Here is a 42,375-nt window from a genome sequence, read left to right as displayed (position 1 = left end):
TGGTAAACAACATATCCTTCACAATCATAACCGATCAACTCCAGGTAGCGATTATCATCAAACCGGTAAATTACCTGTGAGGGTATTTTTTTTGTACAGGCAGTGATAGCGCATAGTAAAACTGCTCCGATTATTATTCCTACCGTATTTCCCAGTTTCATAATTTATCCTTAAACGTTAAGCGGCTTAGGCATATCCCATTGCAGATTGGGAGTCTCGGTATTGTATATTTCATTGTGTCTGGCAGGTTTAACCGTTGTTGAATGACAATATTCGTTAACCACGCCAAACTCGCCTGTCGGTAAAATATCATCCGGTCTATTCATATGTTCTTTTGTATCTGCTTTATTCAATACCCCCGAGTTATAATAATTAACTGTATCCTGAAAACCATTACGCTTCATACGCCAGTCTCCGCGCAGGAGTAGCTCGGTCCAGAATTCTCCGCAGCGGTGATCAAATGCCCTGCATATTCCCACCGCCAGATCGAAGGCCATCGCTTTTACGGGGGCATCTTTCGACATAACGATAGAGGAATGCTGGCTGTAACCAACCTGCTCTGATTGCAGCCATTCTTTTTGCAGCTCATCCGGCGTTTTTTCATAAATCAACTGAACGGTCTTATTGTATCCCCCGCCCAGAACAACGCCTTTGGTATATCGCTTACCATATTTTCTGGAGAACATCGCAAGTTCAGTGGGCGTTAATTCCTGGCCCGGCTGTAAATAATCGAAACCTGCGCCGCTGAGATTTTTGAAATCTGTCTCAGTGCGCGCAATAACCGTGGCTTTTGCAGAAAATGAGATGTCCTGATCGGGTGAACCCGGCGCTATCGAATATTTATACTGACTTCCCGCACCCTGTAACTGGTGTCTGAAGGTGACGGGGAGCTGCTCCCCATTCACAACAACATCCGCAAATGTATATTGTCTGGTCGCCAGCGTATCCTGATCAAAACAATCCTTTTTTAACGCCGGCATTTCAAAAGGCACGCTCAGTGGGCTGCCGCCTATTTCAGGACCATTTTCGCAGAAAACCCGCTGGCGCAGATTATTTATGCCGCTGGCAATGTCGTGGGGGACTCCCCGCCAGCCCAACCCCTGGACGTTAAGTAATGAAACTACACTGTCATTGGGGCAAAAATAGTTATATACCTTGCCAAAGTTATTACGCGTATAGAGTTTATTCTGCCGCCACTGTGAATTGGTTTTACTCAGGCACAGCGCGCCTTCTAATTTATCGATCTCGGCCTGCGTGTGATATTCCCCCTTGCCATATCTGGCGTTGGTCGCCATCAACTGGCAGAAATTGCGGAACGTCTGCTGCCGGGCGCGATCCGTCTGGTGATGTCCGGGCGTCATACTTTCAGCAGCCGTTTTTTCCAGTGCGTAGGGAGAATGGTTGAGAATCACGCAATCGGCGGGATCGGCACCTGTTGCTTTTACCAGCATATTGGCCAGCATGGTAATTATCGTTCCCTGGGAGTGCGCAATGATATTAATGGGATCGAATTTTGTTGCCGGTTCTCTTCGAATCATCAGGATTAAATCAGCCAGCCGCTGCGCGGCAAAAAACTGATAAATACGGTGCGGGTTATCATAAATAGGGTGCGTAAAATCCCCAGCATTCAGATGAAATGAAGCAAATCCTGCCGTAGCGTTCGCAGGACCGCCGGATCCAGGGCCTAGCATATCCGGAATAGTGGTTGTCGCATTGGCAAAGGTACCACCGCCTTTGGCGTACACATCGTCCAGCACGTTGCCGAAATTATCATTCTGATATTTCAAGGTGGTTTGGGGAATATGCCCCAACTTTTCCAGCTTTGCGTGGTCATCTTCCTGATAGGCGTTGTAAGGCAGTTTTGCGGCGTCTCCTGATTTAGCCCGTTCTTCGCGATAACGCCGCTGGTCTTCTATATATGTCGCATGATCGACGGGTTTATACCCCCAATAAAATGGAATTACCGGGCTGCGTCCGGGCATTTTTACATTCTGCTGCTCGCCATCGCCCATATCCATTTTGTACTGCTGCCATTCATGCGGATACATATCCGTGCGGCCCATACGCTCATTCAGGCCAGCGATAATACCCTGCTCCTGATTCTGATAGGCCTCACCCACATCGTTGACGCCGTGCACAAGGATCACAATACAGGGCATGGAATACTTAACGGGCACGTCACAGACAGCCATTTTTCCGCCCGTTGATTTAGGCACGCCCTGTACACCTGTCGCCACCACCCGCGGATTAAAGGGACTGTTACTCATTTGGCAAAATCTCCATTTTCATTTCGTCCATTTCAGTCATATCCAATAACGGCGTCATTCCTTCATCGTCAGTGACGCCTTCAATGGTTTCGCCTGATGCCTTAGTCAGTCTGAATTTTGTATTCTTCAGAACATCGTCTGGGTTGCCAGAGCCATGTAATTTAATGCGGCGATGAAACTGCTCCTCCTGAAAGACAGGGGTTTTATCTTTCGCCGACTCCGGTCCGCTCCAGTCAAGAGAGGTGCCTTTCAACTGCACTTTTGCGGGAGAGAATATTTTTACAGAGCCGTCTTCATTTATTCTGATACCGCCACCACCGCACAAAAGCTGGATATTCTTCCTGGCGCTGATGGTTACGTTGCCGTTCATACTCTGAATATGAAAATGCTTATCAGAAAGCAGGCCCATTTCCCCGCGCTGCGCCTGGACGGAAATATCATCTTTTGCGGCGATGATTTTGATTCCGATAGCTCTGCTGAAAAGTGACAGGCCCTGTCCAACGGCCATTGAGAGTTTTTTAAAGACGTTAAAACTGCCGTTGCTGGCGGCGTTTAGCGACAAATCTTTGTCTGCTGATAATGCCATCGTTTGTGGTGTCAGCAGGGCCATACCGTGATCGGCGTAGGCCACCAGTCCCGAACGGGTAAGCTGTTCAAGCGCGGCGTTAAGCTGCTGCTGCGGCCCCATTTCGACATTTAACGCCTGCGCCGTCAGCGCACTTTGCTGAAGCGACGTTGCCAGCGTAAGCGCGGCCTGAAGCTGCTGAACCACTGCGCTCATATCAAGCTGCTTGCCCTGGGCTTTTGGCTGCGCCTCGGTCGTGAGTAATATCCCCTTTGCCGCCCTCAGGACCGCGCGGTCATCGGTGCGCAGTTCTGCGCCTTCGCCGCGCGGTTTACCACCAGCATCAACAAGATGGCCCATATTCAACTGCGTTTTACCGTACTCGGTACTCAGTTTGACGTGTTCCTGCCCGCGCCGATCCTCCATCCGCAGCTTATTAAAACCCGCAGTGCGGATGACATTGCGGGTATTATTGCGGCTGGTGACGGGGTCAGGCTTTGGAGCATGATGCAGGGCGTGCGCAATAAAAGGTCTTTCCGGATCGCCGCCTTCAAACGCAATGGCGACCTCTGTGCCCTGGATTAACGGAAAGTGATGACCATAAGTATCACCGGCATAAACCCGCGCCAGACGAACGGGCATGCTTTCATAACCTTGCCTGTGCTGGTCGAGGTCAAAATCAAACTTCACCCAATAGCGACCCTGCACATCGATATGAGCATATTGGTCATTGTCTATTGGTGATGAAACGATCGCGGGAACAGTACCTGCAATACGTGGCCGGGGTAGCGGCTGAGGTCGAAAACAAACGTTCTGGCTGTAGGGAATACCGATAAGCCGGGACTGGAGCGCTGCATCGCGCCTCCCCGTCACCTGCATTGCCGTTACCACAAATCCAGAGGCGAAGGCATGTGGAATGGCGCCGTCAATTTCCAGCACCATCCCCGGCACGATCGACGGACTGGTGGTCACACCGGTTAAAATGGATTGATTATTAAGAATAATTTCGTGATGCAGTTTGGCGTAAAACCAGCTGGACTCGCCTGGCTGCGCCTCGGCAAATTGCGATCCCGGCTGATGATGGATATCCGCATAGCGATACTCTGTGCCATATGCCGTAGCCCTTTCCGCAGACACATCGGCGTCAGCGTTTAGCATCTGCGAGTTTGCCAGCCTGTAATCAAAGTTCTTCACTTTAACGCCAGCGGAGGCAACGTTGTGCTTTGATACCAGCTGATCGATCGAATACTCATTTGATGTCAGCCCGGCATGGGATGAGTGCATAATCTTTTGATCAAAGAGGTATTGGCATTGTGAATCACTGAAAATAACCACCATAATGTGCGAAACAGCATGATGATTTGCGATCCTGAACCAGATCCCAACTTCTGACAGGATGCGGCTGATAAACGCTAAATCTGACTCCTCCCACTGAACAATCATTTCCCGGTTGGGATAGATACAAACAAGATTATCAAAGTCGATTTCATAATCGGCAAAAGCATGTTCTTTGAGGATCTGCGTGACCAGTTTCGGCACATTTATGTTCAGGTAAATAGCCGAACGCTTGCGTCGTGAGAGTAATGCCAGCTTATGCTCTAACCTGATTTCGTACAGTGACTCATCCGCTGATGTGCTAATAAGCGAAAATGACGTAATGACGCCTTCAATTTGCCGTTCATATAGCCACTTCTCAGAACCTTGAATATATTTATTCCAGTTATGATTAGGTGCTCTGATTTTCAGCGAGCCTTCAATGTTAAGAAGTGAGTCAGGAGGGATGTTTTTTTGTTTTGATGTGAATGTGATTTTATAACTGTATGGTTTACTTAAATTTTCATGACCTTCAATTGTTTCAACATCCAGCAACCCTAACTTACCCTCGTCCCTAACAGAGAATAAATACTTATTTATACTCTCCTCTGAAACTATACCTTCCAGATTATAGAACCCTGAACCTTTTTTCATTATCGCATCCCTTACCAAAAGAAAGTAATACATAAGAAATAAAGTCCAGCCAGCATATCAACAATAATAAAAAAAGGGTTATTTTTTTACTGGAAACAAATCTGGAAAGTGAAATAATTATTATTAGTTAAACGTGTAATATAATCCTTACATATAAATAAACGATTAACTGGCGCGAATTTAGATTCAATGACATCATTTTCTAACAAAACGGTTTATATAGCCCAGCATTCGTTTTTTCATCGTAAGGCAACAATCCAATAATCACATCCAAATGGTTCCAAAAACTGAGGCGCGACTAAAAAAACAAGTATTAAGGCAATGATTTTTAATAACATTTATAAAAACAGCCTTTTTATTTATTATTTTATTGAATAAATCACATCCTTCCATAAAAAAACACAATAAAATATAACTATTCCCTATTCTGCTGTGAGGGGAGAGGTAACTGGATTATGCCCATGTGTTCCTAAGGAAAGATTTTGGTTTTCTCCCTCTCCCTTTGAGAGAGGGCCGCATAAAGGTCATCTTATCAGCCACAGGAGAATCAATGAAACGCTCCGCAATAAACGAGATCCTTGGCCACACGCGCCAGTTTTTCTCTCAGCACGACGTGCACCTCCCCCCTTTTGCCAGTTTCCCGCCGACCCAATGGCGCAAGCTTGATGCCGCTGCCTGGAGCGAAGTTTTCGACCTCAAACTCGGTTGGGATGTCACTGCGTTTGGCGGAAACAATTTCGCCGCGCAAGGCTTAACGCTGTTCACCCTGCGTAATGGCTCGCCAAAAGGCATGCCTTACGAGAAATGCTACGCCGAGAAAATCATGCATGTTCGCGATGCGCAGGTCACGCCGATGCATTTTCACTGGCGCAAACGCGAAGACATTATCAATCGCGGCGGCGGCAATTTAATAGTGGAACTGTGGAATGCGGGGATCCGGGAGCAAACGGAGCAAACGGAGCAGACCGACGTAAGCGTGGTGATTGACGGCTGTCGGCAAACCCATGCGGCAGGCAGTCAGTTGCGCCTGACGCCGGGTGAAAGCATCTGCCTGCCGCCGGGCCTGTATCACAGCTTCTGGGCGGAAAAAGGTTTTGGCGACGTGCTGGTCGGCGAGGTTTCGTCTGTTAATGACGACGACCACGATAACCACTTTTTGCAACCGATCGCCCGCTATAACGACATTGAAGAAGACGAACCTGCGCAGCTGGTGCTGTGTAACGAATATCGCCTGTTCCGCTAACCAAGGAGCGCATTATGCCGTTGATATCTCTCGCTGATGGCCTTGCCCATGCCCGTGAGCATCGCTATGCCTTAGGGGCATTTAATGTTCTGGATTCACACTTCCTGCGCGCACTGTTTGCCGCGGCAAAGCAGGAACGTTCGCCGTTTATCATCAATATCGCCGAAGTACATTTTAAATATATCTCGCTGGATTCTCTGGTCGAAGCGGTCAAATTCGAAGCCGCACGGCATGACATTCCGGTGGTGCTAAACCTTGACCACGGCCTGCACTTTGAGTCGGTAGTTCGGGCACTACGCTTAGGGTTCAGTTCAGTGATGTTCGATGGCTCCACGCTGGAGTATGAAGAAAATATCCGCCAGACCCGCGAAGTGGTAAAGATGTGCCACGCCGTCGGCGTATCGGTGGAAGCCGAACTGGGCGCGGTGGGTGGTGATGAGGGCGGCGCGCTGTACGGCCATGCCGACGAGTCGCTGTTTACCGACCCGATGATGGCGCGTGATTTCGTCGACAGAACCGGGATTGACGCGTTGGCGGTCGCCATTGGCAATGCGCACGGAAAATATAAGGGCGAACCGGTGCTCGACTTCCCGCGTCTGGACGCTATTCGCCAGCAGGCGGCAATCCCGCTGGTACTGCACGGCGGCTCCGGTATCAGCGACGACGATTTCAAGCGCGCGATTGAACTCGGCATTCACAAAATCAACTTCTATACCGGCATGTCGCAGGCGGCGCTGTCGGCGGTAGAAACACGGATGGCGAATCGCCAGCCGCTGTACGACGAATTCGCCGAACTGCTGCTCGGCATTGAAGAGGCCATTACCGATACCGTTTCGGAACAGATGCGCATTTTTGGCAGCGCGGGACGGGTCTGATGGAACGCAAAGGCGTTATCGCCGCAGGCAACATGCTGGTCGATCACGTGCATCAAATTGTGCAGTGGCCGGAACGTGGCTGGCTGGCGGAAATCACCCGTAGCGAACGCGCCACGGGCGGTGCGCCGCTTAATGTGCTGCTGACGCTGGCAAAAATGCACACTGGGCTGCCGTTGCAGGCGGTGGGGTTAATCGGTCAGGACAGCGACGGCGACTACATCATGGCGATGCTGGAGCAGTATCACGTTAATCGCCAACACGTGCAGCGCACCACATTCGCCCCCACATCGATGTCGCAGGTGATGACCGATCCCAGCGGTCAGCGCACCTTTTTCCACTCACCGGGAGCCAATCGGCTACTCGATCTGCCCGCGTTTGAGCAACTGGATACCTCGATGAAAATCTTCCATCTGGGTTATCTGCTGCTGCTCGACAGTCTGGACATGCCGGATGAGGAGTACGGGACGCGTAGCGCACGGCTGCTGGCACAAATGCGCGACAACGGCTTTGAAACGTCGCTGGATCTGGTCTCACGCAAGGGCGACCCGCGCTACCAACCACTGGTAATGCCAGCCCTGCGCCATCTCGACTATCTGGTGATTAACGAGCTGGAAGCCGGGGAGTTCAGCGGGCTGGAGATCCGCCAGCCCAACGGCGAACTGCATATTGCGCACATCGCCACCGCCGCACGCGAATTATTGAATGCAGGCGTGCGCCAGCGGGTGGTGATCCACTGTCCGGAAGGTGCCTGGGGTGAAGCGCCGGATGTGCCGGGCGTCTGGATCCCGTCGCAATACCTGGCGCAGGAGGAGATCGTTGGCAGCGTCGGGGCGGGAGATGCGTTTTGCGCTGGATTTTTGTATGGCTGTCATGAGCGCTGGTCGCTGACGGACAGCGTCAGGTTGGCACACGCCTGTGCGCGGGCAAGTTTGCTATGCGCCAACGCGATAGATGGCGCGAAGACGCTGGCAGAGTTAAAAGCAGAAATGGCTGACGCCTGATGCGCTGCGCTTATCAGGCCTACGTTCGCATCGTCCGGAAATATGCCTGATAAGCGCAGCGCATCAGGCCTACGACCGTATCAGGCCTACGGGGTCGTTATCGCTTTTGTAGGCCGGATAAGGCGTTTACGCCGCATCCGGCAACTGCACACGATCACGCCGCCTTATCGTGATGTTGCACGTCGGCGGCAAACACATAACCCAGCCCGCGCAGGGTTTTGATCAACATTGGCTGGTGCGGGTTGTTCTCTATTTTTCGCCGCAGCCGCATGATTAACACGTCAATGGTGCGGTCAAACACCTCAACGCTGTCGCTGCGCGTCAGCTCCAGCAGTTGTTCCCGGCTCAGCACCCGGCGGGCATTTTGGGCCAGCGCCAGCAGCAGGCTGTATTCCCCCTGCGTCAACTCCACCTTCAACTGCTGGGGATTATGCAGCTGGCAACCGGCGGTATCGAGATGCCAGCCATTGAAAGAAAGCCCCGTGGTTTGCGGGCCGCCGCTTTCTGCCGTTAACACGCCAACGCGTCTGAGCACCGCCTTTACCCGAGCTACCAGCACCCGCGCATTGAACGGCTTACCGATATAGTCGTCAGCCCCCATTTCCAGCCCGACAACCACATCCGACTCGCTGCCAAGCCCAGTCAGCATCACCACCGGTAATCCGGGCCTCAACTTCTGCACCTGTTGTAGCACCATCAGGCCGTTAATATCGGGCAACATCATGTCCAGTAATACCAGAGCGATATCCGGCTGAGTCTCAATGCAGCGCAGCGCCTCCTGCCCGGTGTGACAGGCGGTCACCGTAAAGACGTGTTCGCTCAGCACATCCTGTAAAAGCGTGCAGACAGCGATGTCATCATCCACAACCAGTATGGCTGGCTTCATTGTTTTTCCCCATTTCTGGCCAACTTAAATGAGTGTGATTGATTCTGCACAGAGTGACAGCGATAAGGCACAAGGATGTGCGGGAAACATAACCTCGGTCACACTGCCGGGCCGTCACGTATTGGAGATTCGTCACGTCAAATATGACGACAGCCTGTTTTTCGTCAGAGTTTTGCGCAAAATTCGCCCGTAATATCGACTAATGCCCCTGATAAAAACATGGCATAAAAGATGCATAACAAAAACGACAAGCGCGTATGCGCGATTTGATTAACTGGAGCGAGACCGATGAAAAAAGTCGTCACGGTTTGCCCATATTGCGCATCAGGTTGCAAAATCAACCTGGTGGTCGATAACGGCAAAATCGTCCGGGCTGAAGCGGCGCAGGGGAAAACCAACCAGGGTACCTTGTGTCTGAAGGGCTACTATGGCTGGGATTTTATCAATGATACCCAGATCCTGACCCCTCGTCTGAAAACCCCTATGATCCGTCGCCAGCGTGGCGGCAAACTGGAATCCGTTTCCTGGGATGAAGCGCTTGATTACGTCGCCAGTCGTCTGAGCGCCATCAAAGCGAAGTATGGCCCGGACGCTATTCAGACGACCGGTTCATCTCGCGGTACGGGTAACGAAACCAACTATGTAATGCAAAAATTCGCGCGCGCCGTTATTGGTACCAATAACGTTGACTGCTGCGCTCGCGTCTGACACGGCCCATCGGTTGCAGGTCTGCACCAATCGGTCGGTAACGGCGCAATGAGTAATGCTATCAATGAAATTGATAACACAGATTTAGTATTCATCTTCGGGTACAACCCGGCGGATTCCCACCCGATCGTGGCGAATCACGTGATTAATGCTAAACGTAACGGGGCGAAAATCATCGTCTGCGATCCGCGCAAAATTGAAACCGCGCGTATTGCCGACATGCACATCGCGTTGAAAAACGGCTCGAACATCGCGCTGCTCAATGCTATGGGTCATGTCATCATCGAAGAAAAACTGTACGACCAGGCGTTCGTCGCCTCCCGTACGGAAGGATTCGAAGAGTACAGCAAGATCGTCGAAGGCTACACGCCGGAGTCCGTCGAAGATATCACTGGCGTTAGCGCGCAGGATATTCGTCAGGCTGCACGTATGTATGCCACGGCGAAAAGCGCGGCAATCCTGTGGGGCATGGGTGTTACCCAGTTCTATCAGGGCGTGGAAACCGTGCGTTCACTGACCAGCCTCGCAATGCTGACCGGCAACCTCGGTAAGCCGAGCGTGGGCGTTAACCCGGTTCGTGGGCAGAACAACGTTCAGGGCGCATGTGACATGGGCGCGCTGCCGGATACTTATCCGGGCTATCAGTATGTGAAAGATCCGGCTAACCGCGAGAAGTTCGCTAAAGCCTGGGGCGTGGAAAGTCTGCCTGCTCATACCGGCTATCGCATCAGCGAACTGCCGCACCGTGCAGCGCATGGCGAAGTACGCGCGGCGTACATCATGGGTGAAGATCCATTACAAACCGATGCTGAACTCTCCGCAGTGCGCAAAGGCTTTGAGGATCTGGAACTGGTCATCGTGCAGGATATCTTCATGACCAAAACTGCCGCTGCCGCAGACGTTATTTTACCGTCTACGTCATGGGGTGAGCATGAAGGCGTATTCTCCGCAGCTGACCGTGGCTTCCAGCGCTTCTTTAAAGCCGTTGAGCCGAAGTGGGATCTGAAAACGGACTGGCAGATTATCAGTGAAATCGCCACCCGTATGGGCTACCCGATGCACTACAACAACACCCAGGAAATCTGGGACGAGTTGCGTCATCTGTGCCCGGATTTCTACGGTGCCACTTACGAGAAAATGGGTGAACTGGGTTATATCCAGTGGCCTTGCCGCGACACCTCAGAAGCCGACCAGGGTACGTCTTATCTCTTCAAAGAGAAGTTCGACACCCCGAACGGCCTGGCGCAGTTCTTCACCTGCGACTGGGTAGCGCCAATCGACAAACTCACTGAGGAGTACCCGATGGTACTGTCTACAGTGCGTGAAGTCGGCCACTACTCTTGCCGCTCGATGACCGGTAACTGTGCGGCGTTGGCCGCGCTGGCGGATGAACCGGGCTATGCCCAGATCAACACCGCCGACGCAGAACGCCTGGGCATCCAGGATGAAGAGCTGGTGTGGGTGAACTCGCGTAAAGGCCGGGTCATTACCCGTGCGGCAGTCAGCGATCGTCCAAACAAAGGCGCGATTTACATGACCTACCAGTGGTGGATTGGCGCATGTAATGAACTGGTGACCGAGAACTTAAGCCCGATTACCAAAACGCCGGAGTACAAGTACTGTGCTGTAAACGTTGAACGCATTGCCGATCAGCGCGCTGCCGAGCAGTATGTCATTGATGAGTACACCAAGCTGAAAGCCAGCCTGCGCGAAAGCGCGATGGGTTAAGCTTCCCCTGACGGCCTCCATTCGGAGGCCGTTTTTTTATGCACATAATCTCTCTATACTGTTCATTCCCTACACTAAATCTAAATATAAGATGAAACGACTTTTCGCCTTGATGGTGTTAATGACATGCTTTGTCCATGCCGAAGAGCCCGGTAGTCAGTTTTTGAAAGCCGCCGAGTCCGGAGACCGACGTGCACAATATTTCCTCGCTGATACCTGGTTTAGCTCAGGCGATTTGGGTAAAGCGGAATATTGGGCGCAAAAAGCCGCCGACAATGGTGATGCCGATGCTTACGCATTGCTGGCTCAGATTAAGATTACCAATCCGGTCAGTCTGGATTACCCCGAGGCCAAAACGCTGGCGGAAAAAGCGACCCAGGCAGGCAGTAAAACCGGGGAAATTACGCTGGCGCGTATTCTGGTCAACACTCAGGCTGGACACACCGATTACCCCAAAGCCATTACCTTGCTGCAAAACGCCTCCGAGGACCTGGAAAACGACTCCGCCGTCGACGCGCAAATGCTGCTTGGGCTGATTTACGCCAACGGCGTGGGTATTCCCGCAGACGATGAGAAAGCGACGTGGTATTTCAAACGTAGCTCAGCCATTTCCCGCACCGGTTATTCCGAATACTGGGCCGGGATGATGTTCTTAAACGGTGAGCAGGGTTTTATCGTGAAGAATAAACAGAAGGCACTGCACTGGCTGAATTTGAGCTGTACGGAAGGATTCGATACCGGCTGCGAAGAGTTTGATAAGTTAACCAATGGGTAGCCGTTGTAGGCCTGATAAGCGTAGCGCCATCAGGCAACCCGGAGCAGGTTGCCGGATGGCGGCGTTGCCTTATCCGGCCTACAAGGCGGTCTTATCAAACTGACCTAATACTTCGCGCTCATAGGCCAGCGCTTTTTTGCGGTCAAATTTGTGTTCCCACTTGGAGATAACCAGCACCGCCAGCGCATTACCCACCACGTTCAGCGCGGTACGCGCCATGTCGAGGATACGGTCAACACCGGCAATAAACGCCAGGCCTTCCAGCGGGATCCCCACGCTGCCCAGCGTTGCCAGCAGCACCACGAATGATACGCCCGGCACGCCCGCAATCCCTTTCGAGGTCACCATCAACGTCAACACCAGCACGATTTCCTGCCACAGCGACAGGTCGATACCATACAGCTGCGCAATAAAGATCGCGGCAATACTCTGGTACAGCGTTGAACCATCAAGGTTGAATGAGTAACCGGTCGGCACCACAAAGCTGGTGATTGAAGCCGGTGCGCCATAGGCTTCCATCTTCTCGATAATACGCGGCAGTACGCTCTCGGAGCTGGCGGTAGAGTAAGCCAGAATCAACTCGTCTTTCAGAATGCGGATCAGGATCCAGATGCTCAAACCGCAGATACGCGCGACAATCCCCAGCACCACCAGCGCGAAGAACAGGATGGCAAAGTGCACCAACAGCACCAGCTTCGCCAGCGGCCACAGGGAGGCAAAACCGAAGTTCGCGACGGTAACGGCAATCAGCGCGAAAACGCCGACTGGCGCATAGCGCATAACCATGTGGGTCACTTTAAACATGGTTTCGGAAATAGAGCGGAACACGGTAACCAGCGGCTCGCGGTGAGTTGCCGGCAGGGAAGACAAGCCTAAACCGAACAGCACCGAGAAGAAGATAATCGGCAGCATATCGCCTTTTGCCATTGAGGCGACGATATTGGTCGGCACCAGTGACAAAATTGTCCCCATCAAGCCATGTGCGTGGCTCTGTACTTCTGCAGTCGTGCTTTGATATTTCGAAATATCCACGGTCGCCAGTTGCGACATATCAATCCCGGAACCCGGCTGGAACACATTAGCCAGCGTGATCCCAAGGATAATCGCCACGGTGGTGATCACTTCGAAATAGAGAATAGTTTTAGCACCAATACGGCCCAGCTGTTTTGCATCACCGACTCCGGCGATACCGACAACCAGCGTAGAGATGACAATGGGCACAACGATCATTTTGATCAGATGGATAAAGATATCGCCCGCCGGTGACAGCAGGTTTACAACCAGCCATTCACGGCTGTCACTATGGTAATGCAGGTAACTCCCTAGCAGAATGCCCAGCACCATGGCGATTAGAATCTGCCATGCCAGGCTGACTTTCAAATTTTTCATAACAACGGACTTCCTCGATGGAGCGCTATTCCACATGCGGTGTGTGGGAATAGTACATACTGAAAGGGTATGATTTGTGTTGCGTTCGTTTATGGAGTTTTTTAACGCTTATTATCATTATCATCTGCATGGCATTCCGCGCAACCCTCTAAGAACAGGGCTTTTAGCTGAATTTATGCATAAAAATGCAATTTTGTCGCGGTATCGATGAATAACTTTTTGTTATAAAAGAATTTTAATATGTTCAAAAATGAAGAAGTCATGGCGAGAGTTTTTTTTGCTCATTTGTTCGTTCGCCTATTTTTTAAACAGGCCAAATGATACAAATCACAAAAAAAACAAATTTATTTTTGCCGATTCTGCAACAACTTCGCCATATTAATAGAGTCAACGAGCTGCGCCCGGTTTACTCTCGGCGAGTTTAAATCCATAACTTTTTGCCACACTGAAATAGCCTGGGCGTAGTCTGCCTGCATAAACGCATCTGAGGCTAACAGCATCAGCGCGGTGACCTCTGCCGGGTCCAGCGCCAGGGCCTTATCAATCATCTCGCGAGTGGGCGGCGTCATATGTTGTCCGGCCTGGTAATACAATACCGTTGCCATCGCTGAATAGATCTCAGCATTTTCACCGCCGACACGCAGCGCCTGTTCGTAGGCCAGCAGCGCATTATGATACGCGTTTTGCCAAAGATAGTACTCCCCGAGTTGCGCCCATTTCACGCCGTCCTGTGGATTGGCGCGAATCTGCGATTGCAGCAAAAGCAGCTGTTTTTCCTGAACATTTTCATCGGAGAAAGCATGTAAAGGGTCCGCCAGTCGCGTCTGCTCCTGACGAACCGCCTGCCATTTTGACGTCAACAGGTAACCTCCAATACAGGCCACAACCATCAGCACCGCCGCAGCGGTCAGCCACTTCACGGGCATTGGGCGTAACGACGGTTCGCACTGGCTCATTGTTCACCCTCCTCCGTATGCTGACGTCTTCTCACTCGCCAGACCACCGCACCTACCAGCAATAACAACAGGCACGGCAACGCCCACAGCAGCAGCGTTTGCTCATTCAGCGGCGGATTATAACGAACGAAGTCACCATAACGCTCGGTCATCCATGTCGTGATCTCGGCTTCGCTTTTCCCTTCCGCCACCATGCTATAAACCTGATGGCGCATACTGACCGCTACCGGCGCATTGGAATCCAGTAGGTTTTGGTTCTGACACTGCGGGCAGCGAAGCTGGCTGGCAATAGACAGCGCTTGTTCTTGCTGCTGCGGGTTGGCAAACGTCCATGTGTCCACAACCTGGGCATGGGTAGCGAAAGTGATGAAAAACAGGAGGAGCGTTAAGAGTAAAAATTTTTTGCCGGAAGGCGCTGCGCTTATCCGGCCTACGGTTCGCGCTGCCTGTAGGCCGGATAAGGCGTTTACGCCGCCATCCGGCAACGCTGTTATTAATTTACGCATCACGCTTCCTTCCTCGCCATCCGCTCAGCAGCGCGCCAAAGACCATTAATAGTCCCCCACCCCAAATCCAGCGCACGCCGGTCTGCACGTACAAACGCATGGCATAGCGGTCAGGTCCGGTTTTTTCACCCATTACCGCGTACCAGTCATGCATCAGATTCCAGCGGATCCCCGGCTCCATCATCTGTTGACGGCGCGCGGCATAGAAGCGCCTTTCGGGTTGCAGGCTGCCAATACGTTTCTCATTGTGCCACAGCGTGATCTGCGCTTTTTCACTGGTGTAGTTACCTTTGGCTTCCAGGTCGAGACGCTCAAAACGGAAAATGTAACCCGCCAATTCAACCTGCTGCCCAGGGCTCAGGTTCAGGCTTATCTCCTGACGGCTACCGCTGGAAAAGACGATCCCCGCCGCAAACACCAGCACTCCGGCATGCGCTAGCAGTGCCGGAAGCTGGATGCGGAAAGGCACTTTACGGCTTCTGACCGTTGCCAGCACGATAACCAGCAGCATCAGCAGGCCAAAGGGCAGCGTAGCGCGGTTAAAGTACGGTGCGCCTACGGAGAGCCGTCCCCAGCCGAACAGCCCGTAAATCATCGGGTAGAGCGTGCCAATCAACACAATCAGCAGCACCGCACTAAAGAGCAGCAGCGCAACCAGAATCAGCATCTCGCGTGACCAACCGCCAAAACGCGCATTCTGCCGGATTTGCTGGCCCCGCCAGGCGTACAGCCCGAGCGACGCGAGGCTTAATATGGTAAACAGCGCAAACAGCGGCGCGGCGCGGACGTTATCCAGCGCGAAAGCATGCACCGAAACGAGGATGCCAGAGCGTACAATCAGCGTCCCCAGCAGCGATAAAATCAGCGTGACGATCGCCAGCAGCAGCGACCAGTGGCGGAAGATCCCGCGCTGGCGCGTGATATACAGGCTATGCAGCAGCGCGCTGGCGGAAAGCCAGGGTAATAAGGAGGCATTTTCAACCGGGTCCCAGAACCACCAGCCGCCCCAGCCCAGCTCGCAGTAGGCCCACCAGGAGCCGAGGATAATCCCCAGCGTCAGCGCGCACCAGCCGGGCAGCGCCCAGCGCCAGCACACCCAGGCGCTTTGCGCATTAAAGTCACCTCGCAGCAGCGAGGCCAGCGCCACGCCTGCCGCCACCATCAAACCACCATAACCCAGGTACAGCAGCGGTGGATGGAGGATTAACCCGAGATGTTGCAGCATCGGGTTAAGGTCGCGCCCTTCAATGGCTGGCGGGAAGATACGCACAAACGGATCGGACCATACCACCACAAACAGTAGCAGCAGGGCCGTAATCATTGAGAGGACGCTGAGCGTCAGCGGAAACAGCGCGTCGGTATCACGCCGATAGCGAAGAGCAAACAGCGCGCTCCAGCCGGAAAGAAACAGCACCCACAGCAGCAGCGATCCTTCATGACCGCCCCACACCGCCGCCAGTTTTAATCCCCACGGCAGCAGGCTGTAGCTGTGCTGAGCAACGTAGACCACCGAAAAATCACTGGTCAAAAAGCAGAATACCAGAATGGCAAAAGCCAGCAGCAGCAGGGTAAATTGCGCCCACACGCCCACTGTTGCCAGGCGCATCACACCTTGCCAGCGCTGGCGGACACCCACCAACACGGCAAGCGGGGTCAACACGTTGACCCCGAGGCTTAATAACAGCGCCAGAAAACCGGCTTCAGGAAGGAGAACGTCCAGATATCACCTTACGCAACGGTTAGCTGACCCGCATAGAGGATAAAAAAGCGCAGCAGCAGTACGCCGGTCAGGCTGGCGCCGCACACTGCCAGCACGCCATGAAACGTCGAACTGCGGTTGGCCCAGGGTTTTAGCAGCATCGGCAGTATCAGCCCAAGCCCAGCCACGCCAAGCCAGAACCACCAGGTCCAGAATCCGCCGCCCAGTGCCGCCGCCAGCGCGCGCATTTTGCCGTCATCGCCCAGTGCCAGACCGACGAAGAACGCCGCCAGCAGGAAGATCTCCAGCCATACCACCGGGACTTCCATGCGGTGCACAAAGTGCGCTTCGGTGCTGTGCGGGTTGCTACGATGGCGTAACGCCATGGCGATCAGCGCCACCGCGGCGCCGGAGGAGATCCCAGAGAACAGGAACAGCACCGGCAGGATCGGGTTATTCAGGAACGGGTAAGATTTCAGCGCCGACAGCAGGAAGCCGGTGTACGCCCCGAGCAGAACCGCCAGCACCAGCATTAACGTCTCAAGCGCACGATGGAAAGGCCCGATCAGGGTCAATACTTTCTGCACGATACCTAACCGCGGCAGCCAGCGCTGTTGCAGGGCAATCACCTCTTTTTCAAAGATTTTTGCCAGCCACAGCACTAACACCACCATGTACAACTGGAACAGCATGACCCCCATTGACATCACCGAAGTGAAGCTGTAGTGGAACATCAGTTTCCAGAAAGTCCATGGACGCGTCAGGTGGAACACCAGAATTAACAGACCGAGGATAATCGCCCCCGGCCCTAACACCAGAGTAGTGCGCAGCAGCGTGCTGTCCGAACCGCCCGCCTCCGGATGGAAGCGACGCAGCAGAATCGCCAGCGTGACCAGTCCGGCAGAGATACCTATCAGGAACAGATAGATGGCAATGGGCCAGTCCCACACCAATGATTCAAAATGAAATGCAGAAGCGGATGTCATTGGCTCACCTCCCCAAATTTAAAGGGAACGCGGTAGACCTTCGGTTTTGTACCCAACGCCAGCTTGTAACGGTAGGTCGTTTTCTGCTGCAACAAACGGGAGATATCGCTGTTGGGATCGTCCAGATTACCAAACGTCAGCGCCTTCGTCGGACATGACTCAACGCAGGCGGGCTGTTTGCCCGCTTTCAGGTTGGTTTTCCGGCAGAAATCGCATTTATCCGCCGTTTTGCTCACCGGATGGATAAAGCGCACGCGATAAGGACACGCGGCGATGCAGTACTGGCAGCCAACACAAAGGTCCGGGTTCACATCCACAATGCCGCTGGCGGCATCGCGATACGATGCCCCCGTCGGGCAGACGTCAACGCAGGGCGCGTGGTCGCAGTGCTGGCACGAGTGACGGAAGAAGCGATACTTCACATCAGGAAACGTACCCTGTGGCTCACTGCGAATAATCGTCAGACGCGATACGCCTTCCGGCACGTTGTTGACTTCGCGACAAGCATCCATACAGGCCGTACAGCCGATGCATAATGACTCATCATGTACCATACCGTAACGCACGCCGTTGATGTTCAGCGTCTTCGCCACAACGCGCCCCGCCGTCCCGCTCACTGCCACCAGCGCGCCGACGCCGGTGATAAACTGGCGACGAGAGCAACTCATGGATGCTCCTTAAGCAACGGAATCGACGCCGGATTAAAGTTCGGATTGTTACGCTGATCGCTGTGGCAATCGACGCAAATCTTGATCCGTCCTTTATCGCTCAGCGTTTGCATCGTGTCTTGCTTCGGATGCAGTGAGTGACAGCTGGCACACGCCACTTTGGTTACGTGGACATCGTGCGGCCAGAACGCTTTTTGCAGCTGCTCAGGCAGGTGACAGGACATACAGACGCTGTTCTGCTGCTCCACGTTGTACATCGGCTCATTAAAGCGCATCACATCTTTCACCCCTTCACGGTGGTTCGGTGACGGCTGGCCGTGACAGTTGGTGCAGGTGACCGGCAGTTTGTTATTCGGGTTGATGACTTCCGCATGCTTACCATGCATGCCTTCGGTATCTGGCTTGTGACAGTCCAGACAGGCGGCATCCGGATTACGCTGTTGGGTAACCGTCCAGCGTTGATCCGACTCCTGCGGCGTTGGCGTGGCAGTGATTCCACTCAGGCTCCATAACAGGCCTGACGCCAGCACCCCAGCAGTTAATAACGAACGTAATACGCTCATATTCACTCCGTTGAGTTATCCGCCCCTTGCGGGGCGAAATGGGGTTATTGGCTTAACAGACCGTTTTTACGCGCCTGTTCTTCCCACTGCGGAATCACCGTTTTGATGAAGTCCTGCTTCTCAGCATTGATTTGCTGCATGTTCAGACCAATCGCCGCCTGGGCTTTCTCTTTGGTCGAGATATCCGGCAACGGAATTTCATGCGTGATGCCTTTGGTCGCCAGCAGACGGACCAGTTTGGTACGCGCGTCAGCGGCTTTATCCAGTGCGCTACCCAGCATCCGCAGGCCTTCTTCCGGGGCGTGCATGTGAATGCCGTGTGAGGCGATAGACAAGTCCCAGCGCCATTGTGCGTGACGGATATCTTCCAGAATCGGCTTCATTTCCGCTTCGGTTGCGCCCGCATCCCATGCGGCTTTCGCTTCGAAGTGCGCACGCACCAGCTGATCTTCAACCTTGATTTTCAGGTCATGAATGGCCTGTTTACGCTCGGCGACCACTTTTTGCAGGGACGCTTTGTCCTGGGTGTGGCAGTTCGCGCAGGTCTGAGGGAAGTTATCGAACGGGTTACCAATCTTATGGTCGGTGTAGATCTTGCCTTCCGCGTTTTGCACTTTCGGCATGTGGCAGTCGATACAGGTCACGTTGTTCTTGCCGTGAATGCCCGCGCTCCAGGTTTCATACTCCGGGTGCTGCGCTTTCAGCATCGGCGTTTTAGACAGGGAGTTGGTCCAGTCAGAGAAAGCAATGTTGTCGTAGTATTTCTCCATGTTCTCGACTTTCATGCCGTCGTCCCACGGGAACTTAACGGCTTTGTTTTTACCGTCGAAGTAGTATTCCACGTGGCACTGGCCGCAGACCATGGATTGCTGGTCAAAGCGACCGGCTTTCTCAAACGGTTTGCCGATGGTTTCCATCGCGCGTTCTGCATAAGGACGCGACAGGGTCAGTTCCGGCTTGCCTTTGGCGAAGTCTGGTGACGCGGTGTTATGGCAATCTGCGCAACCGAGGTTGTTAACAATTTCCGGGCCGCCGCGCGCCCATTTACCGTGGAAGTAGCCATCTTCGCCGTCTTTCTGGATAAGACGCGCTACGTCCGGGCTTTTACAGCTCCAGCAGGCCATCGGCAGCGGACCATCTTCTGCCGTTTTTGGTGCGCCGGTACGTAAGGTTTCACGCACATCAGTCACGGCATACGCGTGTCCACGCGGTTTGTTGTAATCGCGCGAGAATGGATATCCCGCCCACAGGATCACCAGACGCGGATCTTCTGCCAGCGCATCTTCACGGGCTGATTGCTCAGACGTGGCTTTCCAGGAGAGATATTGATCGGGATGCTGAGGCGCGAAGGTTTCATTCTTCGCTTCAACGGTGACGGTTTTTGCGGGTACAGGAGTTTGTTCAGCGTGAACAGCAGAGATAAATAATAAAGGTAATAACAGGCTGAAGAAACGGCGTACGCGTGATTTTATCCTTGCCATAGGGGTCTCATCCAGATGACGCCATTATCTGCAATGGCGATTCTTTTATTGTTTTCCATAACAGCAACCACACGAATACTGTTATGACATTGCTCCACCCTATTTGTAACAAGAAACCACACTGAAAATGTTGTTTTTAATCAATTGTAAGTGTATGTAAAATACCACTTTAGAGTTATAACACCCCTCTAACCTCTCACTCTTTTGTCTAATTCAGAGACAGATCACCTTTTCAACAATCCTTTAGATAACTGCATGTTATCGCGAGATTTGATCAATTTTTGCTAGTTCCCTTCAAAATTCAGTTTGTCGCTAATTTGCACAATTCGTTTATTGCGTGATCTGCCGCGCAAATACTAAACAAAACTCTCAAAGCCCCTACATTTAACGTTTATGAGACATATTATTAACATCCTACAAGGAGAACAAAAGCCATGAGCCAAATACATAAACACGCTATTCCCGCAAACATTGCGGATCGTTGCCTGATAAATCCGGAGCAGTACGCAGAGAAATACCAGCAATCCGTTAACGAACCCGACACATTTTGGGGCGAGCAGGGAAAGATTCTCGATTGGATCAAGCCGTACAGCCAGGTGAAGAACACCTCCTTCGCACCAGGCAACGTGTCTATTAAATGGTACGAAGACGGCACCCTGAACCTGGCCGCAAACTGCCTTGACCGCCACCTGCAGGCAAACGGCGATCGTACCGCCATCATCTGGGAAGGCGATGACGCTACCCAAAGCAAAAACATTACCTATCGCGAGTTGCATCGCGATGTCTGCCGTTTCGCCAATACGCTACTGGATTTAGGCATTAAAAAAGGTGACGTGGTGGCCATTTATATGCCGATGGTGCCGGAAGCTGCGGTTGCCATGCTGGCCTGCGCCCGTATTGGCGCGGTGCATTCGGTCATCTTCGGTGGTTTCTCACCAGAAGCCGTCGCCGGACGTATTATCGACTCCAATTCACGCCTGGTGATCACCGCCGACGAAGGCGTACGCGCCGGACGCGCTATCCCACTGAAAAAGAACGTGGATGATGCGCTGAAAAATCCAAACGTGAAAACCGTTGAACATGTGGTCGTCCTCAAACGTACCGGAGGTAAAACGGAGTGGCAGGAAGGTCGTGACCTGTGGTGGTCCGATCTTATCGAGAAAGCCAGCTCAGAACACCAACCGGAAGAGATGAACGCGGAAGATCCGCTGTTTATCCTGTATACCTCCGGTTCAACCGGCAAGCCGAAAGGCGTGCTGCACACCACCGGCGGGTATCTGGTCTACGCTGCAACCACCTTTAAGTACGTGTTTGATTATCATCAGGGCGATATCTATTGGTGTACCGCTGACGTGGGTTGGGTAACCGGACACAGCTACCTGCTGTACGGCCCGCTGGCCTGCGGCGCAACCACGCTGATGTTTGAAGGTGTGCCAAACTGGCCAACGCCTGCGCGTATGTCGCAGGTTGTGGACAAGCACCAGGTCAATATTCTGTATACCGCACCGACCGCCATTCGCGCCCTGATGGCAGAAGGCGACAAAGCGATTGAAGGTACTGACCGTTCGTCGCTGCGTATCCTGGGTTCCGTTGGCGAGCCGATCAACCCGGAAGCGTGGGAGTGGTACTGGAAGAAGATCGGCAACGAAAAATGCCCGGTCGTCGATACCTGGTGGCAGACCGAAACCGGGGGATTCATGATCACCCCACTGCCGGGCGCTACAGAGCTGAAAGCCGGTTCTGCAACCCGTCCGTTCTTTGGCGTACAGCCTGCGATTGTCGATAACGAAGGTAATCCGCTGGAAGGCGCGACGGAAGGAAACCTGGTGATTACCGACTCATGGCCAGGCCAGGCGAGAACGCTGTTTGGCGATCACGAACGCTTTGAGCAAACCTACTTCTCTACCTTCAAGAATATGTACTTCAGCGGCGACGGCGCGCGCCGTGACGAAGATGGCTATTACTGGATCACCGGACGTGTGGACGATGTGCTGAACGTCTCCGGCCACCGTCTGGGAACGGCTGAAATCGAATCGGCGCTGGTGTCGCATCCGAAGATTGCCGAAGCCGCGGTGGTGGGGATTCCGCATAATATTAAAGGCCAGGCGATCTACGCCTACGTCACGCTGAATCACGGTGAAGAGCCGTCACCTGAGTTGTACGCCGAGGTTCGCAACTGGGTGCGTAAAGAAATTGGCCCGTTGGCAACGCCAGACGTGCTGCACTGGACCGACTCACTGCCGAAAACCCGCTCCGGCAAAATCATGCGCCGTATTCTGCGTAAAATCGCGGCGGGCGATACCAGCAATCTGGGCGATACCTCGACCCTCGCCGATCCTGGCGTCGTGGAGAAACTGCTCGAAGAGAAGCAGGCCATCGCGATGCCATCATAACAAAGTCCTGAAAATGCCGGATGGCGACGCGAAAGCGTCTTATCCGGCCTACAAATCTGACCCTACCCTCTCTTCACCGGGAGGGAAATATAAAAAACCTCCCCCAAAGGATTTCGCGTTGCAGGACTGCGACAGCAGTCAGGTCATGCCTGCTGCGCGAAAGACGAAGGGGACCTCTGGAGAGCTCTGTGATGAATGACAATATTTATCAGCGGATAGAAGACAGTGCGCGTTTCAGGGAGTTAGTTGAAAAACGGCAACGGTTTGCCACCATTCTTTCCATCATCATGCTGGCAGTTTATATCAGCTTTATTTTATTGATTGCCTTTGCGCCGGGCTGGCTGGGTACTCCGCTACACGCGGGAACCAGCGTCACCCGCGGTATTCCGATTGGAGTCGGAGTGATCCTCATCTCCTTCATCCTGACCGGAATCTACATCTGGCGGGCAAACGGTGAATTCGATCGCCTGAACAATGCGGTTCTGCACGAGGTTAAAGCATCATGAAGAGAGTCCTGACGGCGCTTGCCGCCACGCTGCCCTTCGCCGCAAACGCGGCGGATGCTATTAGCGGTGCAGTCCAACGCCAGCCAACCAACTGGCAGGCGATTATCATGTTCCTGATTTTCGTCATCTTTACGCTCGGCATTACCTACTGGGCGTCTAAGCGCGTACGTTCGCGTAATGACTACTACACCGCCGGCGGTAATATCACCGGTTTCCAGAACGGGCTGGCGATTGCGGGCGACTATATGTCGGCGGCATCGTTCCTTGGAATTTCCGCGCTGGTGTTTACCTCGGGTTATGACGGGCTGATCTATTCACTCGGCTTCCTGGTCGGCTGGCCAATTATCCTGTTCCTGATTGCTGAGCGTTTGCGTAACCTCGGTCGTTACACCTTTGCAGACGTTGCGTCTTATCGTCTGAAGCAAGGACCAATCCGTATTCTGTCGGCCTGTGGTTCCCTGGTGGTGGTCGCACTGTATCTGATCGCCCAGATGGTCGGCGCAGGTAAACTGATTGAGCTGCTGTTTGGTCTGAACTATCACATCGCTGTCGTACTGGTTGGCGTGCTGATGATGATGTACGTGCTGTTCGGCGGCATGCTGGCAACCACCTGGGTACAGATTATCAAAGCTGTGTTGCTGCTGTTCGGTGCCAGCTTTATGGCCTTTATGGTGATGAAGCACGTCGGCTTTAGCTTCAATAATCTGTTTACCGAAGCAATGGCGGTACACCCGAAAGGTTCTGCCATTATGAGCCCGGGCGGGTTGGTAAAAGACCCAATATCTGCGCTGTCGTTAGGTCTCGGCCTGATGTTTGGTACGGCAGGCTTGCCGCACATCCTGATGCGCTTCTTCACGGTTAGCGATGCTCGTGAAGCGCGTAAGAGCGTGTTCTATGCTACCGGTTTTATGGGTTATTTCTACATCCTGACCTTTATCATCGGCTTTGGCGCGATCATGCTGGTAGGTGCTAATCCGGCGTACAAAGATGCTGCTGGCGCGCTGATTGGCGGTAACAACATGGCGGCGGTTCACCTGGCAAATGCGGTGGGCGGTAACCTGTTCCTCGGCTTCATCTCGGCAGTGGCCTTTGCCACCATCCTGGCGGTGGTTGCCGGCCTGACGCTGGCGGGTGCATCGGCGGTTTCTCATGACCTGTATGCCAACGTGTTCCGTAAAGGCGCAACTGAACGTGAAGAGCTGCGAGTATCGAAGATCACCGTACTGGTGCTGGGCGTGATTGCTATTCTGCTCGGCGTGCTGTTTGAGAACCAGAACATCGCCTTCATGGTGGGCCTGGCGTTTGCTATCGCGGCCAGCTGCAACTTCCCTATCATTCTGCTCTCCATGTACTGGTCAAAACTGACCACGCGTGGCGCAATGTTGGGTGGCTGGTTAGGCCTGCTGACGGCGGTTGTGCTGATGGTGCTTGGCCCAACGATTTGGGTCCAGATCCTCGGACACGAAAAAGCCATTTTCCCGTATGAGTATCCGGCGCTGTTCTCCATCAGCGTAGCATTCCTCGGGATCTGGTTCTTCTCTGCCACCGACAACTCAGAAGAAGGCAACCGCGAACGCGAGCAGTTCCGTGCTCAGTTCATCCGTTCCCAGACCGGGTACGGCGTAGAACAAGGTCGCGCGCACTAACTTCCCTTCTCCTCCGGCTTTCGGGCCGGAGGATTACATCCTTTCTCAGAACATCAGCTTCGCCACCAGTGGTGCCACCAGCACCATCACCACGCCGGAAAGCATCATCACCAGGCTGGCAACGACCCCTTCCTGCTGACCGAGCTCATAAGAGCGTGCCGTGCCTGCGCCGTGCGATGCTGCGCCAAATCCTGCGCCTTTCGCCATCCCTTCACGAATGGAAAGCCGTAAAAACAGCACATCGCCGACCGCCATACCAAATACGCCGGTCACCACCACGAACAATGCCACCAGGTCCGGCTGCCCGCCCAATGGCTCTGCCGCCGCCAGCGCAAACGGCGTGGTGACGGAGCGCACCGCCAGACTGCGTTGGATCTCATCAGGCAACATAAACAGGCGCGCCAGCCATACGGAACTGGTGACAGCCACCAGCGTTGCCGTTACCACGCCCGCCGTCAGCGACATCCAGTGACGCTTAATCACGGCAAGGTTGTCATACACCGGAACGGCAAAGGCGATGGTCGCCGGGCCTAACAGCCACAGCAACCAGTGCGATTCACCAATATAGTTTTGCCAGGAGATATGGCCGAAGACCAGCATCAGCACCAGCAGGGCCGGGGTGAGAACTAATGGCATCAGGGGTAATTTACGAAAACGGCGATACAGGCGCTTATTGGCAAAGTAGATACCCAGCGTAATCACCAGACACAACACGCTTAACTGGAAATTACTCACGGTTTAGCCTGCGCATTTCATAGCGATACACTTTATCCACCACCCACGCCGTTGCGCCGAGCACCATCAGCGTACTGATCGCAATGACGGCAAATATACGCCAGCCATCAACCAGCAACAGCTGCGTGTAGTTCACAACGGCGACCACCGCCGGGACAAAAAACAGAAGCATTTCAGCCAGTAACCAGCGAGCACCTGCGCGAATCCAGTTCAACGGGATAACCCGGCAGACAATTAACGCCAGCATCAGCACCATCCCTACCAGGTTGGCAGGAAGCGGCAGATGCAGCCAGGAGACAAGATATTGAGCAAATACAAAGAGACCTGCATACAACAGAACCTGAACGGGGATCTGGAGTCGATGAATAACGGCAGGCGTCACGCGGCTTATCGCCACAGCCATGAGGGTATGTCCTTAAAAAATAGAGAGCGCCAGTATAGAGAGCCCCCGTCCAGGACTGAAATGAATTAAACTCATTGCAGGCATAGTCTTAAGGAATAATCATGGATATCAGAACGCTGAGATATTTTGTTGAGGTGGTTCGTCAGCAGAGCTTTACCCGCGCAGCGGAGAAGCTTTTTGTCACCCAGCCCACCATCAGCAAGATGTTGAAGAACCTTGAAGACGAGCTTAACTGCACGCTGTTAATCCGCGACGGCCGGCGACTGCTGTTAACCGATACCGGGCAGGTCGTTTTCGAACGCGGCCTGGCGATCCTTGCCGAGTTTCGCCAGCTTGAAGCGGAACTCAGTGACATTAATCACCTCAACAAGGGCGTGCTGCGCCTCGGTATCCCGCCCATGGTGGGGATGTTGATGGCCGGGCCGATCGGCCTGTTTCGCCAGCGCTATCCCGGCGTGGAGCTGAAGGTCTCTGAATTTGGCGGCTTAACCGTTCAGCAGGCGGTAATGAACGGTGACCTGGATGTCGCGATGACCGCGCTGCCGGTTGAAGAAGAGAGCGGTCTGGCAACCCTGCCGCTTTTTAGCCATCCACTCTGCGTGTTGGTTCCTCGCTCCGGTCAGTGGACAACGTGCGAATCCATTCCCCCTGAGGCGCTGGCGGAACATCCGCTGCTTATCTACAACGAAGATTTCGCGTTGAGCCGCCAACTGCTTGAGCTGTTTAGCCAACACAACGTCAAGCCCCGCATAGCGGTGCGCAGCGGGCAGTGGGATTTTCTGGCGGCAATGGTACAAGCCGGAGTCGGGATTGCCATTTTACCAGAGCCGATTTGCCAGCGACTGGATAAGCAAACGTTGCGCTGGATCCCTCTGGAGAGTGACTTACGCTGGCAGTTGGGCATGATTTGGCGCGAAGGCGTTTATCTGTCGCACAGCGCCCAGGCGTGGCTCAAATGCTGTGAAGGATTTTGGCTACCGCAAGCGTCGTAAAATGCCGGATGCGGCCTACATCGGTATGCTGGTCTTGTAGGCCTGATAAGCGTAGCGCATCAGGCACGTTCACCCGCATTAAAATCCATTATTTCACCTGCCCAATCTTGCGGGTACAAACCGTGCCTCACATCACGATGAAATGTTGAAAAAGGCCAGTCCTGTACCTGCTTTACCCAACCATGCTTCACCGGGTTAATGTAAATATAATCAATATGCTGGCGATAATCATGTTCATCACGGATGGTGTGCACCCAAAAGCGAGATTGCCAGATATGTCGGGAAGACAATGAGTGGGTGAAATGCTTCTTAATTTCCCGCCAGCGAGAGGAATAATCCGCATCATTGTCAGGTAACGTCCATATGCAATGCATATGCTCGGGTAAAACGACCCACGCATTAATGCGAAAAGGCCTAACCTTTTTGACCGCAGCGATTGCACACCGAAGCGCGTGAATGTTGGCAGTCAGAAGATGGCTTCGACGGTCCTGCAGATTTACCGTAAAAAACCAGGTTCCCCCATTGATGTAATTTCGTCGATAGTTGGACATGTTTCCCCCTTTCCTCAACCGTATGGAGAAAAGAGGGAATCGACAAGAGGGATGGATTCGTTCAGGAAAGCCGCTCGCAAATTACACGATGAATAATTTCTTGCAGCCAGTTGCGCGCCATTTGGCACCCCTTCGCCGGATGCGGCTAACGCCTTATCCGGCCTACATCGCTATTACCGATCTTGTAGGCCTGATAAGCGTAGCGCATCAGGCACACCCTTCGCCGGATGCGGCTAACGCCTTACCCGGCCTGCATCGCTATTACCGATCTTGCAGGCCTGATAAGCGTAGCGCATCAGGCACACCCTTCGCCGGATGCGGCTAGCGCCTTATCCGGCCTGCATCGCTATTTCCGGTCTTGTAGGCCTGATAAGCGTAGCGCATCAGGCACACCTTTCGCCGGATGCGGTTAGCGCCTTATCCGGCCTGCATCGCTATTTCCGGTCTTGTAGGCCTGATAAGCGTAGCGCATCAGGCACACCCTTCGCCGGATGCGGCTAACGCCTTATCCGGCCTACATCGCTGTTGCCGGTTTTGTAGGCCTGATAAGCGTAGCGCATCAGGCACACCTTTCGCCGGATGCGGTTAGCGCCTTATCCGGCATACATCGCTGTTGCCGATCTTGTAGGCCTGATAAGCGTAGCGCATCAGGCACACCCTTCGCCGGATGCGGCTAACGCCTTATCCGGCCTACATCGCTGTTGCCGGTCTTGTAGGCCTGATAAGCGTAGCGCATCAGGCACACCTTTCGCCGGATGCGGCTAACGCCTTATCCGGCCTACATCGCTGTTGCCGGTTTTGTAGGTCGCATCAGGCACTACCGTTTACTGATTCTCGATCAACAGCGCTTCCAGCAAATCCAGGTCGTGCAGTAATTTTTGCAGCGTTTCATTGCTGATTTCACGCGTGGCGCGCAGGTGATAAAGCTCCGCGCGTTCTGAACGTAGCGCTGCCAGGCGGAAACGCCGTTCGAGGTTTTCTTCCTGCATCGAGCTTTCCACATCGTTGCGCCCGTCGGCGCGTCGGCGCAGGTTACCAATCACGCGTGAACTCACCTCGGTGAGCAACTGGTTATCGATGTTCTCTTCGGTGTCCGCGGCCAGTCGCTCCTCCATTTTCTGGATCGCGACAATCGCCACTTCTGCCGTGGCAGCGCGGGCAATACGTTCCTCTTTCTGCTGCTGCGAGTGGTCTGCCACTTCCAGATGTTGTAGCAGAATCGGCAGCATCACCACGCCAACAAACAGCGAAAACAGGATCACGCCTGCGGCAAGGAAGATCAGCTCATATCGCGCCGGGAAGCCGCTACCGTCTGGTAACAACAGTGGAATGGAGAGCACGCCAGCAAGAGTAATTGCCCCGCGTACACCGGCAAAAGAGGCGATCATGATTTCACGCGTCGTCCAGGATCCAAACTCCATCGGTTTTTTCTTCAGGAAGCGCAGACTGAACTTTTTCATGGTCCACAGCCAGCCAAAACGTACCAGCATTAGCGCCACGTAAATCAGCACGACATCGGTAAACAGCATCCAGATTTCAACATTCGGATCGGCCTCGGCCGCCGCCAAAGAAGACTCCAGAATTCCCGGTAACTGTAGCCCTAACAGCAAGAAGACCATGCCGTTAAATACAAACTCCAGCATCGCCCAGGTACTGTTAGCACGTAAACGCATCGCCAGCGGCGCGCGGCGCATCACCCCGGAACGGGTGATCGTCATCCCGGCAGCGACCGCCGCGAGGATACCGGAAACGCCGATATGTTCCGCAATCAGGTAAGACGCAAACGGCAGCAGGAACAGCAGGACGATTTGCGTTGCCGGCTCGTCACCGCCCCAGCGGCTGAGGAAGCGCAGGGAGCGGCCGTACAGCCAACTGACGACAAAACCAGCCAGGATGCCCCCAATCGCCACTTTGAAGAACTCAAGCGTTGCGCCACCAACGGTGAATACCATCGTGCCCATCGCCACGGCGACGGCAAACTTCAGAGAGACCAGACCGGAGGCGTCGTTCATCAACGCTTCGCCCTGCAGGATACCCATGATTTTCTTCGGTATACGTCCCTCTCCCACAATGCCGGAAAGTGCGACAGCATCGGTTGGCGATAGCACAGCAGCCAGCGCAAAGGCTGGGATGAGAGGGATCCCCGGCACTAGCCAGTAAATCATAAAGCCAATGCCGACCACCGTGACCAGTACCAGCGCCAGCGCCAGGCCGAAAATCTCTCGCCCGTGCTCGAGAAACTCACGCGTTGGCGTCTTCCAGCCATCAGCAAAGAGCAACGGCGGGATGAACAGAACCAGGAACAGCTCAGGATCGAATTCTACATGCAAACCAAACGTCGGCCACGCCAGCAAGGCGCCGATGGCGATCTGCATAAGGGGTAAAGGAAGTTGGAAGGGCAATACGCGAGTAAATACCCCCGACAGCGAGACCACAAGGGTCATGATGAGTATGGTGAAAAAGATTTCCATGCGTTCCCTGTTTGCGATGTTTCTTATGATTGCTAATGAGAGGCGTCGTGCCTCAATTCTATCTAATTGAGAGTAACGCAAAAGACAACGAGTGTGTTCTGAAAATGAAAACGGGCGGCCAAAGCCACCCGTTTTTAGGATCGTCAGAAAAGCAGAATCAGATTGCCCAACCGCCGGCGTAGAAGGCCACCAGCGCGATGGCGATCACCACAGTGCCGATGTTCAGCTTACGCCATTCACCAGAAACGATGCGGCCAATTACCAGGGTAGCAAAGCCAATCATGATGCCGGTAACGATGTTACAGGTCAGCACGATAAATACGGCCGTAACCAGTCCCGCCATCGCATCGACAAAGTCAGCAAAGTCGATTTTCGCGACGTTGCTCAGCATCAACAGACCCACATACATCAGCGCAGGCGCCGTTGCGTACACAGGTACAAGATAAGAGAGCGGAGAGAGGAACAGAATCAGCAGGAACAACACGCCAACGGTGATCGCCGTCAGGCCAGTTTTACCGCCAGCCGCCGTACCCGCTGCGGATTCAATGTAAACCGCCGCCGGAGCTGCACCCACCAGACCAGAGAACACGCTGCTCAGGGAGTCAGTGGTCAGCGCTTTGCCACCGTCAATAATCTGTCCGTCTTTATCCAGCAGATTCGCCTGTCCGGCTACCGCGCGGATGGTTCCGGTTGCATCGAAGACAGCGGTCATGACCAGCGCCAGCACGCTCGGCAGGACAATCGGGTTCAGTGCCCCCATGATATCCAGGCTGCCGATCAACGAGTTGCCGTTTTCATCACTCAGAGACGGCATAGCAAAAATGCCGGAGAAATGCACGGCCGGGTCGAAAATCAGACCAACCACGGAAATACCGATAATGGTCAGCAGAATGCCACCCGGTACTTTCAGTTTTTCGAGGCCAATAATCACCGCCAGACCAATCAGCGACATAATCACCGGGAAAGTATCGAAGTCACCCAGCGCAACCGGCAGGCCGTCCAGCGGGTTCTTAATCACCAGGCCAACACCGTTTGCCGCAATCAGCAGCAGGAACAGGCCGATACCAATCCCCGTACCATGCGCAACGCCCTGCGGCAGATTGCGCAGGATCCAGCTACGGATACCGGTCGCGGAAATGATGGTAAACAGGACACCCATCAGGAACACCGCACCCAGCGCAACCGGCACGCTAATATGTTGGCCCAGCACCAGACTGAATGCGGTAAATGCGGTCAGAGAAATGGCGCAACCAATTGCCAGCGGCAGGTTTGCCCACAGGCCCATCACGATTGAACCGACGCCTGCGACCAGACAGGTCGCCACAAATACAGCAGCAGGCGGGAACCCGGCTTTACCCAGCATCCCCGGAACCACGATAACGGAGTAGACCATGGCCAGGAAGGTCGTTAATCCGGCAACGACTTCCTGACGAACGGTACTGCCGCGGAGCGAAATTTTAAACCAGGCGTCGAGTGAACCGCCGGTACGCGCTGAAGGCGTAGACATAGAAAACATCCCCTGAGAGTTTATTTTTTCGTCATTATGCGTGCTGGACAATCCACTGCCTGCTAAACGTTTTCTCCATGTGCCAGGTTTGCGTCAATAGGGGTGTCGCAAAAAAGCAAACGTTTAGCTCCGCGCATAAAAAACGGGTGGTAAAAAAAGCAAACGATTATCCAGCGATCATACGCTGGTTTTCAACTGAACTTTGCCGCTTTTTACTCATTTCTTCTTATAACGCACATTAAATAACCAGTCGATGCGCAAACGTTATCGTCAATGCGCAATTTGGCAACAAATTTCGCGGAGTTATTACAACATCGGCGTGTTTATTTCGCGCAACTCGCGCAAGAAAATCGGTGAAGATGCGGGAAATTTTTTGGCTAAAAAATCATCATTTCACTGGCAAATGGAGGGAGGTGGCTTACACTTACATTATCAACACAGGCCGGAACCTCCCCTAATGTGCTCGACTGAGGGGTGTTGATGTCGGGGGAAATCCTCCCGTGAACCAGCGGGATAGAGTGAAAGACAAAGACCGGAACCAAACTAAAGCGCCCTCTGTGGCGCTTTAGTTTTATGCCCTTCATACCCATCACATATTTTAAACCAATTAATCATCTTCCAGCAGCCGCGCTCCGGTCCCCTGCTCGCCAAGCTGATCGCCTGGGTTACGCAACGGGCAATCGCTGCGTGACAAGCATCCGCAACCAATACACCCATCCAGCTCATCGCGTAGCGCCACCAAAGTATGAATGCGTCGGTCCAGTTCTTCACGCCATTGCGAAGAGAGCTGCTTCCACTCTTTGGCACTAAGCGAATGCCCCTCAGGTAATACACCTAACGCGTCACCGATCGTGGCCAGCGGGATCCCGATGCGTTGAGCAATCTTGATTATCGCGACGTAACGCAACACATCACGTTTGTATCGCCGCTGATTGCCGCTATTGCGCATGCTACTGATTAACCCTTTGCTTTCATAGAAATGCAGGGTCGATACCGCCACGCCGCTACGTTTGGCGACTTCACCTGGTGTGAGCAGCGCTTTTATCCGGGGTAATTTCTTTTCCATAAATCGCTTTACCTCAAGTTAACTTGAGGAATTATACTCGCCCACAGACAAAACGACGAATCGAATACTGAGAAAGAGGCAGCCCTATGTCCCATCAGCAGATTATTCAGACCCTTATTGAATGGATTGATGAACATATCGATCAACCGCTGAACATTGAGGCGGTGGCGAAAAAATCAGGTTACTCGAAGTGGTATTTACAAAGAATGTTCCGCACGGTGACGCGCCAGACATTGGGTGACTACATCCGCCAGCGTCGACTTTTGCTGGCCGCCGTTGAACTGCGGACGACTGAGCGACCTATTTTTGATATCGCGATGGATCTTGGTTATGTGTCGCAACAAACCTTCTCGCGTGTGTTTCGCCGCGAATTTGATCGTACTCCCAGCGACTACCGCCATCGTCTGTAAGATTATTGCCCGCTCTGCATCAGTATGGCGGGCGACCGTTGTATCCAGTGCATGAACTCCTGCGGCGGCAGCGCCTTCGCAAAATACCAGCCCTGACAATACTGTACGCCGCGTTCAAGCAGCCATTCGATTTGCTCCTTCGTTTCCACCCCTTCTGCAATTGTCTTCAGGTGTAAGCTTTGCGCCATTTCGATGATATGTTCGGCAATCAGGTGACTGGTGCTGTTACTGGACAGCGTGCTAATAAACGATTTGTCGATCTTCAGGATATCGATATTCAACGCGGACAAATTATGCAGATTGGAATACCCCGTGCCAAAATCATCAAATGCCACTTCATAACCCGCCTTGCGGAACGCCTGGATTACGGGGGTCATTTTATGTACATCTATGAACCCACGCTCGGTCACTTCGACTTTAATTTGCTGGGCCGCCACGGAGTACTCACGATTTTTGTCGTTAATCAGAGCAATCAATCGGGATGAATGAAAGTCAGAAGCGGAAAGGTTAATCGAGATAGAAAGCTGAGGATGCGCCGAAAGAAAATACCCCAAATCGTTGAACACCTCTTCAACGACATAATCCGTGATCCGCTCAATCATTCCCTCTTTTTCAGCCAGTGGAATAAACTCCGTCGGGCTCATCACCTCGCCTTTACAGCCCGGCCAGCGCAGCAGAGCTTCAGCACCAACACATTGCCCATTCTTAATATCAATAATCGGCTGGTAATGCAGGCAAAGCTGACGTTTTTTGATCGCGCGTTTTAATAAGCGCCGGGGAGATAAGTATTCCTGGCGCGTGCGCCACCACATTAGCAGTATCAGGATGCTGCAGATAATCCCGAAGGGAATGGTTAATGCCGCCTCGTGATAGAAAATCTGACTTACGCGGTTGTCTGAGGTCGACACAATAATCGCAATTGGACGTTTTTCTGAATGCACGATGGTGTAGAAGCGATCGTCTTGTTGAAAGGTCGAGGCTTCACCGCGTATGAGCGGCGCGAATTGCGCAATATTTGCCGCTTCGCTGGCAGAGAAAAACGTATCTGTTACTGTGTCATACACGCCCCATGAGAGATCCGGATCATCTGACATGACTTCGCTGTAGGACAATGGATTGATGACTGCGACGTAGTTCCCGCGTTGCATGTACGTCATTCTGTAGCCAGCGAAAAAAGGGGTATCGCGGTAGTAATAGATGGAGATATCCGGCGTACGTTTATAATCGGCTGTCGGCATAATATAAGTAACAGGCGGCGCCATCGACGTAGAGCACAAAAAGTGATCGCCCTGCGCATAAATTAGCTCACTGATATATAAACGACCGCGAATAATATTTAGCATACTTTTCTGATGTGCCGGGGTACACATCTTACCCTGATACAACTGGGCCATATCACGCGCCAAATCAGCTTGTAGGATCACCAATTCTGTTTTATTTAACACCAGTTGAGCAAAAGAGCGGAGTTGGCTATGGGTTTCGGTCATCGCCCGGATGTGTGCAAACCATATCGCCAGCACCACGGGGAACAATACCACCATGAATGTTCCCAGGAACTTCAGCAGCTTGCGTCGCGCTCTGTGATTCATGTCAGCCCTATTTCCCTGTTTCGTATATGCCAGAACCCATCAAGGCAGGATGCTATAAACACCGACTGATTAAGTTGCATGAATCTATCAGTATTAGCAACAGACTTCTCTATGTAAAAGTCTGATAATAGTTGATGATGATATTATTTTTCCGTAAGGCAAACTTAAAGTCATGCTTATTTCATAACGTTATTATCCCCAAGGAGTAATTTTTTATGAGCATTATCCTGGCTGCGTTTAAGAAATTCATTAAAGTTTTTTAACGTTTAATTTAGGATAAATATAACAAGTAGATTAAATGCATGTTTAAAGCATGGTTATTTTTTATCAACCCTTCATTAAATAAAGCCACACATTTAGAGTGGTTTTAGCCCTACAAAAATAACGTCCAATAGTGGTGAACAAACGACCAGTTGTGATATAGTTCACAAAAATCATGTAACAGAAACAATGTTTCATTCATGTTATTGCCCGTCGATAGCCAGAGTATCACACCCTCGGTGAACACCCCCGCGCTGTCCTGGGCATCCAGACTTTCTGAGGACGTTTTTCATGGCGACAATAACAACTGGCGTGGTTCTTCTGCGGTGGCAACTACTCAGCGCGGTGCTGATGTTTTTAGCCAGTACGCTCAATATCCGTTTTCGTAAATCAGATTATATTGGCCTGGCCGTCATTAGCAGCGGTTTGGGGCTGGTTTTTGCCTGCTGGTTTGCGACTGGATTGCTCGGCATAACCCTGGTGGATATGTCCGCTATCTGGAAGAACATTGAAACCGTGATGGTTGACGTGATGAGCCACACACCGCCAGATTGGCCGATGGTGTTGAACTGATCGTAAGAAAGCGTCCGACTGAACCCAGGCTTCAGTCGGACGCTCATTTTTAGGTTAAGTGACCCGATTCAAGGCTATGAACTACCACTCCATACGGAAACCCGCGTTAACCTGCCAGTTCATATCAATGTCACCTCCCGCCGACCTTTCCAGATCAACATACAACCGGGAGTTATTGTTCTGAGTAAGATGGATATTGGTACCTATACCATAGTTGATCCAAGAGTCACTTCCTCCTTCACTCACTTTCAGTGAGGCATCTTTACCCCAAACGATAACATCACGATCGCCAGCAAACTCATGCAGCAAATCCAGCTTCACGTAAATATCGCTATCCGGGCGCGATTCAAACCGATAACCTCCGCGCAATCCGACACGACCAATAACGCTGTCTATATCGTTTTGACGGACTTTCAACCCACTACTGGTGGTATAACTGGCCTCATCCAGATAGGTATACACCAGCTGACCTTGCGGTTCGATAAAAGTAGAGTTTCCTAAGCTAAACTCGCGACCGTATTCTGCACTGGCACTGATTGACCATGTACTGCTATCTGCAAAGCCAGAGTTGCCGTATGTGTTCCTGTAATTGAAGTCACTTTCATGGCGGCTATATTTCAGCACCAAATCCAGGTAATCTAGTTTCTCTGGACGATTCCAGGCAACATAAAGTGAACCACCATAGCTCTTGTTATCGCCAGTACCATAAGTGAAGTCTGCATTGCCTCTCATGTAATGCGCGGCGATCCCTCGCGTCCAGACAGACTCCTCGCCTTCTTCTTTGTTGTCATAGCCGAGTTGCCAGAAGCTATACAAGTTTTTGAAGTAGCTCCCTGTATCACTCTCTATTTCACCACCTTTATAGCGGATCCACAGACCATTTTGCTGCTGGTCCTTGCGGAGTTCGCCTAAACGCTTATTCAGGCTGTCGATTTCAAGACGGGCAGTTGCCATGGCGTAGTTCAGCCCGGCATTGGCTATCACGGTGTTACTACCTGCGCTGGCTTTCGTCGAAACACCCGTGATATACCAGTTGGTTCCGTACTGGCTTTGCGGATCGCCTTCACGAATATCAGAACGCAGCAGCGGTTTATAGTCATACACATACTCGTTCGTAATATCGACTTTATCGTACGCTTCGAACGCCACATTACTTGCCGCATCGGCAACCCAGATGTCTTCCTTCAAATCAGTGAGCTTGTTAATATTCAACGCTTCAATCGCATGTGTACCGCCGGTACTACTTTTAACAACCTCAATGAAGTCACTACCGTTGCGTCGTTGCTCATCTGTTTTATTAGTATTGACATCAATTAGGAAAATACCGTTATTCCCTTTCAAATCATGAATTTTAACGGTTTCGTTGATACTCTGGTTGGTATGTAGATTAAAACCATGTAGGTTTACCGTGCCGCCGTCTTTTAGGGTGATGGCACTGATTTCCGCATCTTTACCATCGGGGATCCAGTGGGCATTATTCACCAACGTAAGATTGAGATCGCCGCTCCATTTCCCGATTTTTTCATCAAAGTAATTAGCTTCATGTCCATGCCAGTATGAATCTGCACCATTAAGCGTAATATTCATTTGGCTTGTATTAGAATAAAGCTTATCGCCAAAGTCGAGGTTACCTAATAGATTAACCTTGTTGCCTCCGGCCTGATTAATATTAACGACGCCACCGTCTTTAGCGCTGACCGCATCACTTTTTGATGACCCTTTCGGGTAGCCACTATTGTTCTCCAGGAGTTCTTTAAAGTTACTGGCGTAGGTATTAATGTATATATCGCCACCGTTTGCCGTAATGGTTGAGCCCGCACCCCGCGCATAAATTCCGTTATTGGCCAACGTTGCATCTTCACCCTGTTTGGTGTGCTCAACCTCAGAACGAATGTACACATTGCCGTTGACGGAAACATCAGCGCCATCGCCTGCATATAATGCAGTATTGTTATGTGTGTACTTAGAGCCAATCAGGAAATTATTTTTAAGACTAAAATTGTCGACGGTCACTTTGGTATCATTGCCCTCAGCGGACAACCCAAAGAAGGCTAATCCAGAACGGTGATCCTGCTGCGTGGTCCCACCAATATTGACGTTGTAATTACCAATATGATATTCACCGCCCTGATCACTCGTGATGTTGCCAATCTTGACCTCAAGACCGTTACCTTCACCTCGCACAGGATTATCAACTTTCACCGTAAAATCGTAGTTGTTGTCACCTGCTATCGTATCTTTGATGCTAATACCCGAACTTTCAGGATTATCACCGATGTAGTTTAACTCATAGTTTTTAGCAATTGCTCCGCCAGAATATAGCGCATTACTTATGCTCACTGACAATGCTAAAGGCAATATTACCTTAGCATTATTTTTCCATTGATACATATATAGACTCCGAAACACAAAAGAATATAGAAATATCAAAACGATTATCAAACCCTCACCAATAGAAAGAGATCGGAGAACAATACACTTGTATCAATGATGAATTGACAATCTCAGAGCATTATTTAATGCAAAATATTACGCTGTCAATATTTTGTGACTTATTAAGCACATAAATTTAAGATATTTTATTTGAATTTGATTACTATCAATATTATTATATGCATCTATTAAAATGTTAATTATCCACAGTATTTATATTTCGATTTTTTCTTGCAAAACATTCGATTAATACATATGAGAAAATCGTCAAAAACAAAAAGCCCCATATAAAATGGGGCTTTTGATTCATTACGATAAGAATCGTTTGGTCACGATTAGAACGGAATATCGTCGTCGAAATCCATCGGCGGCTCGTTAGACGGCGCAGCCGGAGCTGACTGTTGCGGACGAGACTGCGCGCCGCCGCTGAACTGGTTGCCACCCTGCGGCTGCTGAGGTTGACCCCAACCGCCCTGCTGCTGACCGCCACCTGCCGGAGCACCACCACCCTGACGACCACCCAGCATTTGCATGGTGCCGCCAACGTTAACCACAACTTCTGTGGTGTACTTTTCTACGCCGGACTGATCGGTCCATTTGCGGGTACGCAACTGACCTTCGATATAGACCTGAGAACCTTTACGCAGATATTCGCTGGCCACTTCCGCCAGTTTGCCAAACAGCACAACACGGTGCCATTCAGTCTGCTCTTTCATTTCACCGGTCGCTTTATCACGCCAGGATTCGGAAGTAGCCAGCGTAATGTTGGCAACTGCGCCACCATTCGGCATATAGCGTACTTCCGGGTCCTGGCCCAGATTACCGACGAGAATCACCTTGTTTACGCCTCTGCTGGCCATGATCGTGTCTCCTGAAAAACGTTACTGAATAAGTGTAAGCGCGGGATTGTAGCATTTCCAATAGCGCTTTTACTACGTTGCGAAGTTGATTCCAGTAAACAACCCCAGCCAGACATTGTTGCACAGACGTCTGCGTTTTGCATTCCAATACTGTATATCCATTCAGGTCAGGTTGTGTCATAATTAACCGTTTGTGATCGCCGGTAGCACCATGCAGCCAGGCAAAAAAGCGTTTAATCCGGGAAAGATGAATGGATAAGATCGAAGTTCGGGGCGCCCGCACCCATAATCTCAAAAACATCAACCTCGTCATCCCGCGCGACAAGCTGATTGTCGTCACCGGGCTTTCGGGCTCAGGCAAATCTTCGCTCGCTTTCGACACCTTATATGCCGAAGGGCAGCGTCGTTACGTTGAATCCCTTTCCGCGTACGCGCGTCAATTTCTGTCGCTGATGGAAAAACCGGACGTCGACCACATTGAGGGGCTCTCTCCTGCCATCTCAATTGAACAAAAATCGACGTCCCATAACCCGCGATCCACGGTAGGTACAATTACCGAAATTCACGACTATCTGCGTCTGCTGTTTGCCCGCGTTGGCGAGCCGCGCTGTCCGGATCACGACGTTCCCCTGGCAGCCCAGACCGTAAGCCAGATGGTGGATAACGTCTTGTCGCAGCCGGAAGGTAAGCGTCTGATGCTGCTGGCACCGGTGATTAAAGAGCGTAAAGGCGAGCACACCAAAACGCTGGAAAACCTGGCAGGCCAGGGCTATATCCGCGCCCGTATCGACGGTGAAGTGTGTGACCTTTCCGATCCGCCCAAGCTTGAGCTGCAAAAGAAACACACCATTGAAGTGGTGATTGACCGCTTTAAAGTCCGTGACGATCTCACCCAACGACTGGCGGAATCCTTTGAAACCGCGCTGGAACTGTCCGGCGGTACGGCGGTGGTCGCCGATATGGACGACCCGAAAGCGGAAGAGCTGCTGTTCTCCGCCAACTTCGCCTGCCCTATCTGCGGCTATAGCATGCGCGAACTGGAACCGCGGCTGTTCTCGTTTAACAACCCAGCGGGCGCGTGTCCAACCTGTGACGGTCTCGGCGTGCAGCAGTATTTCGATCCTGATCGGGTGATCCAAAACCCGGAACTGTCGCTAGCCGGTGGCGCTATCCGCGGCTGGGATCGCCGTAACTTCTATTACTTCCAGATGCTTAAGTCTCTGGCAGAACACTATAAGTTCGATGTCGAAGCCCCGTGGGCCAGCCTCAACCCTACCGTGCATAAAGTGGTGCTGTACGGTTCCGGTAAAGAGAATATCGAATTTAAATACATGAACGATCGCGGTGATACATCCGTACGCCGCCATCCGTTCGAAGGCGTATTGCACAATATGGAGCGCCGCTATAAAGAGACGGAATCCAGTGCGGTACGTGAAGAATTAGCCAAGTTCATCAGTAACCGTCCTTGCGCCAGCTGTGAAGGGACGCGTTTACGCCGGGAAGCCCGTCACGTATTTGTTGAAAATACGCCGCTGCCTGCGATTTCTGACATGAGCATCGGTCATGCAATGGATTTCTTCAACAATCTGAAGCTTGCGGGTCAGCGGGCGAAGATTGCCGAGAAAATTCTTAAAGAGATTGGCGATCGTCTGAAGTTCCTGGTCAACGTCGGTCTCAACTACCTGACGCTATCGCGGTCGGCGGAAACGCTCTCCGGCGGTGAGGCTCAGCGTATTCGTCTGGCAAGCCAGATCGGCGCGGGTCTGGTCGGTGTAATGTACGTGCTGGATGAACCGTCTATCGGTTTGCATCAGCGCGATAACGAGCGCCTGCTGGGTACGCTTATCCACCTGCGTAATCTGGGTAATACCGTCATTGTGGTCGAGCACGATGAAGATGCGATTCGTGCCGCTGACCACGTTATCGATATCGGCCCGGGCGCGGGTGTTCACGGCGGCCAGGTCGTCGCCGAAGGGACGCTCGACGACATCATGGCTGTGCCTGAGTCGCTAACCGGCCAGTACATGAGCGGTAAACGCAAGATTGAAGTGCCTAAACAACGCGTTGCGGCTGACCCAGAGAAAGTGCTGAAGCTCACCGGCGCACGCGGCAATAACCTGAAAGATGTCACCCTGACGCTGCCGGTAGGTTTATTTACCTGCATTACCGGTGTTTCCGGTTCGGGTAAATCGACGCTGATTAATGACACTCTGTTCCCGATTGCGCAGACGGCGCTGAACGGTGCGACGCTGGCTGAACCTGCGCCGTATCGCGACGTTCAGGGCCTGGAACATTTCGACAAAGTGATCGACATTGACCAAAGCCCGATTGGCCGTACGCCGCGTTCTAACCCGGCAACCTACACCGGTGTGTTTACGCCAGTGCGCGAACTGTTTGCCGGCGTGCCGGAGTCACGTGCACGCGGTTACACGCCTGGGCGTTTCAGTTTTAACGTCCGCGGCGGGCGCTGTGAAGCCTGTCAGGGCGACGGCGTGATCAAAGTCGAGATGCACTTCCTGCCGGATATCTACGTGCCGTGCGATCAGTGCAAAGGCAAGCGCTATAACCGCGAAACGTTAGAAATTAAGTACAAAGGCAAGACTATCCACGAAGTGCTGGATATGACGATTGAAGAAGCACGTGAGTTCTTCGATGCCGTTCCGGCGCTGGCGCGTAAGCTGCAAACGCTGATGGACGTTGGCCTGACGTACATTCGACTGGGTCAGTCCGCTACCACGCTCTCGGGCGGTGAAGCACAGCGCGTGAAGCTGGCGCGCGAACTGTCCAAACGCGGTACCGGGCAAACGCTGTATATTCTCGATGAGCCGACCACCGGTCTGCATTTTGCGGATATTCAGCAACTGTTGGACGTGCTGCATCAGCTTCGGGATCAGGGCAACACCATCGTGGTGATTGAGCACAATCTGGATGTGATTAAGACCGCAGACTGGATTGTCGATCTCGGTCCGGAAGGCGGCAGCGGCGGCGGCGAAATCCTTGTCTCCGGCACACCAGAAACGGTCGCTGAGTGTGAAGCCTCACACACGGCCCGCTTCCTCAAACCGCTGTTGTAATTACGCAACACTTGTCTGGCCTACAGAATATGCATAAAGCCTGTAGGCCGGATAAGGCGCTTGCGCCGCATCCGGCAACCGTTGTGCCTGATAGCGCTACGCTTATCAGGCCTACAAAACTACAGACCAGGCATAAAACTTGTACGCCGGATAAGGCGCTTGCGCCGCATCCGGCAACGGTTGTGCCTGATGCGCTGCGCTTATCAGGCCTACGAAACTACAGACCAGGCATAAATCTTGTACGCCGGATAAGGCGCTTGCGCCGCAGCCGGCAACCGTTGTGCCTGATGGCACTGCGCTTATCAGCGCCTACGAAACTACAGACCAGGCATAAAGCTTGTACGCCGGATAAAGCGCTTACACCGCATCCGGCTACGGTTGTGCCTGATGGCACTGCGCTTATCAGCGTCTACGAAACTACAGACCAGGCATAAATCTTGTAGGCCGGATAAGGTGCTTGCGCCGCATCCGGCAACCGTTGTGCCTGATGGCGCTACGCTTATCAGGCCTACAAAACTACAGACCAGGCATAAATCTTGTACGCCGGATAAGGTGCTTGCGCCGCATCCGGCAACCGTTGTGCCTGATGGCACTGCGCTTATCAGCGCCTACGAAACTACAGACCAGGCATAAATCTTGTA

Annotated in this window: 31 protein-coding genes and 1 pseudogene; 12 read left to right on the top strand and 20 right to left on the bottom strand. The window is 52.5% G+C overall.

Features of this window, described 5'->3' with window-relative positions:
- From OGY18_RS27595 to OGY18_RS25390, 3 genes are all read right to left on the bottom strand, one after another.
- Positions 1-161 (bottom strand): T6SS immunity protein Tli3 family protein (locus tag OGY18_RS27595; RefSeq protein WP_502873487.1); only part of this gene is annotated, 161 nt, incomplete at its 3' end.
- A gap of 9 nt (positions 162-170) precedes the next feature.
- Positions 171-2,267, bottom strand: coding sequence for a T6SS effector phospholipase Tle3 domain-containing protein (locus OGY18_RS25395; protein ID WP_286554751.1), 2,097 nt, complete (start codon positions 2,265-2,267; stop codon positions 171-173).
- Positions 2,260-4,800 carry a type VI secretion system Vgr family protein gene (locus OGY18_RS25390; RefSeq protein WP_286554749.1) on the bottom strand — a complete coding sequence of 847 codons (2,541 nt, stop codon included), beginning with the start codon at positions 4,798-4,800 and terminating at the stop codon, positions 2,260-2,262. The genes OGY18_RS25395 and OGY18_RS25390 overlap by 8 nt, the downstream gene beginning before the upstream one ends.
- 550 nt (positions 4,801-5,350) lie before the next feature.
- Here OGY18_RS25390 and OGY18_RS25385 point away from each other — a divergent pair.
- Genes OGY18_RS25385 through OGY18_RS25375 form a run of 3 tightly spaced genes read left to right on the top strand, consistent with a single transcriptional unit; the run spans position 5,351 to position 7,919 of the window.
- Positions 5,351-6,043 (top strand): D-lyxose/D-mannose isomerase, encoded by a 693-nt coding sequence (locus OGY18_RS25385; RefSeq protein ID WP_286554747.1) that lies wholly within the window; start codon positions 5,351-5,353, stop codon positions 6,041-6,043.
- 14 nt (positions 6,044-6,057) lie between these two features.
- Positions 6,058-6,918 carry a ketose 1,6-bisphosphate aldolase gene (locus OGY18_RS25380; protein ID WP_103771868.1) on the top strand — a complete coding sequence of 287 codons (861 nt, stop codon included), beginning with the start codon at positions 6,058-6,060 and terminating at the stop codon, positions 6,916-6,918.
- A complete protein-coding gene (locus OGY18_RS25375; RefSeq protein ID WP_148362560.1) occupies positions 6,915-7,919 on the top strand; it encodes a carbohydrate kinase family protein in 1,005 nt (334 codons plus the stop codon). Before OGY18_RS25380 ends, OGY18_RS25375 begins: the two co-directional genes overlap by 4 nt.
- Before the next feature lie 154 nt (positions 7,920-8,073).
- On the opposite strand, the gene OGY18_RS25370 is transcribed toward OGY18_RS25375, so the two are convergent.
- Positions 8,074-8,805 carry a response regulator gene (locus OGY18_RS25370; protein WP_003826666.1) on the bottom strand — a complete coding sequence of 244 codons (732 nt, stop codon included), beginning with the start codon at positions 8,803-8,805 and terminating at the stop codon, positions 8,074-8,076.
- A gap of 288 nt (positions 8,806-9,093) precedes the next feature.
- Between OGY18_RS25370 and fdhF the strand changes: the two genes are divergently transcribed.
- A complete protein-coding gene (gene fdhF / locus OGY18_RS25365) occupies positions 9,094-11,241 on the top strand; it encodes a formate dehydrogenase subunit alpha (RefSeq protein WP_081003612.1) in 2,148 nt (715 codons plus the stop codon).
- A 91-nt stretch (positions 11,242-11,332) separates the two neighbouring features.
- A complete protein-coding gene (gene yjcO / locus OGY18_RS25360; protein ID WP_148362562.1) occupies positions 11,333-12,016 on the top strand; it encodes a Sel1 family TPR-like repeat protein YjcO in 684 nt (227 codons plus the stop codon).
- A gap of 78 nt (positions 12,017-12,094) precedes the next feature.
- Here the strand turns inward: yjcO and gltP are convergent, their stop codons facing one another.
- The 7 genes and pseudogenes from gltP to nrfA all read right to left on the bottom strand — a co-directional run bounded on the left by gltP (position 12,095) and on the right by nrfA (position 20,264).
- Positions 12,095-13,405: a glutamate/aspartate:proton symporter GltP gene (gltP, locus tag OGY18_RS25355; protein WP_003826659.1), complete on the bottom strand. Its 1,311-nt coding sequence runs from the start codon at positions 13,403-13,405 to the stop codon at positions 12,095-12,097.
- 344 nt (positions 13,406-13,749) lie between these two features.
- Positions 13,750-14,361 (bottom strand): heme lyase NrfEFG subunit NrfG, encoded by a 612-nt coding sequence (gene nrfG / locus OGY18_RS25350; protein WP_286554743.1) that lies wholly within the window; start codon positions 14,359-14,361, stop codon positions 13,750-13,752.
- Positions 14,358-16,587 (bottom strand): annotated as a pseudogene (gene nrfF, locus OGY18_RS25345) (heme lyase NrfEFG subunit NrfF). The gene nrfG and the pseudogene nrfF overlap by 4 nt, the downstream one beginning before the upstream one ends.
- An 8-nt stretch (positions 16,588-16,595) precedes the next feature.
- On the bottom strand, positions 16,596-17,552 hold the full coding sequence (gene nrfD, locus OGY18_RS25340) for a cytochrome c nitrite reductase subunit NrfD (RefSeq protein WP_003826653.1): 957 nt from the start codon (positions 17,550-17,552) through the stop codon (positions 16,596-16,598).
- Positions 17,549-18,220 carry a cytochrome c nitrite reductase Fe-S protein gene (nrfC, locus tag OGY18_RS25335; protein WP_003031761.1) on the bottom strand — a complete coding sequence of 224 codons (672 nt, stop codon included), beginning with the start codon at positions 18,218-18,220 and terminating at the stop codon, positions 17,549-17,551. Before nrfC ends, nrfD begins: the two co-directional genes overlap by 4 nt.
- A complete protein-coding gene (gene nrfB / locus OGY18_RS25330; RefSeq protein WP_003826649.1) occupies positions 18,217-18,783 on the bottom strand; it encodes a cytochrome c nitrite reductase pentaheme subunit in 567 nt (188 codons plus the stop codon). Before nrfB ends, nrfC begins: the two co-directional genes overlap by 4 nt.
- A 44-nt stretch (positions 18,784-18,827) precedes the next feature.
- Positions 18,828-20,264, bottom strand: a complete 1,437-nt coding sequence (nrfA, locus tag OGY18_RS25325) for an ammonia-forming nitrite reductase cytochrome c552 subunit (protein ID WP_148362565.1) — start codon at positions 20,262-20,264, stop codon at positions 18,828-18,830.
- A gap of 434 nt (positions 20,265-20,698) precedes the next feature.
- Here nrfA and acs point away from each other — a divergent pair, with 434 nt between their 5' ends.
- The 3 genes from acs (at position 20,699) to actP (ending at position 24,809) form a co-directional block, all read left to right on the top strand.
- Positions 20,699-22,657, top strand: a complete 1,959-nt coding sequence (gene acs, locus OGY18_RS25320) for an acetate--CoA ligase (protein ID WP_003826645.1) — start codon at positions 20,699-20,701, stop codon at positions 22,655-22,657.
- A gap of 191 nt (positions 22,658-22,848) precedes the next feature.
- Positions 22,849-23,163 carry a DUF485 domain-containing protein gene (locus OGY18_RS25315; protein WP_006688274.1) on the top strand — a complete coding sequence of 105 codons (315 nt, stop codon included), beginning with the start codon at positions 22,849-22,851 and terminating at the stop codon, positions 23,161-23,163.
- Positions 23,160-24,809, top strand: a complete 1,650-nt coding sequence (actP, locus tag OGY18_RS25310; RefSeq protein WP_003826641.1) for a cation/acetate symporter ActP — start codon at positions 23,160-23,162, stop codon at positions 24,807-24,809. Before OGY18_RS25315 ends, actP begins: the two co-directional genes overlap by 4 nt.
- 45 nt (positions 24,810-24,854) lie before the next feature.
- On the opposite strand, the gene OGY18_RS25305 is transcribed toward actP, so the two are convergent.
- Together OGY18_RS25305 and OGY18_RS25300 are read right to left on the bottom strand one after the other, a co-directional pair.
- A complete protein-coding gene (locus OGY18_RS25305; RefSeq protein ID WP_003826639.1) occupies positions 24,855-25,544 on the bottom strand; it encodes an LrgB family protein in 690 nt (229 codons plus the stop codon).
- On the bottom strand, positions 25,537-25,947 hold the full coding sequence (locus tag OGY18_RS25300) for a CidA/LrgA family protein (RefSeq protein ID WP_003826638.1): 411 nt from the start codon (positions 25,945-25,947) through the stop codon (positions 25,537-25,539). Before OGY18_RS25300 ends, OGY18_RS25305 begins: the two co-directional genes overlap by 8 nt.
- A 101-nt stretch (positions 25,948-26,048) precedes the next feature.
- On the opposite strand from OGY18_RS25300, the gene OGY18_RS25295 reads away from it, so the two are divergent.
- The gene (locus OGY18_RS25295; RefSeq protein ID WP_003826636.1) at positions 26,049-26,939 is read left to right on the top strand and encodes a LysR family transcriptional regulator; all 891 of its coding nucleotides are present in this window, start codon (positions 26,049-26,051) and stop codon (positions 26,937-26,939) included.
- A gap of 59 nt (positions 26,940-26,998) precedes the next feature.
- Here OGY18_RS25295 and OGY18_RS25290 read toward each other — a convergent pair whose 3' ends face one another.
- From OGY18_RS25290 to soxR, 4 genes are all read right to left on the bottom strand, one after another.
- Positions 26,999-27,490, bottom strand: a complete 492-nt coding sequence (locus OGY18_RS25290; RefSeq protein WP_286554739.1) for an REP-associated tyrosine transposase — start codon at positions 27,488-27,490, stop codon at positions 26,999-27,001.
- A gap of 824 nt (positions 27,491-28,314) precedes the next feature.
- Entirely contained in the window at positions 28,315-29,961 is a 1,647-nt protein-coding gene (locus OGY18_RS25285; RefSeq protein WP_003826634.1) for a Na+/H+ antiporter, read from the bottom strand.
- Positions 29,962-30,118: 157 nt separating this feature from the next.
- The gene (gene ghxP, locus OGY18_RS25280) at positions 30,119-31,468 is read right to left on the bottom strand and encodes a guanine/hypoxanthine transporter GhxP (RefSeq protein WP_003826632.1); all 1,350 of its coding nucleotides are present in this window, start codon (positions 31,466-31,468) and stop codon (positions 30,119-30,121) included.
- Between the two features lie 607 nt (positions 31,469-32,075).
- Positions 32,076-32,534, bottom strand: a complete 459-nt coding sequence (soxR, locus tag OGY18_RS25275) for a redox-sensitive transcriptional activator SoxR (RefSeq protein ID WP_003826630.1) — start codon at positions 32,532-32,534, stop codon at positions 32,076-32,078.
- An 86-nt stretch (positions 32,535-32,620) separates the two neighbouring features.
- Here soxR and soxS point away from each other — a divergent pair, with 86 nt between their 5' ends.
- The gene (gene soxS / locus OGY18_RS25270; protein WP_003031731.1) at positions 32,621-32,944 is read left to right on the top strand and encodes a superoxide response transcriptional regulator SoxS; all 324 of its coding nucleotides are present in this window, start codon (positions 32,621-32,623) and stop codon (positions 32,942-32,944) included.
- A gap of 2 nt (positions 32,945-32,946) precedes the next feature.
- Here the strand turns inward: soxS and pdeC are convergent, their stop codons facing one another.
- Entirely contained in the window at positions 32,947-34,533 is a 1,587-nt protein-coding gene (gene pdeC / locus OGY18_RS25265; protein ID WP_286554737.1) for a cyclic di-3',5'-guanosine monophosphate phosphodiesterase PdeC, read from the bottom strand.
- A gap of 552 nt (positions 34,534-35,085) precedes the next feature.
- On the opposite strand from pdeC, the gene OGY18_RS25260 reads away from it, so the two are divergent.
- Positions 35,086-35,367 (top strand): YjcB family protein, encoded by a 282-nt coding sequence (locus OGY18_RS25260; protein ID WP_003826625.1) that lies wholly within the window; start codon positions 35,086-35,088, stop codon positions 35,365-35,367.
- Between the two features lie 81 nt (positions 35,368-35,448).
- Here the strand turns inward: OGY18_RS25260 and OGY18_RS25255 are convergent, their stop codons facing one another.
- Both OGY18_RS25255 and ssb1 read right to left on the bottom strand, forming a co-directional pair.
- The gene (locus OGY18_RS25255; protein WP_003826624.1) at positions 35,449-37,758 is read right to left on the bottom strand and encodes an autotransporter outer membrane beta-barrel domain-containing protein; all 2,310 of its coding nucleotides are present in this window, start codon (positions 37,756-37,758) and stop codon (positions 35,449-35,451) included.
- A 377-nt stretch (positions 37,759-38,135) separates the two neighbouring features.
- Complete coding sequence (gene ssb1, locus OGY18_RS25250; RefSeq protein ID WP_003826621.1) at positions 38,136-38,660, bottom strand: single-stranded DNA-binding protein SSB1; 525 nt, start codon at positions 38,658-38,660, stop codon at positions 38,136-38,138.
- A 251-nt stretch (positions 38,661-38,911) separates the two neighbouring features.
- Here ssb1 and uvrA point away from each other — a divergent pair, with 251 nt between their 5' ends.
- Complete coding sequence (uvrA, locus tag OGY18_RS25245) at positions 38,912-41,734, top strand: excinuclease ABC subunit UvrA (RefSeq protein WP_061547501.1); 2,823 nt, start codon at positions 38,912-38,914, stop codon at positions 41,732-41,734.
- Positions 41,735-42,375 lie beyond the last annotated feature (641 nt).

This window comes from Citrobacter sp. Cpo142, from assembly GCF_030332425.1.
Classification (GTDB): domain Bacteria; phylum Pseudomonadota; class Gammaproteobacteria; order Enterobacterales; family Enterobacteriaceae; genus Citrobacter; species Citrobacter portucalensis.
The sequence above is the reverse complement of the archived record's forward strand: the minus strand, read 5'-3'. Positions and strand labels throughout refer to the sequence as shown.

Excerpts from the sequence above, each read along its gene's own strand:
- nrfD (WP_003826653.1), bottom strand. The coding sequence starts at position 17,552 with ATGACATCCGCTTCTGCATTTCATTTTGAATCATTGGTGTGGGACTGG.
- OGY18_RS25390 (WP_286554749.1), bottom strand. The coding sequence starts at position 4,800 with ATGAAAAAAGGTTCAGGGTTCTATAATCTGGAAGGTATAGTTTCAGAG.
- OGY18_RS25395 (WP_286554751.1), bottom strand. The coding sequence starts at position 2,267 with ATGAGTAACAGTCCCTTTAATCCGCGGGTGGTGGCGACAGGTGTACAG.
- gltP (WP_003826659.1), bottom strand. The coding sequence starts at position 13,405 with ATGAAAAATTTGAAAGTCAGCCTGGCATGGCAGATTCTAATCGCCATG.
- nrfC (WP_003031761.1), bottom strand. The coding sequence starts at position 18,220 with ATGAGTTGCTCTCGTCGCCAGTTTATCACCGGCGTCGGCGCGCTGGTG.
- pdeC (WP_286554737.1), bottom strand. The coding sequence starts at position 34,533 with ATGAATCACAGAGCGCGACGCAAGCTGCTGAAGTTCCTGGGAACATTC.
- OGY18_RS25285 (WP_003826634.1), bottom strand. The coding sequence starts at position 29,961 with ATGGAAATCTTTTTCACCATACTCATCATGACCCTTGTGGTCTCGCTG.
- soxR (WP_003826630.1), bottom strand. The coding sequence starts at position 32,534 with ATGGAAAAGAAATTACCCCGGATAAAAGCGCTGCTCACACCAGGTGAA.
- soxS (WP_003031731.1), top strand. The coding sequence starts at position 32,621 with ATGTCCCATCAGCAGATTATTCAGACCCTTATTGAATGGATTGATGAA.
- actP (WP_003826641.1), top strand. The coding sequence starts at position 23,160 with ATGAAGAGAGTCCTGACGGCGCTTGCCGCCACGCTGCCCTTCGCCGCA.
- ghxP (WP_003826632.1), bottom strand. The coding sequence starts at position 31,468 with ATGTCTACGCCTTCAGCGCGTACCGGCGGTTCACTCGACGCCTGGTTT.
- OGY18_RS25290 (WP_286554739.1), bottom strand. The coding sequence starts at position 27,490 with ATGTCCAACTATCGACGAAATTACATCAATGGGGGAACCTGGTTTTTT.
- OGY18_RS25300 (WP_003826638.1), bottom strand. The coding sequence starts at position 25,947 with ATGGCTGTGGCGATAAGCCGCGTGACGCCTGCCGTTATTCATCGACTC.
- ssb1 (WP_003826621.1), bottom strand. The coding sequence starts at position 38,660 with ATGGCCAGCAGAGGCGTAAACAAGGTGATTCTCGTCGGTAATCTGGGC.
- OGY18_RS25380 (WP_103771868.1), top strand. The coding sequence starts at position 6,058 with ATGCCGTTGATATCTCTCGCTGATGGCCTTGCCCATGCCCGTGAGCAT.
- nrfB (WP_003826649.1), bottom strand. The coding sequence starts at position 18,783 with ATGAGCGTATTACGTTCGTTATTAACTGCTGGGGTGCTGGCGTCAGGC.
- nrfG (WP_286554743.1), bottom strand. The coding sequence starts at position 14,361 with ATGAGCCAGTGCGAACCGTCGTTACGCCCAATGCCCGTGAAGTGGCTG.
- OGY18_RS25255 (WP_003826624.1), bottom strand. The coding sequence starts at position 37,758 with ATGTATCAATGGAAAAATAATGCTAAGGTAATATTGCCTTTAGCATTG.
- OGY18_RS25260 (WP_003826625.1), top strand. The coding sequence starts at position 35,086 with ATGGCGACAATAACAACTGGCGTGGTTCTTCTGCGGTGGCAACTACTC.
- OGY18_RS25370 (WP_003826666.1), bottom strand. The coding sequence starts at position 8,805 with ATGAAGCCAGCCATACTGGTTGTGGATGATGACATCGCTGTCTGCACG.
- OGY18_RS25315 (WP_006688274.1), top strand. The coding sequence starts at position 22,849 with ATGAATGACAATATTTATCAGCGGATAGAAGACAGTGCGCGTTTCAGG.
- OGY18_RS25385 (WP_286554747.1), top strand. The coding sequence starts at position 5,351 with ATGAAACGCTCCGCAATAAACGAGATCCTTGGCCACACGCGCCAGTTT.
- nrfA (WP_148362565.1), bottom strand. The coding sequence starts at position 20,264 with ATGGCAAGGATAAAATCACGCGTACGCCGTTTCTTCAGCCTGTTATTA.
- uvrA (WP_061547501.1), top strand. The coding sequence starts at position 38,912 with ATGGATAAGATCGAAGTTCGGGGCGCCCGCACCCATAATCTCAAAAAC.
- acs (WP_003826645.1), top strand. The coding sequence starts at position 20,699 with ATGAGCCAAATACATAAACACGCTATTCCCGCAAACATTGCGGATCGT.
- OGY18_RS25295 (WP_003826636.1), top strand. The coding sequence starts at position 26,049 with ATGGATATCAGAACGCTGAGATATTTTGTTGAGGTGGTTCGTCAGCAG.
- yjcO (WP_148362562.1), top strand. The coding sequence starts at position 11,333 with ATGAAACGACTTTTCGCCTTGATGGTGTTAATGACATGCTTTGTCCAT.